This is a genomic window from Ruegeria sp. D3 (assembly GCF_056534465.1).
Genome location: NZ_JBQFPK010000009.1, coordinates 170,650 through 227,721, shown reverse-complemented (window position 1 = coordinate 227,721; position 57,072 = coordinate 170,650). Strand labels below are relative to the sequence as shown.

Here is a 57,072-nt window from a genome sequence, read left to right as displayed (position 1 = left end):
ACCCCGCCCGCGCCTAAGGTCAGAACATATCCATGGGCCGGATCGCAGGTGACACCGACCAGCAACTCTGCCACGCCTTCGGGCGCCATTTCCTCGATCAGAACCTCAGAGGTACCGATCTGGGCCGCGACCGCTGGCAGATCGTCGGCGCTGACTCCTAACTGAACCGCCCCGTGGTCCGACTTATGGGCCAGTCCAACGCCCTTGACGGCGAAAGGACCGGTCAGGTCACCCGCACTGGCGGCATCGGCCTGAATCACCAACCTTTTCGGAGTGGACACACCGAAGGCTGCAAGCTGGTCCTTGGCCTCCGCCTCGGTCAGCGTAACGTTTGGATTGGCAGTACTGGGAAGGACCACCGGATCAGAGTCCTGACCTGCAGGGCGCGCCGCCGCTTCGACAGCCGACAGTGCCTCATGCAGCCCGGCGAAGGGAATAACGCCGCCATCCATCAGTCGCTGCGCGACGTCCTCGGGCATCAACTCGGGCAGAGTTGCGGTCACTGCAAAGGGCCGCCCGGTTTGTGCCACGCAATTCAACGCGGCCTGCGTCGCACAGCTCCAATCCGTTTGATCCGTGTGCGGGTAGTCCACAATGGCCATGGTCAGAGCCTGTTCAGGCCCCATCATCGCCGACCAGGCGCGCGTCATCGCCTGCGTGTCGCGCCAGATATAGGTGTGGTAGTCCAGCGGGTTCGCCAGCGCCACCATCGGCCCCAATGCTGCGCGCAGATCGGTGCGTTGCGTATCCGTCAGAGGCGGAAAGTGCAGATCGCGCCCCTCAGCCATATCCGCGGCCAAACTGGCCTCGCCCCCCGAGCAGCTGATCGTACCAAGCCCGTTACTGTCCAGACGCCCGGTTACATGCAACAGCTTGAGGCATTCCAGAAAGCTGGGGATGTCATCCAATCGGGCAATCCCCAACCGATCCAGAAACGCCTGCGCACCCGCGTCTTGACCCGCCAGCGAGGCCGTATGCGAAATCGCTGCCGCTTGGGCATGGACCGACCGACCCATCTTCAGCGCGACAATCGGGACACCGCGCTGACGAGCCTTTTTAGCCAGCGCCTCCCATTTGCGCAGATCGCCAAACCCTTCGATATGCACGCCGATGGCCGTAATGCGGTCTTCATCCAACAACGCCGAGGCAATCTGGGCCTGATGCGTCTGTGCCTGATTCCCACAGGTCAACATGAAGGCCAACGGCAAAGCGCGGCGTTGCATGGTCATGTTGATCGCAATGTTCGAGCTTTGCGTCAGGATCGCCACCCCGCGATCCACGGGCCGCATGCCGTGCTGATCGGGCCAGACGGCCACGCGATCCAAACCGTTGACGAAACCATAGCAGTTCGGCCCCAATATCGGCATCTCACCGGCGGCGGCGATCAGTTGATCCTGCAAGCCCGCGCCTGATTGGTCTTCGGCCAGAGCCTCGGTAAAACCCGAGGCAAAACAGACCGCGCCGCCTGCACCCATCGCGGACAGAACCGTAACCGCCTCGACGGTTGCGTGGCGGTTGATCCCGATAAATGCCATGTCTGGTGCAGAGGGTAAATTTTCGAGCGTTGCGAACGCCCGCTCCCCAGCAACTTCGACCGCTTTGGGATGGACCGGCCAAATCTCGCCCTTGAACCCGAATTTGCGGGCCTGCTCGATGACCGCCGCACACCACGCGCCTCCGCCGATCACGGCGATGGTTCTAGGGTTCAGCGCTCGGGCCAGCGCTGTTGTCATGCGCCCAGCGCCCGCAGCAGATCGCGGCTGATAATGTGGCGCTGAATCTCGCTGGTTCCGTCCCAGATGCGTTCGACACGCGCGTCACGCCAGAATCGCTCCAGCGGGTAGTCGTCCATCAGACCCATTCCGCCATGCACCTGAATCGCCGCATCTGTCACCCGGGCCAGCATTTCAGAGGCGTACAGTTTGGCCGAGGCGATCTCACGGTTGGCGGGCAGCCCCTTGTCCAGACGATCGGCGGCGGCAAGGGTCAGCAGATCGGCGGCGTCAATCTCGGTGATCATGTCTGCAATCTGGAATGAGACGCCCTGAAACTTGCCGATCTTCTGGCCGAATTGCTCACGCGTGGCGGCATAGTCCAGCGCATAGTCGAACGCCCGCCGCGCGCGCCCGACCGACATGGCGGCAACGGTGATCCGGGTGGCGTAAAGCCAGGTGTTCATCACCTCGAACCCGCCATCGACCTCGCCCAGAACCTGCGCATCCGGCAGGCGGCAATCGTCGAAGTCCAGCACCATGTTCTTGTAGCCGCGATGGCTGACCGACTTGTACCCATCCCGGATTGTGAAGCCGGGAGTGCCGCGATCGACCAGAAAGGCAGTGATGCGTTTCTTGGGGCCTTTCGGCGTCTGATCTTCACCGGTTGCGATGAAGACGATGATAAAGTCTGCATGTTCCGCGCCAGAGATGAAGTGCTTGGTGCCATTGACCACCCAGTCGCCCCCATCACGCACGGCAGCGCATTTCATCCCCCGCACGTCCGAGCCCGCACCGGGTTCAGTCATCGCCAGCGCGTCCATCTTTTCACCCCGGACGGCAGGCATCAGGTAACGGTCGACCTGATCGCCCTCGCAGGCCATCAGGATGTTTTGCGGCCGTCCAAAGAAATGGTTCAGCGCCATGGATCCCCGGCCCAACTCGCGTTCGACCAGCGCAAACTCCAGATGGTTCAGCCCGGCACAGCCGACGCTTTCGGGGAAGTTACAAGCATAAAAGCCCAACTCGATCGTCTTGCGTTTGATCTCGGCGGCAATCTCGTGCGGGACCTCGCCGGTGCGCTCCACCAGCTCTTCATGCGGGTAGATTTCGTTTTCGACAAAGCTGCGAACGGTCGCGGCGATCATCTCTTGTTCGTCGGACAGGCCATATTGCATCTGGGGTCTCCACATCTGGGGTTGCGGGTATCCTGACGTGGCTTGCCAAGCTGAACATGCAGAAATAGACCTAAATCATGCAAAGATGGATCAAATCGCCCGCTGCGCCGCAGCAATTCGGAGTGCTTCTGTTCGACGGCTTTTCCAACCACTGCCTGGCGAATACGGTCGAACCCTTGCGGGCTGCGAATTCCATCGGTGGGCGCAAGCTGTATGACTGGCAATTTCTGTCACTAGATCGTGCGCCCGTCACGTCATCTTCGGGGCTGCAAGTCGCACCACATGACATCTTGCAGAATGCACGGGGCGATACGTTGCTCGTCATGCCCTCTTACGGGTTTCGCGCCCATGGCGGGTGGCGGACGCTGGCGGGGTTGCGATCCGCAGCGGGGCGTTACAGTGCGCTGGCCGGGCTGGACACAGGAAGCTGGTTGTTGGCGCTGGCCGGATTACTGGACGGGCACCGTGCGACGATCCACTGGGAAGAATTGGGCAGTTTTACCGAGCGGTTCCCAGAGATAGACGCACAGCGCGAACGCTACGTGATCGACGGCGACCGCATTACCTGTTCTGGCGCGATGGCGGCGTTTGATCTGGTGCTGCACCTGATTGGGCGAGACCACGGGCAGGCTTTGGCGCTGGAGGTAGCGCAGCTTTTCATGACACGCGATTCCGCAAGGTCTCATTCCGGCGGGGCGGGTGCGACCAGCAGCTATGTGAACAAAGCGCTGGCGCTGATGCAGGAACATTTGGAAACGCCCTTGCCTATCCCCGAGATCGCCCGCCGGGTTGGACGATCGCAAAAGGCACTGGCGGCCCGAATGCAAACCGAACTGGGCGCAGGCCCCGCACAGGTCTATCGCCGCCTGCGCCTGAATCTGGCCCGGAAACTGGCAGCCGAGACCGACCTGACCATCACCGAGATCGCCCTGCGCGCAGGCTATGACGACCCCAGCGCCCTGACCCGCGCTTTTCGGACCGAGTTCGGGACCACCCCGCGCGCAATGCGATCCGGCTAGGTATACATCTGCTTTTTATAGGCCCGCGTCCGCGTCGTCGCCTCGGCAGACCCATCGTGATAGGTGCCGAACCACTTGTCGAAGGGGATTTCCGAGGTGCCATAGTTGCACTCGAAATACCTGTGATGAAGCTGGTGGAAAAAGTCCCCCGCACGGGCCGCTTCAGTTTCTCCGGCTTTCAGCTTTTCAAACCCTGAATGAGACAGAACCGGGCTGATCTGCTGGAAATACGTGTGAAACAGCAGATGCAGAGGGTGGGACTGCACGATCAGATGGATGAAATAGGTCGTGAAATACAGCAGGTTTTCATACCAATGGTTCGATATCCCCGACCACGGGCCGATATTGACGTTGCGGTGATGCACGGCATGGACATGTTTATAGAGTTTCGGGTGATGCTCCAGCCGATGCACCCAATAGAAATGCAAGCCAGACCACATCGGGATGAACAACATCCAGACGACAAACCAAATGGGCGCGCTGGCCCAAGTGACTGTCGGCACATATCCGTTGGCCATCGCCCAATAGATCACCCATTGATACACGGTCGCCACGGTCATGGCGCTGCCCAGCGTCCACCAGATATTGTCCCAGACCTGATTGCGGAAGGTGAAATTGCCGTTGTCTCGGGTCAGGTCGCGACGGTCGAACTTTTTGTACATGCCCTGCCCCTTGCGCATGTAGAGCCACCAATGCAGCCCGCCCGCCACCAAGATCTGAGGCACCATGTTCAGCAGCCAAATGCGGAACATCCACCCCGGAGCAAAGCTATTCATTGACTCTAACCCAGGGAAAAATACGACATAGGCAATGACCGCCAGCCCCATACACAGGGTCAGTGAGGTAATCTGCAACCACGCCCCGCTATACCACTTCAGCACGGAGGCGGGGCGCGGAGGCCACGCGAACAGCGGGTTCAAACCCACAGGGCCTTCGGGGTGATAGTGCCAGCGGGCGGCTTCGGGGTCTTGTGCAGTATCAGTCATGGAAATCCCTTTAACTGGCGTAGTCCGAACCCTCTGCATCCAGCAGAGCCTTGATTTCCCGCAGATGCGCCTCGGCCTGATCGGGGTAGTCGTCCAGTTCCTGCGCAGTCTTTTCCGCAATCTCATCGGACAAGACACGCAGGGGCTGGCCGGTTTGCAAAGCGCGGATATATGTCTCGGCCGCACGCTCGAAGTAATAGAGGCGGTTGAACGTATCGGCCGGGTCGCTGCCAGTCACCAGCACGCCATGGTTGCCCATGATCATGACCTTCTTCTTCGGGTCCGACAGCATCGCGGCGCAACGCTCACCTTCGCTTTCGAAGGCCAGCCCGCCGAATTCCTGGTCCACCACATAGCGGTTGTAGAAGGTGGCAGTGTTCTGGTCGATCGGCGGTAGGGTGCTATCGGCCAACGAGGCCAGAACGGTTGCAAAGATCGAATGCACATGCATCACACAGCGCGCATGCGGGCAATGGCGGTGGATCGAGCCATGCAAGCCCCAAGCGGTCGGGTCGGGCGCGCCCGGCTGATCCATCACATCGGGATCATTGGCATCCAGCAGCAACAGATTCGACGCCTTGATCCGTGCGAAATGCATCTGATTGGCGTTCATCAGGAACTGCGTTCCGTCCTCGTTGACGGCTAAACTGAAGTGGTTGGCCACGGACTCGTGCATGTTCAGGCGTTCAGTCCAGCGGAAGGTGGCAGCCAGGTCGACCCGCTCGGGCCAGTGGTCGATATTGGGACGCAATTCGGTGACGGTCATGGCGGGCTCCTCCATCTGGTTTCTCAAGAAGGTGGCGACGCAAGGCAGATTTGACCAACGAAAAATTCTCACCTATTCCATAAGCTGAACTAATGGTGAGGTTATACCAATGCAGACATCGCTTCCTCCGCTGGGTTGGCTGCGTACGTTCGAGGCCGCCGCGCGACACTTGTCGTTCACCGGTGCGGCGCGTGATCTGAACATGACGCAAAGCGCGGTCAGTCAGCAGATAAAATCGCTTGAGGGTTATCTGGGCCAACCTCTGTTTCTGCGCCGTCCCCGCGCGCTAGAGCTGACCGAGGCCGGAATCACCTATCTGCCCGTGGTACGTGAGGCGTTTCGCACGCTGGTGCGTGGCACGCAGGCCGTCACCGGCGCGCAGCAGAACGCGGTTCAGGTTCAAAGCAACATCACTTTTGCCGTGAACTGGTTGGGACCGCGCCTGCCCCGGTTCCGGGCTGCGCACCCGGATGTGCAATTGAACATCTTCACCGAACTCTGGGAGCCGCGCGAAATGGCCGAGGGCGCGGCGGTCGAAATCCGCTATTCCCTGCGCCCGTCCGACACGGTGCGCACCGAGTTACTGCGCACCGATCACTATTACCCGGTCTGCGCGCCGGGCTATGAAGTGCGGCTGGAAGATATTCAGGAACAACCCCTGTTTGACTGCTCGAACCTGCTGTCGAACTGGCAGAACTGGATCAGTGAACAGGATCTAAATTGGGAAAATTCGCCCATAACCTATTCAACAACCTATCTGGTTAGCCTGTCTGTTGCGATGGCCGGGGGTGGGTATTGCCTGACCCATGACACCATAGCTCGCGACCTGATCGAGCGCGGACAACTGGTGGCTCCGTTTGAGTATCGTGCGGAGATGCCCGAGGCTTATTACCTGCTGCTGTCGCCTCAGGCCGAGGAGACGCCGGGTGCCGTCCTGTTCGCCGATTGGGTAAGGCGGGAAATTGCCCGCGATCTGGCGGGGTAGGCGCTCCCGCCCATCGTCAGGGACGCTTGCGCGCGCCCTCCTTCGGTTGGGCCGGGCAGCGCTGACGCGCTGCATAACGGTTTGATGATAGATGTTCGGCAGGGGTTGCACCTTCGGACACATTCAGAAAAGTTGAGCCATGGAATATACGCCTTTCCCAAGTTGGCCCGATACCGCCCCCCGATTGATCGCTGTTGCCGCTGGACGTGATCCAGCCGACATGGTCGTGCGCGGAGGGATCTGGGTGAATGTTCACACACGTGAGGCGCTGCCGGATCACGACATCGCGATCGCCAGCGGGCGCATCGCCTTTGTGGGGCGGGATGCCTCGCATTGCATCGGCCCAAAGACGCAGATCATCGAAGCCAATGGGCGCTATATGCTGCCGGGTCTGTGCGACGCGCATATGCATATCGAATCAGGGATGCTGACCCCGGCGGAGTTTGCCCGCGCGGTGATCCCTCATGGTACGACGTCAATGTTCACCGACCCGCATGAGATTGCCAATGTGCTGGGACTGGATGGCGTGCGGATGATGCATGACGAGGCGATGATGCAACCGGTCAACATCTTCACCCAGATGCCCTCTTGCGCGCCGTCGGCCCCAGGGCTTGAAACAACGGGCTATGAGATCACCCCCGAAGACGTGGCCGAGGCTATGAAATGGCCCGGCATCATCGGGTTGGGTGAGATGATGAATTTCCCCGGTGTGATTCACGGCGACCCCAAGATGCTGGCCGAGATCGCGGCGACTCAGAATGCGGGCAAAACCGTGGGAGGACACTATGCATCACCCGATTTAGGGCCTGATTTTGCGGCTTATGTTGCCGGCGGCCCCGCTGACGACCACGAGGGAACTTGCGAAGCCGACGCCATCGCTCGGGTGCGGCAGGGGATGCGGTCGATGATGCGGCTGGGCTCGGCCTGGTATGACGTGGAAAGCCAGATCACGGCGGTGACCGAGAAAGGGTTAGACCCGCGCGGCTTTATTCTGTGCACAGATGATTGCCACTCGGGCACATTGGTGAATGAGGGGCATATGAACCGCGTGGTGCGCCACGCGATTGCCTGCGGATGTGACCCGCTGATCGCACTGCAAATGGCGACGATCAACACAGCCACCCATTTCGGGCTGGAACGCGAGATCGGGTCAATCACACCGGGCCGGCGGGCGGATATTATCCTCAGTTCTGATTTGCGCGAGCTTCCAATTGAGGTGGCGATCGCTCGCGGCCAGATCGTCGCAGAAAATGGCGCGATCACCGTGGACTGCCCACATCTGAACTGGCCGGACAGCGCGCGCAATACGGTGCATTTGGGCCATGTGCTGGCTGATACGGATTTTGAAATCAAAGCCTCCGAGGGTGCCAACCGCGTGCGGGCCAATGTGATCGGCGTGGTGGAGAATCAGGCCCCGACCAAGGCGCTGAAGGCGGAATTACCCATCATCGGTGGGCTGGTCGAGGGCGAAGGCGACGTTTGCCAGATCGCGTTGGTCGAACGCCACCGCGCGACCGGTGGGGTCACGAACGCGTTTGTTTCGGGCTTTGGGTATCAAGGGCGCATGGCCATCGCGTCAACCGTAGCGCATGACAGCCACCACATGATCGTTGTGGGGACCGACCGCGAACAGATGGCACTGGCAGCGAACCGTCTGGCAGAGGTGGGCGGCGGCATCACCCTGTTCCGCGACGGCGAGGAACTGGCGCTGGTGGAACTGCCGATCGCTGGCCTGATGTCCGACAGTCCCGCCGCCGATGTCGCCGCCAAGGCGGACTGGTTGGTTCAGGCGATGCAGGACTGCGGCTGTCAGTTGAACAACGCGTATATGCAGCACTCGTTGCTGGCCCTTGTCGTGATCCCCGAACTGCGGATTTCCGACCTTGGGCTGGTGGATGTACGGACATTTGAAAAGATCGACCTTTTGGAACCCCTCGCATGACAATAATAAGAACACCCGACGTCCCAAACCCTGAGAAGTTCACCGATCCTGCCGCAGCCGTGGCGCGCCTGGAAGAGCTGTACGAAAAGGCCACAAGTTTTCTGTGCGAAAACTTCGCCAAAGCGATGGAGGCAAGCACTCCGTCTGAACGATTCAGAGCCTATTACCCAGAAATTCGCATTAAAACGACCTCGTACGCTCATGTGGACAGCCGTCTGAGCTTTGGTCACGTCGCCGAACCTGGCACCCACGCCACAACGGTCACACGGCCCGATCTGTTCCGGGCCTATCTGACCCAACAAATTGCCCTGCTGATCAAGAACCATGACCAACCTGTGATGATTGGTGCCTCGGATACTCCGATCCCGGTCCATTTCGCCGTGGCCAATAACCCCGACCTCGTGGTGCCGCATCAGGGCGCGGCGGGGTTCACCTTGCGCGATGTGTTCGATGTGCCGGACCTGACGACAACCAATGACGATATCGTCAACGGAGTGCATGACCACGAAACCGAGATTGGCCCGCTGGCGTTGTTCACCGCCCAGCGCGTGGATTATTCGCTGGCCCGTCTGGCGCATTACACTGCCACCGATCCCAGCCATTTCCAAAACCATGTGCTGTTCACCAACTACCAGTTCTACGTGTCCGAGTTCGAGAACTACGCCCGCGAACAACTGGCCGACCCCGAAAGCGGATATACCAGCTTTGTGTCGACCGGGAATGCGCAGATCACCTCGGCCGACGGCGTTTTGGAGCAGCCTCTGAAGCTGCCTCAGATGCCGACCTACCACCTGAAACGCGCCGATGGGTCGGGGATTACACTGGTCAATATCGGGGTGGGGCCATCCAACGCAAAAACCGCGACCGACCATATCGCAGTTCTGCGACCACATGCGTGGCTGATGGTTGGCCACTGCGCCGGCTTGCGCAACACGCAGGCGCTGGGGGATTTCGTGCTGGCCCATGCCTATCTGCGCGAAGACAAGGTGCTGGACGATGACCTGCCCGTCTGGGTCCCGATCCCGCCCCTGGCCGAAGTGCAGGTGGCGCTGGAACGCGCCGTGGCCGAAGTCACGGAACTGGACGGCTACGAGCTGAAGCGCGTCATGCGCACCGGCACTGTCGCCTCGGTCGACAACCGCAACTGGGAACTGCGCGATCAGTCCGGCCCGGTGCAGCGCCTCAGCCAGTCTCGCGCGATTGCGCTGGATATGGAAAGCGCCACGATCGCCGCCAATGGATATCGGTTCCGGGTGCCCTATGGCACTTTGCTCTGTGTCTCGGACAAACCGCTGCACGGGGAATTGAAGCTTCCGGGCATGGCCTCGGACTTCTATACCACACAGGTCAGCCGCCATTTGGCGATCGGAATTCGCGCGATGGAACACCTGCGAGGCATGCCGCTTGAGCGTCTGCACAGCCGGAAATTGCGTTCTTTTGACGAAACAGCCTTTCTCTGAAGCAAAAAAGCAACGTTTTCCCCCTATTTTTAGGGTTTTTCGCGCTACTATTCGTTGTGTTCGGCCACAATATCCCGTTACAGTTACGCGGTGAGGCCCAAGACATCGGGCACGTTAAGGAGACCAAGAAATGGCAAAGCCTATGACAAAGACTCAGCTGGTTGCTGCTCTCGCTGAGGAAATGGGGACTGACAAAAAAGCCGCGAACGCCGCGCTGGAGGCCATGACCGGCCTGATCACACGCGAAGTTTCGGCCGGCGGCGCAGTGACCCTGCCCGGCGTTGGCAAAATCTACTGCCGCGAACGCCCCGAGCGCATGGTGCGCAACCCCGCCACCGGCGAGCAGTTCAAGAAAGAGGCCGACAAGGTGGTTAAAATGACCATTGCGAAGGCACTGAAGGACAGCGTGAACGGCTGATCTCAGCTGTCGCAATGATACGATCAAGGGCCGCCGGTTGGGGGCCCTTTTTCTTTGGGATCAGTGCAAACTTAACAGCACTTCCAGATCACGACGGCTGAGCCGGTTCATCAGGGCCCGATCGTCTGCGGATAGTTTTGCTTCCTTACGAATATACGTTTCAAGGTACGTCGCGATCTCACTGGTTGGGCGATAGTACAGATCAGGCGAAGATTGACTGAGTTCATCCACAAGCCGAAACAGCAGCTTTTTCTGCCGCTCTGAATCCAAGTCTTTTCGCTTCTCTTGCAACATAACAAGCTACGCCTTTGTCATCGTCACTTATAATCTAGCGTGCCGAAAAGTAACTCCAACTCCGGTAAGAATTAAATTGTGCGCCGCGCGTCTGGTGCCCTCATGAGATTCCTAGTTACTACGGCCAGACGGTACATCTTGCGACCCTTACTGATTTAAGGAACAGTGCGCGAAACCAACAAGGGGGATGGGCGATGGATCTGCGCGCCATGGCCATGGGGCTGACATTTGCACTGATCTGGTCGTCGGCCTTTACTTCGGCGCGGATCATCGTGATGGACGCTTCACCGTTGTTTTCGCTGGCACTGCGCTTTTTGATTTCCGGGTTGATCGGCGTGGCCATTGCACGCGCAATGGGACAGAGTTGGCGGCTGACGCCGCAACAATGGTACGCGACCATCCTGTTTGGAATCTGCCAAAATGCCCTGTATTTGGGTCTGAATTTCTACGCAATGCAAACGATTGAGGCGTCGGTTGCCGCCATTATCGCCTCGACCATGCCACTGCTGGTGGCGCTGGCAAGTTGGCTGTTTCTGGGCGATCGTCTGCGGCACATGGGCGTGATCGGCCTTCTGGCAGGGTTTGCAGGCGTCGCCCTGATCATGAGCAGCCGCATCAGCGCGGGCGTTGATATGTTCGGCGTGATGCTCTGCGGTGTTGGAGCCTTGGCGCTGACCTTCGCCACCTTGGCGGTGCGCGGGGCGACCTCGGGCGGGAATTTCATGATGGTTATGGGGTTGCAGATGCTGGTTGGTTCAGCCGTTCTGTTCGTCGCGGCTCCCGTATTCGAGACGATCTATATCCACCCCACGGTGCCGTTGGCGCTGGCTTTCACCTACACAACCCTTTTCCCCGGCTTGTTGGCCACTCTGATCTGGTTCCTGTTGCTGGACCGGATCGGAGCGACCCGCGCAGCCACCTTCCACTTCCTTAACCCTGTTTTCGGCGTGACGATTGCTGCGTTGCTACTGGGGGAGAAACTCGGCCCACTGGATGCCGTTGGCGTACTAATCACCACCGCCGGGATTTTGGCCGTGCAGTTATCGCGGCAACCTGCTCAGGGCAGCAAAGCCTCGACCTGAGACAGCACTTGCCGGGAATCGGGGCGCATGGTTGCGCCATAGGTCGCTATTACTTCGCCTTCAGTGTTCAGAAGGATTTTGTTGAAGTTCCAACTGGGCTCAAATCCTGTCTGCTCCGCGACCTGTTGATAGAAAGGATGCGCTTTTGCGCCTCGAACCGGGGTGATGTCGGTCATTGGCAGGGTCAGGTTATAGTTGAAGTCACAGAATTCCTTGACCTCTTCCGCCGAGCCCAACTCCTGATTGAAGGAATCCGAGGGCACCGCCAGCACCACCAGCCCACGCGGGCTATAATCCTCATGCACCTGCTGTAGCGCACTATATTGACCGGTAAAGCCACAATGCGAGGCCGTGTTCACCACCAAAACCGGTTGCCCCCGCCAATCCGCGATCGACAGGGTGCCGCCGTCGATGGACGGAAACTCTCCGGTCAGCGGCGCGGCCTGCACGGTGCGCCCGGTCAGAATCAAAGCGGTCAACAGCAAGATGCGGAACATGGTGAACTCTCCTCTGCCTCAGTATACGCGCCAAATCGCCTACCGGATCAACGCACGAGGACGCGAGGTGCGTGAATCAGGCTTTGATTTCTGCGCCTCAACCCCCAAATAATGGTGCAACCCAACCGACCGGAGGATCCATGACCCAATACACCAAATCCCCCGAGGCCATCGCCGCCCTCTCACCTGAAGAATACCATGTCACGCAGAACAGCGGGACCGAACGTCCGGGCACCGGCAAGCTGCTGAACAACAAGGAACCGGGGATCTATGTGGATATCGTTTCGGGCGAGCCGCTGTTCGCCTCGACCCACAAATACGAATCCGGCTGTGGCTGGCCCAGTTTCACCAAGCCCATCGTGCATGAACATGTGGAAGAATTTCACGACGCCACCCACGGCATGATCCGAACCGAGGTGCGCTCGAAATACGGCGACAGCCATCTGGGCCACGTCTTCCCCGACGGTCCGCGCGAACATGGCGGGCTGCGCTATTGCATCAACTCAGCCTCCTTGCGGTTTGTCCACCGCGATGACATGGAGGCCGAAGGCTATGCCGACTATCTGATCCATGTGGAGGAAATCTGATGACCGAAGAACGCGCTGTCCTGGCCGGAGGTTGTTTCTGGGGAATGCAGGACCTGATCCGCAAACTGCCGGGCGTGTCCCGCACCAGCGTCGGCTATACCGGCGGCGATGTCCCCAACGCCACCTATCGCAACCACGGAACCCATGCCGAAGGGATCGAGATTTTCTTTGATCCCGCGCAGATCAGCTATCGTGAGTTGCTGGAGTTCTTCTTCCAGATCCACGATCCGACCACGGTAAACCGTCAGGGCAATGACCGCGGGATGAGCTATCGTTCGGCTATTTACTATGTGGATGACGCACAGAAACAGGTGGCCTTGGACACGATTGCCGATGTGAACGCCAGCGGCATCTGGCCCGGCAAAGTCGTGACCGAGCTGGAGCCCGTCGGTGATTTCTGGGACGCCGAGCCCGAGCATCAGGACTATCTGGAGCGTATCCCCAACGGCTATACCTGCCACTTCCCGCGCCCCGACTGGGTTCTGCCCAAACGCGACGCGGCGGAATAAGCGATCAGCCGGCGGCAACCCTTGGGCGGCCGCTGGCTTCAACCGTGATCATGGCTTCGACAAACACCTCCTGCGCCTCGACGCGGGCAGTGCGGATGTCGCGGTCAACGATCACGCGGATATCCTCGGCCCCGGCGTCACGCACCGCGCCTTCGGCCTCGGATCTTAGCACGGATTCCAGCAGGGTTAGCGCCGCCTCTGAATCGTTGAAATCTTGCGGCCCGTCCTCAAGATGCACTCGGAACTTGCCTTCGGACGGCGACGTGACTGTCCCCGCCCGGCGCAAAGTCAGGCGACCGACGACCGCACCGATGGCATTGGCCACGCCAGTGTGTTCGGGCAGGATCATCTTGCAATGCAAACGCTCCCCGACCGCCGGGTAATAGCTGGGGGCCGACGCACCCAACCCGATCACATCCACGTTCAACGCCGCATCCAACGCCAGCAGGCCCCGATGCCCGGCCAAGCCCTTGCGCGTTAGAACATGCCGCGCCAGATCGGCGGAAGGGATACCAAAATCCTCGGCTTCTTCGGCAAAAGCAGTCTCTAATAAGATCAATGAGGTCTGTTCGGTCAACTGATCCACGATCATCTGCGCCAAAGCCTCGGGCGTTTTCGCCAGCACATCACCCGACCCGACCCGTTTGCGTGACACCAGTTCCAGAGCCTTAAGCGCGGCCTCGGCATCCCAGGCGTCCAGCCGTCCCAGAACGTGGCTTGCATCCGACGGCGTCACGCCCGAGACCTGAACGATCCCGCGATCCACCAACCGCGTCAGAGCCCCATTCTCCATCCGTGTGCGCAACAGGTCGCTCAGCGGCAAAACCTGATCGCCAAGACGGTCCAACAACACCTCTTCCCGCGCACCCAGCCCCTCGGCATGGATACCGGGCACGCGACGGGCAAACCGCGTGTCATGTTCACCTACCGTGGTCGCGCGCAGTTGTTTGTCCAACTCAGCATGCACCACATCCGGGGCCTCGGCCGCGATCAGCGACACTGGCAATACCCTACGCGGCCCAAGGACCACGCCGCCTCCCAGCCCCTCAGTCACCACATGGACCTGACTGTCGCCGCCCAAACCATGGGTGCGCATCGCCACCGCCTCGACCATGGTGCGGAAACCGCCAACCTGCGCACCATTGGGATCAATCGCGGGCTTACCGTCGCGGATCAGCGCAATATCCGTGGTTGTCCCGCCAATATCCGATACCAAGGCATTCTCAGCCCCGGTCAACCAACTGGCCCCCACGATCGAGGCTGCAGGCCCGCTGAGGATCGTCTCGATCGGGCGCTCCCGCGCCTGCTCGGCGCTCATCAACGCGCCGTCACCGCGCACCACCATCATTGGCGCGGTGATGCCCAGCGCCAGCAACTGATCCTGCGCCCGTCCGATCAGCCGGTCGATCATCCCGATCAGCCGTGCGTTTAATACCGCCGTCACCGCCCGTTTCGGCCCATTCAGCTTGGCCGACAGGTGATGCGAGCAGGTGACCGGAGCCCCCGTCCGCTCGGTAATAATCCGCGCCGCTTCCAACTCATGCGCGGGGTTGCGCGTGGCAAATTGCGCGGCGACAGCAAAGCCGGAAATGCCTTTACGAGTGTCTAAAAAGGCCTCCAACGCGGCCACATCCAACAGCGTGGCTTCGCTCCCCGCATGACTGTGACCCCCAGCAATCACCAAGGCTGGATCACCTTTCAACGCGTCGCGTAACCCGTGCCGATCCAAATCGCCTTCCTTGAACCCGATATAGACCAGCGCCACACGCCCGCCCTGCCCCTCGACCAGAGCATTGGTGGCCAAAGTGGTCGACAAAGATGCCATGGAGATTTGCTCAGGGCCAACTGCCGCCTGTTCCAACACAGCCGAAATCGCTTTGCCCACGCCGATTGCCAAGTCTGCTCGCGTGGTCAGCGACTTGGCCGAAGCGATCACCTCAGCCTCATCCCGGATCAGCACCGCATCCGTATAGGTTCCGCCCGTATCCACCCCCAAAGCCAGCGCCATCGGGTTCTCCTTCCTGTTCGCTGAATTGGGTGTAGCGGTTTGGACCGACACGTCCAGCCTGTTTGCGGCACTTATGGCAGTTGTTGCACCGCCCAGCGCGCGGCATCAGCCACGGATGGATCCGGATCTTCCACCAACCCCTGCGCCACCGGCTTCAGCGCGGGCAAACCGGAATTGCCAATCGCATACAGCACATTGCGCACAAACCGATCCCGTCCGATCCGCTTTATGGGCGAGCCCGAGAACTTGACCCGAAACGCCGCATCATCCAACCCCGCCAATTCAGCCAGAGGCGGGGCCACCAAATCATCCCGCGCAGCATAGCGAATATCACTGGCCGCAACGGCGAACTTGTTCCACGGACAGGCCGCCAGACAATCATCGCATCCGTAAATCCGATTGCCCAACTTGCCGCGCAGCTCTTCGTCCACCGGGCCCTTATGTTCGATAGTCAGATAAGAGATGCAGCGCCGCGCATCCAATTGATAGGGCGCAGGAAACGCATTCGTTGGACAGGCATCCAAACAAGCGCGACACGATCCGCAATGATCCACCTCGGCCATATCCGCAGGCAGGTCCAATGTGGTGAAAACAGAGCCTATAAAGGCCCAATTTCCCCAATCACGGCTGACCAGATTGGTGTGCTTCCCTTGCCAACCCAACCCCGCCGCATGGCCCAGGGCCTTCTCAGGCACCGGCGCTGTATCAACAAACACCTTCACCTCGCCGCCACCTTCGGCAATCAACCACTGCGCCAACCGCTTGAGGCGTTTTTTCACCAAATCATGGTAATCCTTGTTCTGCGCATAGACCGAAATCGCAGCCCGGTCTGGATGGCTCAAAACCTCGGTAGGATCATGTTCAGGCGCATAGCTCTCGGCCAACATGATCACTGACTGCGCCTCGGGCCACAAAGCCGACGGATCGCCCCGCCAATGGGTCCGCTCAGCCATCCATCCCATCTGCCCGTGATACCCAGCATCCAAAAACGCCTGCAATCGCGCTGGCACCTCGGGCACATCCCACGGCCGACAAATCCGACAGGACACAAACCCCTCGCTCAATGCCCGAGCGACCACCTTGCGCTTTAAATCCGATCCGCTCTTCATCTGGCTAAAAATACCTTCGGGGGGAATCGCGCCCCGGCGCGATGGGGGGCAGACAGCCCCCCTGCCACCCTATCAGAAATCCAGATCCGCGTAATGCGGCGGAGGCCGGAACCCTGGCACCTGATCCGCTAGTATCGACCGGAACGCGGGCCGGGACTTGATCTTGGCATACCAATCCTTCACCGCCGCCGACCGGTTCCAATCCACATCCGAGATATAGTCCAACGCCGACAAATGCGCAGCCGCCGAAAAATCCGCCAGCGTCATCTGATCGCCAGCCAACCAACGCCGATGATCCAGCAACCATGCCATATAATCCAGATGATATTTAATGGCCTTGGCACCCTCTTTCACGTTCTTGCTGTCCGGGTATCCCTGACCGGTCATCTTCTTGTTGACCCGTTCATACAACAGTTTCGATGTCACCTCGTGATGAAACTTGTCATCGAACCAACCCACCAATCGCCGCACCTCATACCGAGCTTCGGGGGTTTTCGGCATCAAAGATGGCTCGGGGCGCGTTTCCTCAATGTATTCACAAATCGCTGCGCTTTCCGCCATCACCTGACCGTCCAACCGCAGAACGGGAACTTTACCCGCCGGATTGCGACGCAGGAAATCCGGGTCTTGCTCCCAATACTTCTCTTCGACCAGCTCAACCTCGATCTTCTTTTCCGCTAGCGACAGACGGACCTTGCGGCAATATGGGGACAGGGGAACGTGAAACAGACGCGCCATGAGCTTCCAATCGAACCAGTGAATACAATCCAGCTTTAGCGCCGAGAGGGTTAGTATTTCAATCCTCGAAACAATCTGCGCGACCATCTGCGCGGATGGTGGCCGCCCCATCCAGGATCGAGGCCGCCCGCCTACGTGTGCGTACTGATGGATCAGTGACCGATCTGTTTCGGGGGGAGGGCAGAATTGCAGCGATCCGCGCGGCCTGAACCGGCGACAGCTTGGAGGCGGGTACATTGAAGTTACGCTGAGCCGCTGCTTCGACTCCAAAAACGCCATTCCCGGTCTCGGCCACGTTCAGATACACCTCAAGGATACGTTGTTTGCTCCAAAAGATTTCGACAACCGGTGTGATCGAGGTTTCAAGCGCTTTGCGTACCCAGCTGCGCCCTTGCCACAAGAACACATTCTTCACCACCTGCTGTGTAATCGTTGACGCACCCCTTGACCCTCCGTCCTCGAGTGCATCGCGAATGGCTTCGACATCAAAGCCCCAGTGCAGACAGAAATTGGCGTCTTCCGCCGCCACAGCCGAGCGCGCCATGACCGGAGAAATCTGTTCTATCGGAACCCAATCCCGTTCGACTTTGCCTAGGCGCCGCCACTCGGACCAGATCGTGTGGGTCACCGGTGGATTCACCACCGAATACAAAACCACCAGCCCAACAACACATGCGATCACCACCAAAAACCCACGCCCTACCCAGCTGCGGATTCTCGGAATAATCGGTGTTTTTCTTTTAGCGGCCTTGCGTTTCTTGCTGCTCGATTTGCGCGCTGCTTTTTTTGCCATGCTGTTGCTATACGACGCCGAAGACGGGTATGGAACGGGTTAAATCGCGATTACGCGGGCTTCGCGCGGGCGTACTACCGGACGGGCGGTATCCGGCAAAACAGGGTTTTCGCGACCAAGCTCGGGAAACAAGGTCAGAATCTCGGCCTGCGTTTGGCTGTCGGCCATTGATACGGCATGACCCGGATAAAAACTTTCGCTTTTTGCGCCATTTGCCGTCACGATCTCATGTCGTGAAAACAGCAGATGCAGATATTCGACCTCGCCACCTTCGACGCGCGTGACCGTTTTGCCGTTCACAAGACAATGCGCCGCAATCAGAACTTCGGAATGCCCAAATAGATAGGGCGCGCGCCAGTCCTCGATCAGAATACGGTGTTGCGGAGAGACGATCAGCGGTTTGTTCGTCCCCAAAACACCGGCTTCAAAGCGTACCGGGGCAAGTTTTCCCTGGGCTTTCACCGTTGTTCTGCCGACCCAAAGCAAAGGCTGCGCCCCGTTGTCAGAGGTCAGAACCAGATCACCGGGACGCAAGTCCTCGACCCGGCGAGGGCCGGATACCGTCTCGATCATTGTGCCGGGCGTGAAACACGGTGGGCCCAGATCGCCGGCTCCGATATCGACCGAACCAAATGAACCTCCGGTGTCGCTGAAATCAGTCGCAGATGAGCTGACGAACGTCCCGCTTTCCAAAACTTGTCCGTCGGTGGGTGTAAACACCTCGCGCCCATCGGCAAGATAGAAGGTCACACCCGTGTAGGTGATCTGAGTGCCGTCATCCAATTCAATGGTCACCATGTCATCGAAATAGGACGCCGTAATGTCTGATCCGTCGACCGAGTCGTTGTTCAGCCGGTTGATCAGGCCGTTGTCGTTCTGGTCGACGATGTCGAATTTCTGAACCGTCAGGGTCGAGCCAGGTGTCGTACCGTTCGCTCCGGGATTGGCCGGGTCGATGACAAAAAACTGATCTGTGTAGGTTGTTGGCATGTGCCTGCTCCCTGCGACGCGTTAAATGGACTGGCGACCAGAGCGCCGAGATAACGTTTTCGTTAGCTAGGCGTGAAACGATTAAAAACGCAAGAAAACCGTCAAAAATGCCCAAAAATAGAAAAACCCGCGTGTTTCAGGAGACACGCGGGTTTTTCGATTAACGATCAGACAGGGTCTTATTCCGCAGGAACTGCTTCAACTTCGTTGGTCAGAGGATGGCTGAGCTTGTTCAGCATCTCCTTTGGGCAGACCTGAAGGAAGTTTGCCTTTTCCACATCCCAATGTTGCAGGATATCTGCAGCTTTGCGACTGTTGGTTTCCAAAGCATGGCGTTCAATCAGCGTTTTCATCTGGTCCATCCAGTGATCCACCGTCACCGGGCAGGTCACCAGTGTTTCCATGTTCATCAACGCCTGCGCCTTGCCTTCGGGATCGTACAGGTACGCCATGCCGCCGGTCATGCCCGCGCCAAAGTTGGCACCAATGTCGCCCAGAATCACGGCCACACCGCCGGTCATGTATTCGCACCCGTTCGAGCCGCAGCCCTCGATCACCACTTTGGCACCCGAGTTCCGAACCGCGAACCGTTCACCTGCGCGACCCGCTGCGAACAGGTGGCCGTCGGTGGCGCCGTATAGAACCGTGTTGCCGATGATCGTGTTGTCATCTGCCTTCAGCGGGCTGACCTGCGGTGGGCGCACGACGATCATGCCGCCCGACAGACCTTTGCCGACATAGTCATTGGCATCACCCGACACTTCCAGTTTCAGACCCGGCGCCGCAAAAGCCCCCAGCGACTGACCAGCCGAGCCCTGCAACTTCACATGCAGATGATCGTCTTGGAACGTGTTCCGCATACCAAAGTTCTGCACGATATGGCTGGACACCCGAGTGCCCACTGTCCGGTGCGTGTTTTGGATCGCGTAGGACAGCTGCATCTTCTCACCGTCTTTCAGGAACCGCGCCGCGTCGCGCACAATCTCGGCGTCCAGCGTGTCAGGCACTGCGTTGCGATCCTTGTCGCGGTTGTAGACGATGTCATGTGCGCCATCGACGGTGATCAGCAGCGGGTTAAGGTCCAGATCGTCCAGATGCGCCGAGCCACGGCTGACCTGCGCCAGCAGATCGGCCCGTCCGATGATCTCGTCAATCGAGCGCGCACCAAGGCTGGCCAGCAGCTCGCGCACTTCCTGCGCGTAGAAGGTGATCAGGTTGACGACCTTGTCGGCATTGCCGGTGAATTTGGCGCGCAGGGATTCGTCCTGCGTACACACACCAACCGGGCAGGTGTTCGACTGGCACTGACGTACCATGATACAGCCCATCGCGATCAGGGCAGCGGTGCCGATGCCGTATTCCTCGGCCCCCATCATCGCGGCCATGACAATGTCACGCCCGGTGCGCAGCCCGCCATCGGTCCGCAGAGTCACGCGGTCGCGCAGGTTGTTCATCGCCAGAACCTGATGCGCCTCGGTCAGGCCCATCTCCCACGGCAAACCAGCATACTTGATCGACGTCGCGGGCGACGCGCCCGTGCCGCCATTGTGACCCGAAATCAGGATAATATCCGCTTTGGCCTTGGCCACACCGGCGGCAATCGTGCCAACGCCCGACGACGCCACCAGTTTCACCGTCACCTTACAGCGCGGGTTGATCTGTTTCAGGTCATAGATCAGCTGCGCCAGATCCTCGATCGAGTAGATATCGTGGTGCGGCGGCGGTGAGATCAACGTCACGCCTTTGGTCGAGTGACGCAGGCGCGCGATCAGGTCGGTGACCTTCATGCCCGGCAACTGACCACCTTCACCCGGTTTCGCACCCTGGGCGACCTTGATCTCAAGCTCTTCACACTGGTTCAGGTATTCGGCGGTCACGCCAAAGCGGCCCGAAGCCACCTGTTTGATCTTGGCCGACGGGTTGTCGCCATTCGGCTCCGGCACGAAATGCGCCGGATCTTCGCCGCCTTCACCAGAGTCAGACTTGGCTCCGATCCGGTTCATCGCCACGTTCAGCGTCTTATGCGCCTCGGGGCTCAAAGCACCCAGCGACATGCCCGGCGTGACAAAGCGTTTGCGGATCGAGGTGATCGATTCGACCTCTTCAATCGGCACCGGTTTGCCCAGCGGTTTGAAATCCATCAGGTCACGCAGGTGGATCGGCGGGTTTGACTGCATCTTGGCCGAGTACTGTTTCCACAGCTCATAGGATGCGCGGTTACACGCCATTTGCATCATATGCATCGAGCTCGCTTCCCACGCATGGGTCTCACCCGATTTGCGCGCTTTGTAGAAACCACCGATGGGAAGCACGTCCAGACCGCTGTCCCAACCTTTGGCGTGGATTTCCTCGGCCTTGGCCTGAATACCGGTGACACCGATGCCGGAAATCCGGCTGGTCATGCCCGGGAAAAACTCGGCGACCATGGCGCGGCTCAGGCCCACGGCCTCAAAGTTCAGGCCACCGCGGTACGAGGAGATCACCGAAATCCCCATCTTGGCCATGATCTTCAGCAGGCCTTGATCAATCGCCTCGCGGTAGCGCGCGACATTCTCGGTCAAAGTGCCATCCAGCAAGCCGCGATCAATGCGGTCAGCCAGCGAGTCTTCGGCCAGATAAGCGTTCACAACGGTCGCGCCACAACCGATCAGAACGGCAAAGTAGTGCGGATCAACACATTCCGCCGAACGCACGTTCAGCGAACAGAAAGTCCGCAGTCCCTGACGGGTCAGATGCGAATGAACGGCACTGGTCGCCAGGATCATCGGCATCGCCACGCGGCCCTCGCCCGAGTTCATATCGGACAGCACCAGATGCCCCGCGCCCGAGCGCACGGCCTCTTCTGCTTCGGCTCTAACACGGACCAAAGCAGCGCTCAGCGCGCCCCGACCGGGTTCAAAGCTACAGTCGATTTCCGCCAGCGGCGAGCCGAGATTTTCCACCAGCCGGTCCCATTGGGCGTTGCCTACAAAGGGGCTGTCCAGCGTGATGATCTCGGTCTGGCTGCTGTCTTCGTCCAGCACGTTTTTCAGGTTTCCGAACCGGGTTTTCAGCGACATGACGCGGTATTCGCGCAGGCTGTCGATCGGCGGGTTGGTCACCTGGCTAAAGTTCTGGCGGAAGAAATGGCTGAGCGGGCGGTATTGCTTGGACAAAACTGCCGACGGGGTGTCATCGCCCATCGAAGCCAATGATTCCTTGCCGTCTTCAGCCATGGGGGCAAGGATTTGCTCCAATTCTTCAACAGAATAACCAGCCGCGATCTGGCGCTTGCGCAGTTCCTCTCCGCTGAACTTCGCGGTCTCTGTCACGCCTGACAGGCTTTCATTCAGATCGTTGATCTTGCCAACCCACTCACCAAACGGCAGAGCACGCGCCAGTTTATCCTTGATCTGCGTGTCGCGGTACAGCTTGCCACGCTTCATATCCACGGCCAGCATCTGACCCGGGCCCAGCGCGCCTTTTTCCGTCACCGATGCCTCATCAATCGGCACCATGCCGGCCTCGGACCCTGCGATAACCAGACCATCGCCAGTCACCACATAGCGCATCGGACGCAGGCCGTTCCGGTCCAGACCGGCGCATACCCAACGGCCATCGGTCATGGCCAGCGCGGCGGGGCCGTCCCACGGTTCCATCACCGAGTTGCAATAGGAATACATGTCACGCCACGCCTGCGGCAGTTCAACCGCCTGCTTGGACCAGCTCTCCGGCACCAGCATGGTTTTCGCCATCGGAGCAGACCGGCCTGCACGTACCAGAACTTCGAAAACCGAGTCTAGTGCGGCTGAATCCGACGATCCGCCCGCGATGATCGGTTTGATGTCCTCGGCATAGTCCCCAAAGGTCGAGGATGCCATGCGGATCTCATGGCTTTTCATCCAGTTGACGTTGCCTTTTAGCGTGTTGATCTCGCCGTTATGGGCCAACATGCGGAAGGGCTGCGCCAACCACCATTGCGGGAAGGTGTTGGTGGAATAACGCTGGTGATAGATCGCAAAGGCGGATTCGAAACGCTCATCCATCAGGTCGGGGTAGAAGACGGCCACTTGTTCAGCCAACATCATGCCCTTGTAGATGATCGAGCGGCACGACAGCGACGCCAGATACATTCCCGAAATCCCAGCCGCTGCCGCCGCTTTTTCGATCCGGCGACGGATCACATACAGCTCACGCTCAAAGGTTTCTTCGTCCACGCCTTTGGAGTTCGAGATCAGGATCTGCTCAATCTCGGGGCGGGTCGCGTTGGCCTTTTCGCCTAGACAGGTCACATCAACCGGCACGTGGCGCCAGCCATAGATGTAGTAACCCATGCGCAGCACTTCGGTTTCCACGATGGTCCGGCAGCTTTCCTGCGCACCGAAATCGGTGCGGGGCAAAAAGACCTGACCAACAGCGATCAGCTCGTCCAGGTTGGGCTCGTGACCGGTGCGACGGATCTGATCATAGAAGAAGGGGACCGGAATCTGCACATGGATGCCGGCACCGTCGCCGGTTTTGCCATCGGCATCCACAGCGCCCCGGTGCCAGATCGCCTTGAGCGCGTCGATCCCCGCATCCACAACCTTGCGCGAAGGCTTGCCGTCGACGGACACAACAAGGCCTACGCCGCAGGAAGAATGTTCTTCCTCTTTGGAATAGAGACCGTTTTCGGCCATCCACTGACGTTTGGCTTCTTCGGCGCGCACCCAATCGGCATCGTATTTGGTCATTGGCTGTCTCCTTCTTCCGAGGAGGCATACATGGCCTCAACCTCGGCTTTGGTCATTTGCTTGCGTTCACCTGCGAACGCGTATCCTTCGGGCTTTTTGTCGAAGTAAAGTTCAAGTTTCAGCGTGTGGCCTGTATCCTGAAACAGGCCTGCCGCGATTTGCGTGTGTCCGTGCATTTCACCTGGAAGCGTGATCCGGTACCATAGCGCCGAGCCGCAGTCAGCGCAGAAGGCGCGCTCGGCCCAATCGGACGAGGTGAAGGTTTTCACGGGGCCTAACGCGGCATAGCCCTCTTCGGCCTCAAACGTCACAAGCATCGAGCTGGTCCAGCGGCGGCACTGGTCGCAATGGCACGCGCCCAGCGCATCGCGCGCGGGAGTCGCGGTCACGGTGACCGCGCCACACATGCATTGGCCTTGCAACTCGGGCATTCCGGCGCTCCTGATTTCTGGGTTATTCGGCTGCAACCGCAGCCTTGGCGTTGAAACGGTCGATGATCGCATCGGCACAGTCGCGCCCGTCACGGATCGCCCACACGACCAGAGAGGCCCCGCGCACGATGTCACCGATGGCGTAAACACCGTCCATCTCGGTCTCGCCGGTCTGGAAGGCGGCCTTGACGGTGCCCCAACGTGTCACGGGCAGGTCGGGCTGACCGAACAGGGTGGGTAGGTCTTCGGGCTCAAACCCCAGCGCCTTGATCACCAGATCGGCGTCTTCGACATAATCCGCACCTTCGATCACCTCAGGTGCCTGACGGCCTGTCGCGTCGGGCTGGCCCAGACGCATCTTCTGCACCATCACACCCTGCACCTTGTCGTCGCCGGTAAAGCCCTTGGGCGCGCTGAGCCATTCAAACACCACGCCTTCTTCTTCGGCGTTCTGAGTCTCACGCTGCGAGCCAGGCATATTCGCGCGGTCGCGACGGTACAGGCATTTGACCGAGGTCGCACCTTGACGGATCGAGGTGCGCACGCAATCCATCGCAGTATCCCCGCCACCGATCACGACGACCTTTTTACCAGAGGCGTTCAAGCGGCCATTGTCAAAGTCTTCGACCGCATCGCCAAAGCTTTTGCGGTTCGAGGCGGTCAGGAAGTCGATCGCTTTTTCGATCCCGGCCAGACCACTGCCCGGCATAGACAGGTCACGCGATTTGTAAACGCCAGTGGCAATGATAACCGCGTCATGCTTGCCACGAATGTCTTCGAATTTCGCGGCGTCGACGTCACAATTCAACTCGAATGTCACGCCGCCATCGGCCAGCAGGTCGTTGCGGCGCTGCACGATGTCCTTTTCCAGTTTGAAGCCCGGAATACCGTACATCAACAGGCCTCCGGCGCGGTCATAGCGGTCATAGACCGTCACCTGAATACCTGCGCGGCGCAGCATGTCAGCGGCCGCCAGACCGCCGGGGCCCGCACCGATGATACCAACGCTTTCGCTGCGCTCGACTGTGGGGGTGGTTGGTTTGACCCAGCCTTTGTCCCACGCGGTATCGGTGATGTATTTCTCGATTGTGCCGATGGTTACTGTCCCGTGACCGGACTGTTCAATCACGCAATTGCCTTCACACAGACGATCTTGCGGGCAGATGCGGCCACAGATCTCGGGGAACGTATTGGTCGCCTGGCTGGTCTGATAGGCCTCTTCCAGACGGCCAGTGGCGGTCAGGTGCAACCAGTCGGGGATATTGTTGTGCAACGGGCAATGCGACTGACAATAGGGCACACCGCATTGGCTGCAACGGCTGGCTTGCTCTTCTGCTTTGGCCGAGGCGTATTCGGCATAGATTTCGTCAAAGTCTTCCTTGCGCGTGTCAGCGGCACGCTTTTCAGGCATGGCGCGATCGACTTGCACAAATTTCAGCATCGGTTGCTTGGCCACGGGTCAGACTCCATGAATTGGCTTGGTCGAGTTTCTTTAAGTGATGCAAGGTAGGATGAAAAGTCAATTATGCTGACCTAATTAGTGAATTTACGATCAAAAATCCTAGGGTCGCATGGAAAAAAGCAAAAATTTAGATCCGAATCGGACCTATATGCGTTCTTTCCTTTTCTTCATCACGCTTATACCCATGAACCGCAAAGAACAGGTGACGATGGCACGGGCAGGTTAATGAGTCTATTTCAACTGATTCTTGCGGCGATCATTCAGGGTATCACCGAATTTCTGCCGATTTCGTCATCCGGGCACCTGATTCTGCTGCCCAACCTGACCAGTCTGGCGGATCAAGGCCTTGCCATTGATGTGGCGGTTCATGTGGGCACCCTAGGCGCGGTGGTTCTTTATTTTTGGTCTGACGTAAAATCAGCCGCAGCAGGTTTGCCAGACGCGCTGCGGGGTCAAACAGACACGCCACAGGCACGGCTTGCGCTTGGTCTGATCATTGCGACGATTCCGACGGTTATCCTTGGCGCCATTCTTTATCAAACCGGGCTCAGCCAGTCTTTGCGCTCGATGGCGGTGATTGGATGGACCATGTTGGGATTTGGTCTGCTGCTCTATTGGATGGACCAGAAAGGACAGCAAAGAAAAAAGGCAAATGACTGGGGTCTGAAAGATGCGGCCATTATGGGTTTGTGGCAAATGCTGGCGCTGATCCCCGGCACATCCCGGTCTGGCATCACGATTACGGGCGCCCGGCACTTGGGGTACACCCGAGAAGACGGCGCGCGGATCGCGATGTTGATGTCGATCCCGACTATCTTGGCATCGGGCATATTGCTTTCAGTCGATGTGATCAAAGAAGCCGACGCTCAACTGGCTATTGACGGAGCAATCGCCGCGCTTTTTGCCTTTGTTGCGGCCCTTCTGGCGCTGTCTTTCATGATGCGCTTGCTGCGCAGCGTCAGCTTTACGCCATACGTAATTTATCGCGTTGTTCTGGGCGTAATTCTGCTGGCCATTGCCTACAGTTGATCAGGTCCGCAGGTTGTCAGCGGATCTTTGAATTTCGTCATACTGACCCGAGGGGCGGAACTTCCAAAGATAGTCCGGCAGAACCGACTCCAGCGTGGCCGGCTCGATCCCAAGATCGGCAAAGCTTTTCGCCCCATCCGACACGACGTTGTCGCGGCGCAGGTTTTTCAGCTGATCCCGTGTCAGAATGCTATTCGGGAACAGTTGGAAACTGACGAACTTAATGATGTCCAGAACCCCGGCCATGATCCGCGCGGCAAAAAAAGGCATCCCGATAATCACGCGGCGGCGGTGGATCACGTCAAGCATCTGCTGCATGAGCGCACGGAATGTCTTGACCTCAGGGCCGCCCAGTTCATACGTGCCGGCCGCAGCCTGCCCCAGAACGCCCTGAACAGCAGCTTTGGCCACATCATCGACATAGACCGGCTGAAACTTCGTTTCGGCCCCGACCAGCGGCAGGAACGGCCCCATCCGGGTCATCCCGGCAAAGCGGTTGAAGAATTGATCCTCAGTCCCGAAAATAACCGAGGGGCGCAGGATCACGGCATTGGGCATATGAGCAAGCACTCCGGCCTCACCCTGTGCCTTGGTTTGCGAATACTCACTGTCCGAATCCGCGTCTGCACCAATGGCAGAAATATGGACCATCCGCGTGATCCCTTGTTCGGCTGCGATCCGCGCGATCCGTTCGGCCCCGTCGGCCTGTACGGCGTCAAACGCGTTCTTGCCCAGCTCGTTCAGCACACCCACGCAGTTCACCACCGCATCCGCGCCCTGCATCGCTGCCGCAACCGACGCATCGTCGCGAATGTTGCACAGGATGGGTTCAACCTGTCCAACCACGCCGTAAGGTTTGACGAACATCGCTTCATTCGGGCGCCTGACAGCGACCCGAACACGCCACCCTTCGTTCGCCATACGTCGCGCGACGTACCTGCCGACAAATCCGGATCCGCCATAAATCGTGACCAGTTTTGACATAGAAGGGCTCCTGCTTTTGGCTCCTGATCCGATCTACCGCCCAAAGAGGCGCGGAACAAGGCGCAATAACGCCGCGTGTAGGGGAAAAACCCTGCCTTTTTCGGGTGCGTTTTGGATGGGGTCAAAAAACTTTCAAAAAACTTCCCGAATCCGGTTGACCCTCCTCGCCAGTGGGCTTAAACGCCCCTCCACGACACCTGCCCAGGTGGCGGAATTGGTAGACGCGCTAGCTTCAGGTGCTAGTGTCCGTATGGACGTGGAGGTTCGAGTCCTCTCCTGGGCACCAAATCCCCCGATAACGTATTAATTGTTCTCAGTTTACTTGTCCTAACTGTGCGGGTGAAGGACATGGCGTATGACAATTCGGTCCTCTTTTTCGTTCAACAAGAACGGCATCTACTACTTTATAGGCGGATTCCTCGGGGTCTCCTGAAACACTACTAACGAGGACCGCGCGCTGGTAAATGGCTCGGTCCAGACATTGATCCGTAAGGATGGGGATGAAGTCGAAACCGTTCTGAGCCAATTGAACGAATGTCTGACAGCCTCTGGCAATATGGTTGGTAAATTCACGCTAGAACCTGATCTTTCCGGCAATAGTCGGACTGTGCGAACTGCCTGATACAAAGCCGAGCGCACGGACTAGAATGAAGCGGTTTCCTACTTGAGACGAGCAATGGGCTTTCAAGTTGAATGCTTGCTCTAAGTGATCAACCTTCGAAGATCCCCTCAGAATTGGCCAAGTGGCGAATGCACCTGTTTTGAAAACCAGTGATTTAAGTCTAAGGGCTTCATGGGCACTTTTGACGCCGTTGTGACGCCACCCGTAGCGGAGTTTTCTTTCAAGACGTCCGTCTTGATACTGCCCACATGACCTAACCAATTGACTATGCAGAGTTTGTGTTTCTTATCTTGGGCACCGTATCTTCCACATAGTTGAGAATTGGTATTCCCGCATGCGTATGACGGAGACGCCTGGTCTTTTTGTTCAGGATCTGCATTCCAGCTCGTTCATTTCGGCGTTTCTGGTTTTTGACTGTCGCCTGACACGCTGGTCGAACGCGGGAAATAAACTTGGACCAGAGTCGACACCAAATCTTGCACTTGTTTCGTCCCCTATAAGCTGAGCGTATCTGACCCATGTTCGGAACACAAAAACATCGCGCAGACTGATTATTGACTTGTTGTTTGTCTGCCGCCCAGGTTTCGCAAGCTTCAGATCCCGGAAATAATTCTTTTCATCTGCAGCCCAGCCTTGCGGAGTCTTAAACGGCTTCTGCTCATCCGAACCTTCGTATTTGAAATCAGGATATTCCTGTCCGAATTCGGAACACCCGTGCGAGATTTTTGCGGGCAGACCACAGATCGCATGCTTGGTTTTCAAGTCGTCAAAAGCAGCAAGACAGCTTTTAGCTTCGGCAAGGCTCTGACAATAAATATAACCCTTGTAGGGATACTTTATGCCACTCCTCAGCTCTATCATGCATTTTCGTGCGTTGTCGTTCGGCAGGTCGAGGTTGAGTAGCAGAAAATAAGCCAGAAAAAGATCATCCAGATTCTCGGGCAAAATCTGAACTTTGAAACAATCGTGGCACAAGCTCGGGATAACTTTGGTTTCTTTGAAGAATTTCAAACGCACGTCGCAATGCGTATGCTGACCATTGATGGTCAAGACCCGACCAGAGAACATCTGGGCCACAGGGACAACCTGAGTAATACCCAAGGTTTCCAGAATACTCATCCACTGACGGTAGGCATCGCTGTATACTCTGCGGTCCAACATGCCCAATCGCCAATCAAACCCCAAAGATTCATTTATCCGGCTTTGGGCCGTTCCGAATGCGCCAAAAGCTGTCGTGAATCCTCGGGGTGTTTCCAACAGATTCACAAGCCGCCGGACACTGGCACCATCATCTGGTTTAATCGCAACCCATTGTTCAAGCTGCCTAACTTGCGCGTCGACGGACATCACACCTCTCCTGAAACAGAGAAACTCCCTGCCAGCAAGGTGATCGCCCTCATCACGCCTGTCGTCAACTCAAATGCGCAAGAACCGGCAGTTTGTGCCGGTTCTTGACCTTTTTTGATCAGGACACCGCTTGTTCCGCTACGATTTCGCCAAATCGGGTGAAGAACTTGCCCGACAGCTTTTTGGCCGTTCCTGCAATCAGACGGCTGCCAAGCTGGGCGATCTTGCCGCCGACATCGACCTTTGCGGTGTAGGCCAGAATTGTCTCAGCCCCGTCCTCGGTCAACGTGACCTCGGCGCCACCTTTGGCGAAACCAGCCGCTCCGCCCTTGCCTTCTCCGGTCAAAGAAAATCCACTGGGAGCGTTGGAATTGTCTAATGTGACCTGCCCGGCAAATTTCGCTTTGACCGGACCGATTTTCAGGACCACCTTGGCCTCAAGATCCTCGGACGAGTTCTGGATCAATTCTTCACAACCCGGAATGCACTCCTGCAATATCTCGGGCGTATTCAGCGCTTTGTAAACCACGTCGCGCGGGGCTGCGATGCGGATTTCGTCACTCAGTTCCATTCACGTTTCCTCTGTTCAACAGCATTTCGGAAAAACCAGAAGGGCAGTTTCCGTTGCCTGTTCCGGTGTTTGTTTCGGGCGCTCGGGCCACAGGCGCTTAAGCAAGTTTTTCATCCTGAGAAACCTCCGTCGATTTGTCCGTGTTTCGCCACATCACGATCTCGGCCAGGATTGACAGGGCGATTTCGTGCGGATCTATAGCATGAATGTCCAGCCCGGCAGGGGATTTCAGACGCGCCGCGCGGGCTGGATCCAGACCCTGACCAATCAGCTTTTCCGTGAGTGTTTCGGCTTTGCGGCGGCTGGCCACCATCGACACCCGCGCGGCTTGCGTGTTCAGCGCGGCCCCAAGGGCTGCGCCGTCTCCTTGACCTTGCGAGGCCACGACAACAAAGTCGCGCGCCTCGATACCCAAGTCTTCGACCGTCTCGGGCGTGCTGCTCGTCACCCGAAACCCGGCGAGCGTCCCGTGTTCGCCCAGCGCCTTGGCAATCAACGAGGTGCCAAAGATCACCAATCTTGGCGCGTGCTGATACGGTTCAACCAGCAAATCCACCGTCCCGCCCGAGGGGCAGCCGCTTTTGAAGGTTTGCACGCCATCCGGGTCCGTCATGTCGACCACCTTGTCCGAGGGTTTCACGCGGATCATCTGCGGCGCACCGCTGACCAGCGCTTGTATCGCTGAACTGCGCACCGCGCGCTGCACACAGGCACCGCCCAGATGACCCAATATCCGCCCGTCGCGCGCAATCGCCGCCTTTCCCCCGGCCTTGGCCGAGGTTGCATCCGCTGTGCGCAGCACCGTGGCGACGCAGAAAGGCTCACCGGTTCGGCGCAGGGTTTCGATCGTGTCGAATATGTCGAAATTTGCCATATCAGACTCCTTTCACAACTTGCGAAAATGCGGCTCAAGCGCTGCCAGCGCCTCGAGTGTGTTGGCAGGCAAGTGCGCGTCCAAATGGGGTTCGGCCGCCTGCATCGCCGCTGCGATGGGTTGGTAGTCTTTCCATCCCTTCAACGGGTTCAACCAGACGATGCGCCGTGACTTGCGCCGGATGCGCGCCAGAACTGCGCTCAGCGCCTGCGGATCCGAACTGCAATAGCCGTCCGACAGGATCAGAACGATGGTCCGCCCGTTCAAAGCACGCGCGCCATAGCCGTTCAGAAAGCTTTCCAAGCTACCCGAAATGTCGGTGCCGCCGCCGAACCCCTCGGCCATCAAGGATAACCGCCCAGCTGCACGGATCGAGTCGTGATCACGAAGGGCGTCCGTCACCCGCATCAGGCGCGTGTGAAACAGATAAGCATCCGCTTCAGTCCCGCTACCGATCAGACCTTTGAGAAAGGCCAGAAACACCCGCGAATAGACAGTCATCGACCCGCTGACATCACACAGCGCTACGATCCGCATCGGACGCGGCGGCTTGGCGCGGCGATACAAATCAATCGGCTCACCCCCTCGTGCAAGACTTGCCCGTTGTATCCTCCGCATATCCAACGTAGCGCCCCGCAACGCTTGCTTTCTGCGACGCGACCGCCGATCACGAATGGCACGTGCCAACATCAAGGCCGCCTTTTCAGCCTGTTTTAGAGCCTCGTCATCCATCAACTCGCGCAGGTCCCTGCGTGACAGGTTGACTGTGCGTGTCGCAATCAACTTGCCATCAGTCCCCTCGGCATCGCCTTCGCCCTGATCGGCAGAACCCTCTTGCGCTGCGCTTTCCGCACCCTGTTCGTCGGAATGCGCGGCATCCTGCCAAATCATGGGTTTGGCAGATTGCACCCTCACGTGGCTCGTTTGTGCGACCCCTTCTCGCTGCTTTCCAACGTTGAACCAATATGCATCGAACAAATCGTCAAAACGGCGCCAATCCTCGGCGTCGCTCGCCAGCAACACACATAGCGCCCGGCGGGCCTGATCCGCATCCGTCGCCGTGATCTGAGACAATGCAGACAACGCATCCGCGGTCTCACCCGGACCAACTCGAAGCCCGTTCGACCGCAAATGCGCGATGAACCCAGACATCCGATCTGCCAACCCATCAGCCCGAGAAGGAAACCGCGTGACCTGCATCACGCCACCTTTCCGATCAGCCGGTCCATCACCTCGGGCGGAGCCGCGTCATAGTCCGCAGCCGTCTTCAACAAACATACAAGCGTCGCCTGCACAGCATCGCGCGATTGCGCCATGTCGTTGACGCCCAAACCTGACAGGGCTGCAGCCCAGTCCAACATCTCTGCAATGCCCGGCGTCTTTTCCAAATCTTCTTTGCGCAACGCCTGTACGACCCCAATGATCTGCCGCGCCAGCACGCCTTCAACCTCGGGCATCCGCGCCCGAAGGATCGCCATTTCAACCTCTTTCGAGGGGTAATCAAGGAAACTGTAAAGACACCGCCGACGTAAGGCGTCCGACAAATCACGCGTCCCATTGGCGGTCAGGATCACAATGGGCCGGGTCGTCGCCTCGACCGTCCCAAGCTCGGGGATGGTGATCTGAAAGTCGGACAGGATTTCCAGCAAATAAGCTTCGAATTCCTCATCCGCCCGATCAATCTCATCAATTAACAAAACCGGAGGCTTATCCTGAGAAATAGCCTCTAACAAAGGCCGTTTCAGCAAATACGCATCGGAAAACAACGCAGCCTCGCCAACCCCTCCCTGCGCCTCGGACGCCCGGATCGCCAACAGTTGCCGCTGATAATTCCACTCATAAATCGCGTGGCTGGCATCCAGCCCTTCATAGCACTGCAACCGGATCAAACGCGTCCCACGCCACGCCGCCACAGCCTTGGCGACCTCGGTTTTGCCAACCCCTGCCGGACCTTCCAGCAACAAGGGCCGCCCCAAAGCCTGCGCCAGATGCAGTGCCATCGCCAACCGATCATCAGCGACATAGCCTTGCGCGGCCAATCCGTTCTGCACATCACTCAAAGTCAAAACCAGGATCCATTCTTCATCTGGCAAAAAATACCTCGGGGGAGGTTCGGAGGGGGCTGGCCCCCTCCGTTCGGTCGGATCGGCCAAGCCGATCCGAACCCAATCACCCATGCATCCCCAGCCCATTGGCAATCTTCCAGATGCGCCAGTGGTCATGCGGCATATGGCTCTGCACCAACCCAAAGGGCCGGAACGCATCATGCACCGCGTTCGAGAAACAGGGCACACCACCCACATTGGGGCTTTCCCCAACACCCTTCGCGCCAATCGGATGGTGCGGGGACGGCGTCACCGTATAGTCGGTGATATAGTTCGGTGTCTCCCACGCGGTCGGCAGGAAGAAATCCATCAGCGTGCCAGTCTTAACGTTACCCATCTCGTCATAGGCAATCTCTTGACCCATCGCGATGGCCAACGCTTCGGTCACGCCACCATGGACCTGCCCGTCGATGATCATCGGGTTGATCCGCGTGCCGCAATCATCCAGCGCATAGAACTTCCGCACGTCCCACTCGCCAGTATCCACGTCGATCTCCATGACGCAGATGTAGGCCCCGAACGGATAGGTCATGTTCGGCGGGTCGTAGTAGCTGACCGCCTCAAGACCTGGCTCCAAGCCAGGGATCGCCTGATTATAGGCAGCAAAGGCGATTTCCTTCATCGTTTTGAACCGCTCAGGCGCGCCCTTGACCGAGAACCGATCCACGTCCCACTCGACATCGTCGTCATGGACCTCCAGCAGATAGGCCGCAATCATCTGCGCCTTGGCGCGGATCTTACGCGCGGCCATTGCCGTTGCCGCACCGGCCACAGGAGTGGACCGAGACCCGTAAGTCCCCAGACCATAGGGTGCTGTGTCGGTATCGCCTTCCTCCAGCGTGATGTCATCGGCTGGCAACCCGATCTCACTGGCGATGATCTGTGCAAAGGTCGTGGCATGACCTTGACCTTGAGAGATCGTCCCCAGCCGTGCGATAGCAGAGCCAGTTGGGTGGATGCGGATTTCGCAACTGTCGAACATGCCAAGCCCGAGAATATCGCAATTCTTCACCGGACCCGCCCCCACGATTTCTGTGAAATGCGTCAGACCAATGCCAAGCAGTTTGCGTGTCTTACCGGCTTTGAACTCCTCGACCCGCTGCGCTTGTTCAGCGCGCAAACCGTCATAGTCCACGGCCTTCAGCGCCTTGTCCCAAGCGGTGTGATAATCGCCCGAGTCATATTCCCAGCCCAGCGCCGATTGATACGGGAACTGATCGGCCTTGATAAAGTTGATCCGGCGCAGCTCGGCCGCGTCCATGTTCAACTTGATGGCCAGAACCTCGATCATGCGTTCGATGAAATAGGCGGCCTCGGTCACGCGGAAGGAACAGCGATAGGCCACCCCGCCGGGAGCCTTGTTGGTATAGACCCCATCCACGGCCAGATAGGCGGTCGGAATGTCATAGGACCCGGTGCAGATGTTCATGAACCCAGCCGGGAATTTGGTTGGATCGGCACAGGCGTCAAAGCCGCCGTGATCCGCCGTCGTGTGACACCAAAGGCCGGTGATCTTGCCATCCTTAGTGGCCGCGATCTTGCCCTGCATCCAGTAGTCGCGGGCAAAGGCGGTCGACATCAGATTCTCCATCCGATCCTCGACCCATTTCACTGGCTTGCCGGTAACAATCGAGGCCACGACCGAGCAGACATAACCCGCGTAGGCCCCAACCTTGTTACCAAAGCCACCACCGATATCGGGACTGATGACGCGGATATTGTGCTCGGCAATGCCCGAGATCAGCGACACAACCGTCCGGATCGCGTGCGGGGCTTGGAACGTACCGTAGAGCGTCAGCTTGCCGGTCACCTTGTCCATGCTCGCGACCGACCCGCAGGTCTCCAGCGGGCAAGGATGGGTACGGTGGTAATAGACCATCTCTTCAGCCACCACATCGGCCTCGGCCAGAATAGCCTCCGTCGCGTCTTTGTCGCCCTGTTCCCAGGTGAAGATGTGGTTGTGATGCTTGCGCGGCCCGTGCGCACCTTCGGTCTGACCCTCAAGGTCTTCACGCAGGACCACATCGGATTTCAGCGCCTCGAACGGGTCGGTCAGAACAGGAAGTTCCTCGTATTCAACCTCGACCAGTTCCGCAGCATCCGCCGCGATATAGCGATCCTCGGCCACAACGAAAGCGACCTCCTGACCTTGGAACAGCACTTTGCCATCGGCCAGCACCATCTGTTTATCGCCTGCCAGTGTCGGCATCCAATGCAGGCCCAGCGGCGATAAGTCTTCGGCAGTCAGAACAGCGATCACGCCGGGCAGCGCCAGCGCGGCTTCTTTGTTGACGCTGACAACGCGGGCATGTGCGTAGGGGGAGCGCACAAAATCGCCGAACAACATGCCATCCAGCTTGATGTCGTCGACGTAGTTGCCCTTGCCTTGGGTAAAGCGCACATCCTCGACGCGTTTGCGCGAGCTGCCCATCCCTTTGAGGTTGGCGGCGCGTTCTTCGGGGGTCAGAGTTTGATCGTTCATTCCGCGGCCTCCTTCTGAGCGTTCAGCATGTCAGCCGAGGCCGAGATCGCCTTGACGATGTTCTGGTATCCGGTGCAGCGGCACAGGTTCCCAGCCATACCAAAACGGATTTCTTCCTCGGTCGGGTTCGGGTTTTCCTGCAGCAAGCGATGCGCGCGGGTGATCATGCCCGGCGTGCAGAAACCGCATTGCAGGCCATGATGTTCACGGAACATCTCCTGCAGCACACCAAGGCTGCCATCGTCGTTGGTAAGCCCTTCGACCGTTGTGATATCGGCACCGTTCACCTGCGCCACGAAGGTGGTGCAGGATTTGACGGACTTGCCATCGATATCAACGGTGCAAGCGCCGCAATGGCTGGTTTCGCATCCGATATGGGGGCCGGTGATTTTCAGATCTTCCCGCAGGAAGTGGATCAGCAACGTGCGCGGCTCGGCCAGACCTTCGACCTCTTTGCCGTTCACGGTGAGTTTGACGTGCATTTTTGACATGGGTTCTCCTCCCCTCAACCCGCGCGGCTTTGGGCGCGGTCGATGGCGCGGCGCAGCATGACGCCTGCCACATGTTTCTTGAACTCGACGGGGCCACGATTGTCGGCAACCGGATCAATCGCATCCAACATGGCAGCAACGCAGCCATTCACATCACCGTCCGCCAGCGCAGCGCTTGCGCCTTCGGACCACACAGGTGTGTCAGCCAGATTGGTCATCGCGACCGAGGCCGTTCCGTTACCCACCATCACAGCAGCCGCAGCCGTGGCATAGTCGCCAATCTTGCGCTTTTGCTTTTCATACGCCTGACCGACTCCCGCGCTGGGCACCGGGATCGAGATACGGGTCAGGATTTCCTCATCCTCGCGGGCGGTGAAATACGCGGCCTCGTAAAACTCACGCGCGGCGACGCTGCGATTGCCATCGGGACCGGACAGATCAAATGTGGCGTTCAGGCATTGCATCAACCCCGGCATGTCATTGCCCGGATCCCCATTGGCCACATTGCCACCGACGGTGCCCACATAGCGCACCTGCGGATCAGCGATCTGCAATGCCGCCTCGCGGATCAGCGGAATGGCAGCGGCCAGACCGTCATGCGTGATCAACTCGTGCTGCGTGACCATCGCACCCAAGGTCACGGTGTCGGCGCCGACCTCGATGCCCTTCAGTTCGTCGATGGCTTGCAGATCGACCAGATGGCCCATCTCGGCCATGCGCAGCTTCATCATCGGGATCAGGCTGTGCCCGCCCGCGATCACGCGCGCTTCGTCTCCGTGTTCTTGCAAAATGCCGATGGCCGAGGCGATATCGCCTGGCCGGTGATACTCAAAACCGGCTGGTATCATGTTTTTCCTCCCTGGGTCCGAGCAATATGCCTTGGGGGACCTGTGGGTAGGAAAGAACGCCCGCGTCAGCCGTTCCAGTCAACGGGAACGGGGCGCGCAGCTTGTTTCACGAAATGCGAATAGGCTGCACGAGTTGCGATCAAAGGCCCAGCGCGTCGCGAATGTCGGATAGGCGCGACCGGCTGACCGGCACCTTGGTTAGCGCATCCACACCGTCGAAATAACAAGTGCCATTGTCCTTGTGACGCTCAAAACTGGAGACATGTTTGGGATTCACCAGATAGCTGCGATGGGCGCGCAAAAACCCGTCCGGCGTCAGGCGGGTTTCAGCCTCGGTGATGGACCAGGGACAGAACAGTTTCTCGGCCCCGATATAGAGCACGGTATAATGCCCTTCGGCCCGGATTGCGGCGATCTCGGTCGGGGTGGCGAAAAAGGTCTGGCCTTCGCGCTCAAACGGAATGCCTGCCCGCAAGGTCGCAGGTTCAGGGCTGGGTGGAGCAGGCGCCACAACAGCAGCAGGTTCAAGGAAGCTAACGCCGGTCAACAGGAACGCTCCACAGATCAGGAACACCGCCACGGTGACACCCATCGCCAGCACCTGATTGTTCAGTGCCGGACCGGCCCCGCCGGTGCTGTCGCTGACGGTGAAATCGGTCAGACCGGTGGCCACGAAGTGCATTGTAAACACCGCCAATCCGAAACAGGCCGTTCCCAGCAAGATGTTACGCTGCGTGCGGTTGTCGTAGGCCACCCAGATCGCCACAACCGACAGCACGACCGAGGCCAGCGTTGACAACAGTACGTCCCACACGTTGTAGACCGGGCGACACAGTTCCATCCCGGCCATGCCTATATAGTGCATCACAACGATTCCAAGGCCCACGATCACGCCCGCCCCCACTATGGTCTGCACCGAACGTGGCCGGAAATGCAGCAACAGCAGCGCCAAACCTACCATCAGGATCGCCACAAGGGCCGAAATCAGTGTGATCAGCGCGTCATAGTAGAACAGGATCGGAAGTTGCAGGCCCAGCATGGCGACGAAATGCATCGACCAGATGCCGCCGCCCAGAACCACCGCAGCCAGCGCCACGATGATCTTACGGCGTTGGTCGTCCAGCTTCGATGCGCCATGCGTAAGATAAAGGCCAGTAAACCCCGCCATGAGCGCCACAGCTAACGAGGCTGCCACAAGCCAAGCGTTATGCGAATAGTCCAGCATCTTTGGTTTAGGCGCCCTCCCCGACGCGTGGACGACGTTAGCAAACGGATTTGATTGGGACAATTGGCTCTTGAACACGAATTCGGTGCTCGCCTCGGCCGTAACCTTTTTTCGTTTGCGACTTAGAAATTCAGCGCGCTACAAGTTCGCGCTCAGATCTACTTGATGGTCTCCGCTGCCTATTGAATCACCGCATTTTCCCATGCGGAAAGAAACTTTTTACGCTTAAGGTCATCCAAAAAAGTCAGCAAAGCCGGGTTCAATCCAATCGTTTCTCTGTCAGTCACCCCTCCCGGAGACGTCAGCGGCGGGAGGGAGGACTGCGTTTCCTGCGCGGCAGACTTTTCGGCAACGAGATGGCGGATGAAAGCTTCTGCTGCGTCTGGTTCCTGAGTTGCATTGGAAACCAAAGCTGTACGCATCATAATCGTTTGAAAATCAGTCGGAAAAATAACTTCAAGCGCATCTTTACCTTCGGCTCGGACAGCGGCGTAGCTGCCCAACACGTTATATGCGACCAAAATAGTGCCATCGGCCAGATCATTGATCATTTCGCCCGAACAACAATACAGCCGCACATCAAGCCCGCCCATAACTTCCATCAAGCGCCAATAGGTTTCCGAAGCTCGCGCATCCTGCGTTGCAAAGAGGTAACCCAAACCGGACTGGCGAACATCATAAGTGCCTACCTTGCCACGGAATTCTTCCGGGCGTTTACGTAAAGCTTCGATCAACATTTGGCGCGTTACGGGAACTTGCTGGCCTTCAAATGCCGCCCTGTTGATCACAATGGCCGCCGGCTCAGTGGTGAACGAGAAAAGGCTGTTGTGCCATTGTGCCCAGTGTGGTGTATCGATGTCGTCGATTGGTAGGGCATACCCATCATTGGCCAGTTTGAGTTGCAGATCCATCGCACTGGACACTACCACGTCAAATGCATCAGCAGCGGCTCGGACCCGCATGTTGATATCGGCCGTGCCCGAGACCAGGTATTCGACACTAATTGAGGGATTCTTCGCCACAAACTCCTCGATCAGTGGCGCAAATAGAACTGTATCCGTGCTCGAGATTACCCGCAGCCTGGGACCCTCTGCACCCTCGTTGAAAATCAACTGATCTTCCCAGTCTTCTGCCCATCCAGCGCCGGGCAGAAAAGCCAGCATCAAAGCGATAATGTAACGCATGCGCCCCCCTTGGGCCGGTTCGATAAAACCAACATTCCCCCATGTGCAGTCGCCACATCCTTTGCAATGGTTAGTCCCAGTCCAGAGCCAATGGTTCCTACAGCGTTTTCCCCACGCTCAAATCGTCGGGTCAGTCGGTCAACTTCGCTGGGAAGAAAACCGGGCCCGGTGTCGCTGACCTTAATCTCGGGTTTCGCTGTGACCTCTATTTCTACGATGCTGTCTGCGGGGGCATATTTCAAAGCATTGTCGATCATGTTTCTGACAGCGTTTTGAATAAGAATAGGATCTCCAGAATATGGAACCGATTTATCGCCTGTCAGACAGAGCGACAGTTCCTTCATTTCAGCGATAGGCGTCAAACGCTGAACCAGCTCTTGGATCAACTCGACAAGGTCAACATTCTCGCGCTCTAGCCGGTCCGCGCGAGACGTAATCATGGCGTGATCCAAAAGCTGACCTGCCGCGCGCGAGCTTTCGTCAATCGCGCGAACCATAGCACGCAGCGCCTCGCGGTTTTCTTTTCTTTCCACACGGTGGAGCGTGGCTTCGGCGTATGATCTGACAGTCGCCAAAGGTGTCCTGACGCGGTGGGCTGCTTCGGCGATAAAGTCCTCGGATTGGCTAAGCGACTGATCCAACCGGCCCATCAAGGAATTCAAGGACATGACAAGCGGCGCCATTTCTCGTGGCACTGGTTTTTTGAAAGGACTCAGATCCTGCGGCCCCCTTCGGGTTACCGAAGTCGTCAACTTGTTGAGCTGACCAATGGTTGTCGACGTGATCCAGAAAGATAAAGCTGCGGTGAGTAGAAAGAACCCCAACCCAAGAAAAGCAGCGTTGCGCGAAATCTGATCAAGAGTTTCGGAAAGCGCATCTTGTGTTTGACCCAGTACGACTTCGACCTCGGTTTGTCGGTCAAGCCCAACAAGAGTCCGGCTGGCGCTGACCTGTCGGATAAGTTCTTCGCGAACTTCGCCAGTTTTGAACGACCAATCGCTTTCTCCGAGCCCACCAGCAAACCGAAGGTCTTCGTAGCCTGATAGGAACTCACCGTCCTGAAAGATCGCATAGAACACTCGGTCATCTGACGGTGTACTCAGCATTGAAAATGCTGCGTACGGGATATCTACCTCGAGTGCACCATCTCTGAGCGCCGCAGCATCCAGTATTGATGTGACTGAAGCTTCAAGTATGTTGTCCTGACCTTGTTGTGCCACCTGCGCCGCGTAATTGCGAACTGTGAAAAACAGAAGAATTGCAAGAACAGCCGCACCGCCAATCAACGCGAGCACCAGCCTGTTTCGCAATGACCCTGAAACGGTCGGATTAGTTGTCATGATCCAGCCTATACCCCAGACCGCGCAGAGTAGTTATCTTGAGGTCCGACTTTTCAAGATGCCTGCGCAATCGGCCCACATAGACCTCGATGGCGTTGTCTGAAATGTTGTCATCGTAGGAAAACAGCCGATCTGCCAACTTCTGTTTCGAGAACACATGACCGGGTGCGTTGATGAACAGCTCCATCATACGCAATTCACGATTCCGCAAAGAAACGATGTCCCCGGCGACGACCAAATGCCCCGCGACCGGATCGAAGACAATGCCGCCCATCTCGATCGTCGTTTTTGTGATGCCTGACTTGCGACGCAAAACGGCACGGCATCTAGCCTCGAGTTCAGCGTGATCAAATGGTTTTGTGACGTAATCGTCGGCCCCAAGATCCAAAGAACCGATTCGATCAGAAACCTGACTGCGCGCGGTCAATACAATCACGGGAGTGTCCAGTCGACTTGCCCGATGCCGTTTCAGAAAGTCTCGGCCATCCCCATCTGGGAGCATGATATCCAACAGAATCAGGTCATATTCTTCGGTTTCGACAAAGGCGGTTGCGTCCTCCAAATTCGCTGCGTGATCAATGACATGACCGTCCAGACGCATGCGCGAACTGACCGCGTTCGCGAGGTCCAAGTTGTCTTCGACAAGTAGAAATTTCATCAGGCTTTTTCAGTATTTTGCCGCGTGACAGGTTGATGTCAGGTTGGTGTGTTTTTGTTCCATCCAATCTGAGCCGCCATGCGGCCGGTTGTCAAACGGGAGGAAATCATGACAACGATTAAACTGGGGCGTCGCGCCCTAATCGCAGCTGTGGCCGCAATCGGCCTGACCGGCCCGACATTGGCCGAAGATCAAGTTGTGGACAGCATCCACTTTCTGATCCCCGGTGGTGCCGGTGGCGGTTGGGACGGAACTGCCCGCGGCACGGGTGAAGCCCTTACGAATGCGGGTCTTGTTGGCACTGCATCCTATGAGAACATGTCAGGTGGCGGCGGCGGTAAGGCCATCGGCTTTCTGATTGAAAACGCTGACAGCAATCACGGCACATTGATGGTGAACTCAACTCCCATCGTTATCCGTTCGCTGACCGGTGTTTTCCCTCATAACTTCCGCGACCTGACTCTGGTTTCAGGCACTATCGGTGACTATGCGGCGATCGTCGTAGGCAAAGACAGCCCGATCAACTCGATGGACGATCTGTTGGCAGCTTTTGACGCTGATCCTTCGGCCACAGCAATTGGTGGTGGCTCGGTACCAGGCGGCATGGATCACTTGGTTGCAGCCATGGTCATGGAAGCAGCTGGCAAAGACGCTCTGGGCGTAAAGTACATTCCGTATGACGCAGGCGGCAAAGCCATGGCGGCGCTTCTGTCCGGCGAAATCGCGGCTCTGTCGACCGGTTTCTCGGAAGCTGTTGACCTGTCGAACGCGGGCGAAGTCAAAATCATCGGTGTCACATCGGAAGAACGCGTTGACGCTGCTCCTGATGCGATGACCATGAAGGAGCAGGGTATCGATACCACCTTCGTCAACTGGCGCGGATTCTTCGCAGCACCTGGCCTGCCGGAAGACAAGCTGGCGGCATATCAAGATGCAATCGCCAAGATGTACGACACTCCTGAATGGGAAGAAGTTCGGGCGCGCAACGGTTGGGTGAACATCCACAACTCGGGCGCTGACTTCCAAACGTTCCTTGAGCAGCAGGAACAGCAGATCGGTGATCTGATGAAGAAGCTGGGCTTTCTCTAACTGAAAATCGGCAGAGCGGACCGCCGCTCTGCCTTCCCCAAAGACAACAAAAAAGGAGGGGGCATCATGGCGTTGGATCGCTGGATCGCGCTCGTTCTGCTGGGTGTTTGTTTAACATATGGCTACGCCGCCTGGTTCACGATGGACGGTAGCCTTCCCCCCTTCATGCAAAGAAATCCCATCTGGCCAAGCACCTTCCCCAAAGTGCTGTCCATTCTGGGTATCGTCACGACGACAATTATCCTGCTGGGCTTTGAAAAGTCCGAGATCAAGGAAGCCGACATCGATTATCGCCGGCTGGGTGATTACCATCTGGATCAGGCGCTAACGCTGCTGGCTTTGATGGTGATCTACGCTTTGTGCCTGCGTCCTGTCGGTTTCCTGATTTCCACATCGGCATTCCTGATCCTTGGCTCCTTTATTCTGGGTGAGCGCAAGTGGCACATCATGCTGCCTGTTGCCTTCATCGCTACTGGGGCCGTCTGGTATCTGGTTCAGGAAGTTCTTGGCATTTACATGCGCCCGCTGCCGGGCATTTTCGGAGGCTGACATGCTTGAAGGACTTCTGATCGGCCTGCAAACGGCATTCTCAATCCAAAACCTTCTGATGGTCATCGCTGGCTGTCTGATCGGCACGTTCATCGGGATGTTGCCCGGTCTTGGACCGATGTCGATCATCGCCATCATGATCCCGGTTGCGATCTCGATGGGCGACCCATCCGCCGCTCTGATCCTTTTGGCTGGGGTATATTACGGAGCGATCTTCGGAGGATCGACATCCTCGATTCTGCTGAACGCGCCGGGTGTCGCAGGCACGGTAGCTTCAAGTTTCGATGGCTATCCGATGGCACGACAAGGCAAAGCAGGCAAGGCGCTGACAATCGCTGCGATCGCCAGTTTCGCCGGCGGCACGCTGGGTGCTGTGCTTCTAATGGTGTTTGCCCCTGCCCTGTCATCAGTGGCGCTGTTGTTCCATTCGGCCGAGTATTTCGCGCTTATGGTTGTCGGTCTTTCAGCCATCGCAGCCTTTGCTGGAAGCGGGCAAGTCGCCAAGGCCGTCATCATGACAGTCCTGGGGCTGATCATGGCAACTGTCGGCGAAGGCGCGTTGTTCAACCTACCTCGGTTCACCATGGGAATCATGGACCTGCAATCCGGCTTTGGCTTCATCACGCTGGCCATGGCCATGTTTGCCTTGCCCGAAGCGCTGTTTCTGGTCCTGAAGCCAAAAGATCTGAAAGGTGATGATGGTGAGATCAAGGACCTGCGCATCACCAAAGAAGAAGCCAAAGCAATTGCGCCAGTTGTGGGACGGCAGTCCGTACAAGGTTTCTTCATCGGCGTTCTTCCCGGCGCCGGTGCGACAATCGCCAGCTTCCTCGGCTACGCTGTTGAACGCAACATCGCTCCGAAAGAGGAACAGGAAGAATTTGGCAAAGGCTCGATCAAGGGTCTGGCGGCCCCGGAAACAGCGAACAACGCGGCCTGCACAGGATCATTCGTTCCACTGCTGACTTTGGGTATTCCAGGTTCCGGCACCACGGCGATCCTGCTGGGCGCGCTGATTGCTCTGAACGTGACACCCGGTCCGCGTCTGATGCTGGATGAGCCTCAAATCTTCTGGGCTGTGATCATGTCCATGTTTATCGGAAACCTTGTCCTGTTGATCCTGAACCTGCCGCTGATCCCTTACATCGCAAAGGTGCTATCCGTTCCGCGCAACTACCTGATACCGTTCATTTTGTTCTTTACGTTGATGGGCGCTTATATTGGGCAGAACAATGCAACGGAGTTGTTGATCCTTGTTGGTTTCGGCGTCTGCGCCACGGCTTTGAAGTTTGCCGACTATCCGCTGGCCCCGCTTCTGATCGGGTTCATCCTTGGCGGAATGATGGAAGACAACTTTGCGAGGTCCATGCAGCTTTATGACGGGATCGGGTTTATCTGGGAACGCCCCATGACGCTGGGCCTGCTGGTTATCGCCGCGCTGCTGGTGTTGCTGCCCAGCTATCGCGCGCGTCGCGCACGGGCACGGGCTGCCGGTATCGCCGATGGCGACTGAGCCTTTAGCAGGAATACGAGTTCTTGACCTGACGAATGTTCTGGCGGGCCCGTATTGCTGCTATCAGCTTGCCTTGATGGGGGCCGAGGTGATCAAGGTCGAACGGCCTGAGGGCGGCGATCTTGCTCGGGTGTTGGGCGCAGACCCAGACCGCAACAAGGCCGGGATGGGCATCAGTTTTCTCGCCCAGAACGCGGATAAGAAATCCGTCACGCTGGATATGAAGCCAGCAAAGGGCAAAGACTTGCTGAAGAAGCTGGTTCAAACCGCCGACGTGCTGGTCGAAAATTTCCGGCCCGGTGTAATGGACCGGCTTGGCCTTGGCTATGACGTTCTGCGCGCTGAAAATGCCAACCTGATCTATTGCGCAATCAGCGGTTTTGGGCAGGATGGTCCTCGTAAAAAAGACCCGGCCTACGACCAAATCGTTCAGGGTATCAGCGGTGTCATGTCGATCACCGGAGCAGCCGATACAGCGCCCTATCGCGTCGGCTACCCGCTGGCCGATACCGTCGGGGGGCTAACGGCCGCTTTTGCGATCAGTGCGGCCCTGAACGCCAGACCACGCGGCACGTTTCTGGATATCGCAATGTCCGAGGCGGTGATCTCCACCATGGGCTGGGTGGTGTCGAACTACCTGATCGGGGATGTCACACCGGCAGCGCATGGCAACGAAAACACCACATCCGCCCCGTCAGGAACCTTTGCCACTGCGGATAACCCGATCAACATCGCGGCCAATCGTGACGAACAATGGCAGGCGCTTGCTCGACACCTTGGACGGGAAGATTTGCTGGGCAACCCTGACTATGCCTCGCGTGAAGATCGCAAGAGGAACCGCCATAACCTTAGGGACGATCTTGAAGCCACGCTGCGAACCCGACCCTCTCGGGAATGGGTTCGCGAGTTGAACGCGATTGGCGTTCCGACCGGGCAGGTGATGACCGTGCCCGAAGCACTGGCCGACGAACAGCTGACAGGCCGCGGATTGATTGGATCTTTGCCGTCCCACAGCGAGGAGCTGAAACTGACCGGCAGCCCTGTTGTGATGGATGGTCAACGCAGAATGCCCCGGACCGCCCCGCCGGATTTGGGGGCAGATAATGCTGTGATCTGGTCTGAGCTTGGTCTGAGCCGTGACGAAATAAACGCGTTGACGAAGGAGAGGATCATATGAGCGATGTCGCTGACTGGTGGTCAACATCCATCATCGACATGGAACCCGGACGAATAGACCTGCGGGGCACACCTATTCAGGACCTTATCGGCAACCTTGGTTTCGCGGAAATGATCTGGTTCATGGTGCGCGGAGACAGGCCATCCGCCGCACAGTTGAAATTGTTCGAAGCCGCCTTGGTTGCTGCCGTGGATCACGGGCCACAAGCCCCTTCGATCGCTACGGCACGCATGGCAGTGACGTGCGGACTGCCGCTCAACAACGCCATGGCAAGCGCGGTGAATATGCTAGGGGACATCCACGGCGGCGCTGGTGAACAAGCGGTGACCCTGTATCAGTTTGTCAATGCTCACCCATCCGCCGTTGGCCCGGCGCTGGATGACTGGATTGCCGCGCAAGGGAAAATTCTGCCCGGATTCGGTCACCGCTTTCACACCCCAACGGATCCACGCGCACCACGTTTAATGAGCCTTGTGGACGAAGCGATTGAGGCAGGTGCCTGTGATGGGCGCTACAAATCTGTCGCGATCGACATCGAAGGCGAATTGGCGCAGCGCAAAGGCAAACCCGTTCCGATGAATATCGACGGAGCCACAGCGGTGATCTATGCCGAGCTTGGTTTTGACGCGCCATTGGCGCGTGGCCTGTTTTGCCTGTCCCGTTCTGTCGGCATTCTTGCACATGCGTGGGAACAGTCTCAGCAGGGTGGCCGAAACAAGGGACCGACCCCGCAAAAGTATCGCTGGACGTATTTGCCCAGCGACACCTAAGTGGCATCAAAGTTCTAAAATGTCCGTTGATCCGAGTCCTCAGACCTTTTCTTCGATCGCAGGCTCGACATCAGGGCGCACGGGTTCGGCCTCCATTTCGATCACGTCAGGCGCAACCTCTTCTTCGGGCTCTTCAATCTCCGGCTCGACCTTGTCTTCAAGCGCGCCAACGATCAGGGGCAGCATGTGAACACCGGTCGCCGAGGCGATCTCGGGCGTTTGCGGAGTTTGCCAGCTCAGCGTGTCAAAGCTGTGGCAGTTCTGACAGACCGGCGCCCATTCGGGCTGGATATCATGGCAGTTGTCGCAAACCCATTGCGGCCCGCGCGGCGCGTTCAGCGCCTTGGCCAACCATCCCTGCACCACCGCGTCCGAGGCGCCCTCGCCCCGTTCAATCGCTGCCATCAGCGTATAGGCGCGGGCATCGGCCTGTTTTTCGACCACATCGCCCAGCGCACGGCGAGCTTCGGGGAAATCCTCGGCCACGATGTTCAACTCGGCCAGGATCAGGCGCGTTTCAGGGTTTTCCGGGTGGATACGGGTCAGGGCGGTGAACCGCTTGATCCGCGCATCCGGCGTTTCATCCGGCGCGATTTCCGCAAAGGCATGGGCCAGATCGGGATGCGGCTGCACCTCCCACGCTTTTTTCAGGATCTTGGTCGCGGCGCGCGGCTTGCCCTTTTCGATATAGGCCCGCGCGGCCATCGCAGCGGCAGGAACCAGATCAGGCGACAAGCGGTTGGCCTCGATCGCGTGTTCTTGCTGTTCGACCGTGGCGCCTTCGTCCAGAATGCCCTTGGCTTCGGACAGAGCCAGCACTGCATCACGGCGTTTGAACACGTCGCGCGGCAGATGACCAGCCTTGAGCTTGGCCGTCAGAGTCGAACGCGCGCCCGTCCAATCCTGCGACTTGGTCTGCAAACCCAGCAGAATATCCTGCGTTTCGGCGTGGCGCGGCTTGATCGCCAACGCCTTTTCGGCCAGCTTCCGGGCGGTATCGTCATCACCCTCGGCCAGTTTTTGCTTCAAGATACCACGCACGCCCACAAACCGGGTGGCGTTGTTCGTCACCAGTTTCTTATAGGTATCCGAGGCTTTCTTGGTGTCACCATTCATCTCGGCCGCCTGTGCCACCAGCAGATTGGTTAGTTCAGGCTTGTTCAGCAGTTTTTCGGCCTTGGTGGCCTTGGACATGGCAATGCGCCCCTCGCCCGAAGCCAGTGCCATTAGCCCATCAGCCAGCGCCTGATAGCCGCGCTGTTCACGGCTGCGGTCGAAATAGCGCGACAGGGCGGTTTCATCGCCATTTAGGAATTTCAGCGTGGCGATTAGAAGGGTCAGCAGTTTGAAGAACACCCAGATCGCAAAGACCAACACGCCCAGCGCAATAACCGATTGCAAAGGCCCCAGAGTGTATTCCGTGCCACCCGCCGTGATCTGAATACCGCCGCTGGTTTCCATCAGGAACCCGGCACCAATAGCCAGAAGGCCAACAATGGCAACAAATACAAGGATTTTTATAAGTGACCACAGCATGGCAGGTCCTTCAGTTCGAGTTCGCGCCAGAAGCAAGCGCATCTGCGGCATCCAAGGCAGATACCCGTGTCTGCGCCGCTTGTTCCCATTGAGCCAGCGCAGCACGGGCCGCCTCGGGCAGAGATTTCAGTTCGTTCAAAGCCCCGGCTACATCGCCGGTGGACAGCGCCGCTTGCGCACGAGACAAGATCGCATCCGGATCATCACCCTCTTGCGGTGTTACCGAACGCGCACCCGTCTGGCGCTGGAGGAACGCGACGATCCCCGTGCCTTTCTCCGCCTCTCGGGCGTCGGCAAGAGCAGCGCGGGCAGCTGGCGCAAAATCCTCACGCAGGGCCGAAACCGTCGCAACTCCATTGTCCGCGGCCGCGGACAACGCACCCGGGATTTCGACCCCGCCAGCAGACAGTTCGGAAAGAAGGTCGGAATAGGGTTGCCCTGCATCCAACTGCCCTTGGAGCTTAGACAGTATCGCTGCATTGGTCGCGGCCAAAGCCTCATCCGAAGCTTTTGCTTCCAGAGCCTGAGCTTCCGCAACCATCTTTTCAACCTCGGCGCGTTGGGCAGCCAGCGAGTCCTGCAGTTTTTTCAGCTCGGCTTCAAATGCGGCTGTGGTTTCGGGGGTGGCTCCTTGGGTCAGCGCGCCGCTTTCCAGCGCGGCCAAGCGATCAGCCAGAGGCTGGATCTGTCCTGACAAACCATCAAGGCCGGATTGGACGGCGTCCAGATCCGATGTGATCGGAGCCAACTGTTCTGTCAAAGCAGCAATCTTGCTTTCCAAGTCCGAGCCATCGGACAGAGATTTCGAGAGCGCGTCGATTTGGTTGGCTTGATCGGTCAGCTTTGCCTCGAGCGTGGTCAACGCGTCCGAGCTACCGGAGTTGAACAAACCAGCGCTGCCCGCCGCGAACCCGATTGCGGCTGCAATCGCACCGCCGATCAACGCCGGAACAAAGCCACCTTTCTTTTCCGACTGACGTTCGGACAGGTTCTCCTTGAAACGTTCAAGATTGGCTTCGGCTTCGGCTTCGGCTTCGGCTTCGGCTTCGGCTTCGGCTTCGGCTTCGGCTTCGGCTTCGGCTTCGGCTTCGGCTTCGGCTTCGGAAAGGGTCTCTTCTAACGCTGTTGCATCGTCAATAGTCGGTTCCTCAGATGCGGAAACAGCTTCAACCGACTCATCTGTCTTGGGATCATCCACCGGTTTTTGATCGGAGTTCTTCTTATCAGCCACCGCAATATTCCCCTTATCGAATCCGAAATGCTTGGAACAACAGACCCGGCTAAGTTAGTCGGTGGCCACGTCGCCCTCAACCCGCAACGCATGTTTCACAAGTTTTTTAACGGCCTTACGCATTTTCTTGGGTGTCGGCGCTTTCGCGACCTTCAACCGCGCATAGGGCAAAGAATAAAGGGGTTCGGCCGTGGCCTGGCTGATGGCAGCTACCCAAAGCGGGGCAGAACCGCGCCAGATGTCGGCAAAATGTCGCGCCGTTCTGGGTGAAAATATTGGAACCAAAACTGCGGATTTGCCGCTTGCGGCGGCAGTCGCTTCGGGTGTCAGCGGTAACAGGTTTTGCTGGTAAACAGGCTGTTCGCGCACGGTCAGGCCGGATTCGGTCAGCCGCGCGGCAATATTGCCCCGGCTGTGCTCGCCTCGCAGGTGCAGTAGCGGACTGAGCGGTCGGGTTTGCAAAAGGGCTGCGATTAACTCCTCGGCGGTCTGGCCCATCATTTGCGCGTCCCACCCAGCACCTTTTGCCGTACCTGTTGTTGCAGGACCCACGCAGAAGGCAGGCAGAGACCGCTCAACCCCAGCCGAGGCCGCCGCGTTCACCGCATTGGCCGAGGTGAAAATCAGCCCACGCGTATCAATCGTATCCACACGAACCGGCAGGGGTTTGATTTCAAGTATTGGGGAATAGACAACCTGTACCCGAGACCTGACGCGGGTCGGAAGTTGCGCAACGAACCTTTCAGAGGCCGCGCGCGGGCGGGTCATCAACAAATACAACGGTCGGCGCCTTGGGCCTTGGGATTGTTTGCATCCGCACAGGGTGATACCCCGCTTGGCAACCAAGGTGTAACGGATCAGGCCAATGGTGCAAACACTTACTGTCCTCGGGTTGGAAAGCAGCTGTGACGACACAGCCGCTGCCGTTGTGCGCCATGGCGAAAACGGGGCCGAGGTTTTGTCCTCGATCGTTCATGGCCAAAACGACCTGCACAGTGCCTTTGGCGGCGTCGTCCCCGAGATTGCCGCCCGCGCTCATGCCGAGAAACTGGACATTTGCGTCATGCAGGCGCTTGAGGAGGCCGGTTTGGCTCTGTCCGACATGGACGCCATCGCCGTGACTGCGGGGCCGGGTTTGATCGGCGGCGTCATGTCCGGCGTGATGTGCGCCAAAGGGATCAGTGCCGCGACCGGGTTGCCCTTGATCGGGGTGAACCACCTTGCCGGGCACGCCTTGACGCCGCGCCTGACCGACGGCATCGCGTTTCCATATCTTATGCTGCTGGTTTCGGGCGGACATTGCCAATACCTGATCGCCCATGGGCCGGACCAGTTCACCCGTCTGGGCGGCACCATCGATGACGCGCCGGGTGAGGCGTTCGACAAAACCGCCCGCCTTTTGGGCCTGCCGCAACCCGGCGGCCCTTCGGTCGAGGCCGAGGCCCGCGCAGGTGATCCCACACGGTTCCGGTTTCCGCGGCCTTTGTTGGACCGGCCCGGATGTGATCTGTCCTTTTCCGGGTTGAAAACGGCGCTGATGCGGATGCGCGATCAGGTGGTAGCTGAGAAAGGCGGGCTGACCCGTCAGGACCGCTCCGATCTTTGCGCCGGGTTCCAACAGGCCGTTGTCGATACACTGGCCGAGAAAACCCGCCGAGCGATAGATCTGTATCTGAATGAAAACCCCTCGGAGCCGGTGATTGCCGTGGCCGGAGGCGTTGCGGCAAATTCGGCCATTCGTAAAGCATTAGAGACTGTTTGCGATGAGAAAGGTGCCCGTTTCACCGCGCCACCTCTGGCCCTTTGCACCGACAACGCCGCCATGATCGCCTATGCCGGGATCGAGCGATTCCGCACCGGCGCGCGCGACGGGTTGGACATGACTGCCCGCCCCCGCTGGCCTTTGGACCAGACCAGCCCCGCAATGCTTGGCAGTGGCAAAAAAGGGGCCAAGGCATGAGCGTTTCGGTTCTGGGCTCGGGTGCATTCGGGACCGCGCTGGCAATTTCGCTGGCCGGAAACGGACCGGTAACGCTTTGGGCGCGAGACGCGGAACAGGCGCGGGTGATGCACAGCACGCGTGAAAACGCGGCGCGGCTGCCGGGTGTGACCTTGCCGGATGCGATCACCGTAACGGCGGACATTACGCAGGCAACGCGCGGTCAAACGTTACTGGTCTCGGTGCCGATGCAAAAACTGCGCGGTGTGCTGACGGATCACGGCGTGGTTCTGGCTGAGAAAACGCTGGTGGCCTGCTGCAAAGGTATCGAGCTATCCACCGGGCTGGGTCCGATCTCGGTCATCCGCCAGACCATTCCCGACGCGCGCCCTGCCCTGCTGACCGGCCCGAGCTTTGCCGATGATATCGCACGCGGATTGCCGACCGCGCTGACGCTGGCCTGCGCTGAGGATGCGCATGAGCTACAGCATGACCTGACCACGGCGAACCTGCGCCTATACCGCACCACCGATCTGATCGGGGCGGAACTGGGGGGCGCGTTGAAGAACGTCATGGCCATCGCTTGCGGAGCAGCGATCGGAGCCGGTTTGGGCGACAGCGCCCGCGCCGCGCTGATGACGCGCGGATTTGCTGAGATGCAGCGCTTTGCCCTAATGCGCGGCGCGCGGCCCGAAACCCTTATGGGCCTGTCGGGATTGGGCGATCTGGTGCTGACCTGCTCGTCCGAGTTATCCAGAAACTATCGTTTTGGCCTGTGTTTGGGTCGAAATCAGCCCTTTGACACCACCACCACGGTCGAGGGCGTCGCAACCGCGCGTGCCATGTCCGACATTGCCCGGGCCGAGGGGCTGGACATGCCTATCAGCGCTACTGTCGCCGACCTGAGCCAAGGCACATATAGTGTGGCGCAGGCCATTGATACTCTGCTCAACAGACCCCTGAAGGAGGAATAATATGCTCATTGCTCTGATCGCCCGTGACAAGGACGGCGCATTGCAAACCCGGCTGGACAATCGCGCCGACCACCTGGCTTACATCGAAGAAACCGGTGTCGTTGCACAGGCCGGACCCCTGTTGGATGGCGACGCAATGATCGGATCGCTGATCATCCTTGAGGTGGAAGACATGGCCGCCGCCCAAAGCTGGGCTGACAATGATCCCTATGCCAAGGCCGGTTTGTTCCAGTCCGTCGACCTGATCGCGTGGAAAAAGGTTATCGGCTGATGGCATATTGGCTGTTCAAATCCGAACCCTCGACCTGGAGCTGGGACCAACAGGTTGCCAAAGGGGACGCAGGCGAGGAATGGGACGGCGTGCGCAACTATCAGGCGCGCAATTTCATGCGCCAGATGGCGGTGGGCGACCGGGGGTTCTTTTACCACTCGCAAAAGGACAAGGCGGTGGTTGGCATCGTCGAGGTCTGCGCCGCCGCCCATCCTGACAGCACCACCGATGATGACCGCTGGGAATGTGTGGATATCAAGGCCGTACGGCCCTTCAAAACACCGGTCACGCTGGACCAGATCAAGGCCGATGGACGGCTGGACGAGATGGTGCTGGTGAAAAACTCGCGCCTGTCAGTGCAGCCGGTTACGGATGCCGAATGGCAGGTGATCTGCGATCTGGGGCAGACTCAGGCGGAATAAAAAAGGGAAGGTTCCGACGGATGCAGAACCTTCCCTACCCCGCGTGCTCCCGACTCACCACACGCGTATAGAAATTCTTCGGTTCTGACCGTCCTGGCCACAAGATGACACTAGCCGAAACAGCGGCGCCGATACAAACACCAAGTACTTAAAATTGGAAACGCCCGCCGCTGCGACGGGCGCTATTGGATCAGCCGTAGACCGATTCCTTGCCGAAGTGTTTGGTCAGCATGTAATAGACCACAGCGCGGTATTTATTGCGCTCTGAGATGCCATAAGTGCCAAGCACCGATTGTATCGCCTCATCTAACGCAGGACTATCGGACAGGCCCAGTTTCTTGATCAGGAAGTTGTTTTTGACAGTCTCAATCTCGCCCTCTTGCGAGGCCGCCACGGTCGATGCGTCGGCATCGTAGATCGCCGGACCGCAACCGATCGTGACCTTGGTCAGCAAGTCCATATCGGGATCCATCCCGCATTTGTTCTTCAGATCTTCCGCGTATTTTGCAATCAAGTCGTCGCGTTTTCCCATGACTGGCTCTTCCGTAAAGCAGCGTCTTGCTGCGAAGTCACAAAAGGTTGAAACAAGTGCGGGAAATCTATTCAGCTGAGGGTAGGTCACAACGGGAAAAACTGGTTTATTTCCCCCCAAGGAAACACGTAAAACTCACTGAAAGGCGCGATTGGCCAAATCCGAGAAAGCGCGCACCTTTCGCCCAGGTGTTGCGTTCCCTGCATGCACGAATGAGATCGGAGCGTCAGGTGACCGCAAAACACCAGGCATGACCTCAACCAGTGCCCCGCTTTCCAACTCGCGCTGAACAGCTAAGCGGGATTTGACCGCAAGCCCCAACCCCTGTACCGCCGCTTCGGTCAACATATCCGAGTTCGATACTGCAATCCCGCGCGGGATCGAAAACTGCGCAGCACCGTGACCATCCGTGATGTCGAGCCGAGTTTGCCACGGCAGACAGGCCCAGCGCATTAGGCGTAAGTCTTCAGCCGTGGCCGGCAGTCCATATGTTTCGCAAAACACCGGTGAAGCACAGATGATCCTGTCATTATCGCTTAGTTTACGGGCCTTTAGTGTGCTGTCGGCCATCTGTCCCACCCGGATCGCGCAGTCGATACCCTCATCCACCAACGCGACATAGCGATCAACGGCCAGAAACTCGACCGTCAGGTCCGGATGCTCGGCCTGAAACGCGCTCATGACCGGCATGATGAAGCGCGACAAAATCCAGGGTGACAGCGTCACGCGCAAATGTCCGCGCAATGCGCCAGTGCCACTGCCGGCCTCAAGCTCGGCGTCGCGCAAATCGGCCAACAAAGGTTCGATCCGGTCCAGAAAGATCAGACCTTCTTCGGTCAGTTGCACCTTGCGGCTGTTGCGGTGGAAGAGTTTGAGGTTCAGAACCTCCTCAAGCTTCGTAATGCGGTGGCTGACCGTCGCCGCCGAGATCCCCTGCGCCTTGGCCGCGGACCCTACGCCGCCGGTTTTCGCGACCGAGACAAAGGTCAGCAGGTCATTCACATGGTACATTCGAAAATTCCTAACGCTGGTTTCAAGATTGAGCCAGTTATCGCGGAAAATTTCAAATGGTATCTGCTGAACCACGACCAGAGGAGGACCTGATGAAATCACTTTACGCAGCCACATGCGCGCTTGCGCTGGCCCTGCCCGCAGCGGCAGCCGAGTTGGAAACCTATCTTGAGTTTGAAAAGGCCATGCCTCCGGGTAATCTGGCCATTGGCCCGGATGGGCGCATGTTCATGTCCGTGCATGAATTCTATGGCCCCGAATTGCGCGTGGTTGAAGTGATGCCGGACGGCTCCACCAAACCCTACCCGACCGAAGACTGGGCCCGCGCCCCGAACGATGATGCGGACGGGTTGAACGGCGTGTTGGGCCTGCGGGCGGATCGCGATGGAATCCTGTGGATGCTGGATGGTCAGGGCGAGAACCAGACCGGACGCGTGGTCGGCTGGGACACCAAAACCGAAACGCTGCACGCGATCCACTATATCGGTGCGCCTGTCGCACGCCCGACCTCTTTCCTGAACGATCTGGCTGTAGACCGCGATCATGGGGCCATCTACATCTCGGATACCGGCGACGGGCAGAACTCGGCCATAATCGTGGTTGATCTGGATACCGGGCGCGCGCGGCGGGTTCTGGAAGGCTCTAAATATACCATTCCCGAGGATACGCCGATGGTGATCGACGGGCGCGAGATCACGCTGGGCGGCAATCCGGCCAAGATCGGCATCAACCCGATCACGGTCGATCCGACCAACACATGGGTCTATTTCGCCCCAATGACGGCAAGTGCGATGTACCGCATTCCCACCGCTGCGCTGCTGGATGAAAGCCTGTCAGATGCCGATCTTGAGGCCAATGTTGAACGCTATGGCGACAAGCCGATCTCGGATGGCTCGACCGTAGATACCGGCGGCAATGTTTACATCACCGCGATGACGGACAATGCGCTGGGCGTCACCAAGCCGGATGGCAGCTATGAAGTGCTGTTCCAGTCGGACGATGAATTGCCGTGGCCAGACGGGTTTTCGATCGGTGCGGATGGGTATGTCTATGCCACGATTAACGAGTTGCACCGCTCTCCCGTTTTGAACAATGGCGAAGATGCCTCGAAGGGTATCTACAAGATCGTCCGGTTCAAATCTCTGGCTGATGCGGTCAGCGGACGCTAAGCCAATCTTCGGCCCCGGTTCTCGGGGCCGGATTATCTGCAATAGCCCCAGCCCGGCCCCTGCAAATGGAAGTGGTCCGCGTGCAGCTTTTTGAAATTGGGGCTCAGCACCACGCGGAACCAATCACAAGCGCCCTGCCCGATCTGGCGTAGGAATTCGGATTCGGGCCCTTTAGTTGGCCAGTCGCGCAACAGGTTTAGTGTGCGTCCATCAGCCAGATCGACCCCCACGATATCAATGGAATCCGCGGTTGCATGACTGCTCCATCGGCTGACCTGCCCCTGCGCGGTCCGCATCCGGCGGCAGTTATAGCTGCCCAGATGCCGTAGAGCGCGCGCCTCAGTGCCCAAAATGTCCCGCGCAGCAGGCTGAACCACGTGATGTTCCCACATGGCAAGACGCAGAGCTGTGGTACAGCGCGTTTCGACCCCTCGGACATCTGCGGTAACAAGGCGCGACAGAAGGCCCCGTCCGCTGATACCGCAATTCTGATCGACGACCAAATCCTCCATCTCAGCAAACGCCACTTCGTCCGCAGACAGTACCGCCTTGCATTGCGCCCCATCCGCCAGAGCACGGTTCAACTGAAACCGCGTTACCAGAGTAACCGGGGCCGTAATCGACAGATCGCGCAGGGGGTTCCAATGGTCAGGCAAGGGTGACTTCGGGTGTGTCACCAGAAGGAATCCGGCAGAGCCAACAAGAAATAGAAATACGATGATGGAAAAGAAAGACGCCGCCAGTTGTATGAACCGGCGGCGTCCCGTGCGTTTCGTCACACCCGATCCGCGATCAGTAGCGGTAATGCTCGGGCTTATAGGGACCTTCGGGTTTCACGCCGATATAGGCCGCTTGTTCCGAGTCCATCTGAGTCAGCTTCACGCCGATACGGTCCAGATGCAGGCGGGCGACTTTCTCATCCAGATGCTTGGGCAAGATGTAGACGTCGTTTTTGTACTCATCACCCTTGGTGAACAGTTCAATCTGCGCCAGAACCTGGTTGGTGAACGAGGCAGACATCACGAAGGACGGGTGGCCAGTGGCGTTGCCGAGGTTCAGCAGACGGCCTTCGGACAGCAGGATGATGCGGTTGCCCGAGGGCATCTCGATCATGTCCACCTGTTCCTTGATGTTGGTCCATTTGTGGTTCTTCAGGCTGGCCACCTGAATTTCATTGTCGAAGTGGCCGATGTTGCCGACGATGGCCATGTCCTTCATCTCGCGCATGTGCTCGATGCGGATCACGTCCTTGTTGCCGGTGGTGGTGATGAACACATCAGCGCTGGCAACTTCGTCTTCCAGCAGAGTGACCTCGAACCCGTCCATTGCGGCCTGCAGAGCGCAGATCGGGTCAACTTCAGTCACTTTCACACGGGCACCGGCACCGGCCAGCGACGCGGCCGAGCCTTTGCCCACATCGCCATAGCCGCAGACCACGGCAACCTTACCGG

54 protein-coding genes and 1 tRNA gene (2 of these 55 cut by a window edge) are annotated in these 57,072 nt (G+C 58.3%); 21 read left to right on the top strand and 34 right to left on the bottom strand.

Translation table 11 applies throughout. The annotated features are described in order from the left end of the window. Positions 1-1,733, bottom strand: the 5' portion of a protein-coding gene (locus ACR0DX_RS14955) for an acetate--CoA ligase family protein (RefSeq protein WP_480846567.1). The gene continues 280 nt to the left of window position 1, outside the view; 1,733 of the gene's 2,013 nt are visible here — the first part of the coding sequence; it begins with the start codon at positions 1,731-1,733; the stop codon falls past the left edge of the window. After that, the gene (locus ACR0DX_RS14950; protein WP_170355736.1) at positions 1,730-2,890 is read right to left on the bottom strand and encodes an acyl-CoA dehydrogenase family protein; all 1,161 of its coding nucleotides are present in this window, start codon (positions 2,888-2,890) and stop codon (positions 1,730-1,732) included. The genes ACR0DX_RS14955 and ACR0DX_RS14950 overlap by 4 nt, the downstream gene beginning before the upstream one ends. 77 nt (positions 2,891-2,967) lie before the next feature. On the opposite strand from ACR0DX_RS14950, the gene ACR0DX_RS14945 reads away from it, so the two are divergent. Further along, positions 2,968-3,909: a GlxA family transcriptional regulator gene (locus ACR0DX_RS14945; RefSeq protein WP_170355536.1), complete on the top strand. Its 942-nt coding sequence runs from the start codon at positions 2,968-2,970 to the stop codon at positions 3,907-3,909. Here ACR0DX_RS14945 and ACR0DX_RS14940 read toward each other — a convergent pair. Then, positions 3,906-4,895, bottom strand: a complete 990-nt coding sequence (locus ACR0DX_RS14940; protein WP_480846565.1) for a sterol desaturase family protein — start codon at positions 4,893-4,895, stop codon at positions 3,906-3,908. The genes ACR0DX_RS14945 and ACR0DX_RS14940 overlap by 4 nt on opposite strands. A gap of 10 nt (positions 4,896-4,905) precedes the next feature. After that, positions 4,906-5,661, bottom strand: coding sequence for a class II aldolase and adducin N-terminal domain-containing protein (locus tag ACR0DX_RS14935; protein ID WP_170355538.1), 756 nt, complete (start codon positions 5,659-5,661; stop codon positions 4,906-4,908). Positions 5,662-5,770: 109 nt separating this feature from the next. On the opposite strand from ACR0DX_RS14935, the gene ACR0DX_RS14930 reads away from it, so the two are divergent. The 4 genes from ACR0DX_RS14930 (at position 5,771) to ACR0DX_RS14915 (ending at position 10,466) form a co-directional block, all read left to right on the top strand. Then, positions 5,771-6,646, top strand: a complete 876-nt coding sequence (locus ACR0DX_RS14930) for a LysR family transcriptional regulator (RefSeq protein ID WP_170355539.1) — start codon at positions 5,771-5,773, stop codon at positions 6,644-6,646. 139 nt (positions 6,647-6,785) lie between these two features. Then, positions 6,786-8,588, top strand: a complete 1,803-nt coding sequence (gene ade / locus ACR0DX_RS14925) for an adenine deaminase (protein WP_170355540.1) — start codon at positions 6,786-6,788, stop codon at positions 8,586-8,588. Next, positions 8,585-10,048, top strand: a complete 1,464-nt coding sequence (locus tag ACR0DX_RS14920; RefSeq protein WP_170355541.1) for an AMP nucleosidase — start codon at positions 8,585-8,587, stop codon at positions 10,046-10,048. Before ade ends, ACR0DX_RS14920 begins: the two co-directional genes overlap by 4 nt. A gap of 130 nt (positions 10,049-10,178) precedes the next feature. Next, entirely contained in the window at positions 10,179-10,466 is a 288-nt protein-coding gene (locus ACR0DX_RS14915; RefSeq protein WP_039533371.1) for an HU family DNA-binding protein, read from the top strand. Between the two features lie 60 nt (positions 10,467-10,526). Here ACR0DX_RS14915 and ACR0DX_RS14910 read toward each other — a convergent pair whose 3' ends face one another. Beyond that, a complete protein-coding gene (locus ACR0DX_RS14910; protein ID WP_170355542.1) occupies positions 10,527-10,760 on the bottom strand; it encodes a hypothetical protein in 234 nt (77 codons plus the stop codon). Positions 10,761-10,954: 194 nt separating this feature from the next. Between ACR0DX_RS14910 and ACR0DX_RS14905 the strand changes: the two genes are divergently transcribed. Then, positions 10,955-11,842 carry a DMT family transporter gene (locus ACR0DX_RS14905; protein ID WP_170355543.1) on the top strand — a complete coding sequence of 296 codons (888 nt, stop codon included), beginning with the start codon at positions 10,955-10,957 and terminating at the stop codon, positions 11,840-11,842. Here the strand turns inward: ACR0DX_RS14905 and ACR0DX_RS14900 are convergent. After that, positions 11,818-12,339, bottom strand: a complete 522-nt coding sequence (locus tag ACR0DX_RS14900) for a glutathione peroxidase (RefSeq protein ID WP_170355544.1) — start codon at positions 12,337-12,339, stop codon at positions 11,818-11,820. The two genes, ACR0DX_RS14905 and ACR0DX_RS14900, sit on opposite strands and share 25 nt — an antisense overlap. A gap of 140 nt (positions 12,340-12,479) precedes the next feature. Between ACR0DX_RS14900 and msrB the strand changes: the two genes are divergently transcribed. Beyond that, on the top strand, positions 12,480-12,926 hold the full coding sequence (gene msrB, locus ACR0DX_RS14895; RefSeq protein ID WP_170355545.1) for a peptide-methionine (R)-S-oxide reductase MsrB: 447 nt from the start codon (positions 12,480-12,482) through the stop codon (positions 12,924-12,926). Further along, entirely contained in the window at positions 12,926-13,435 is a 510-nt protein-coding gene (gene msrA / locus ACR0DX_RS14890) for a peptide-methionine (S)-S-oxide reductase MsrA (protein ID WP_353392425.1), read from the top strand. The genes msrB and msrA overlap by 1 nt, the downstream gene beginning before the upstream one ends. Positions 13,436-13,439: 4 nt before the next feature. On the opposite strand, the gene ACR0DX_RS14885 is transcribed toward msrA, so the two are convergent. From ACR0DX_RS14885 to mtgA, 4 genes are all read right to left on the bottom strand, one after another. After that, on the bottom strand, positions 13,440-15,443 hold the full coding sequence (locus ACR0DX_RS14885) for a hydantoinase/oxoprolinase family protein (protein ID WP_170355547.1): 2,004 nt from the start codon (positions 15,441-15,443) through the stop codon (positions 13,440-13,442). A 71-nt stretch (positions 15,444-15,514) separates the two neighbouring features. Further along, positions 15,515-16,552 (bottom strand): tRNA epoxyqueuosine(34) reductase QueG, encoded by a 1,038-nt coding sequence (gene queG / locus ACR0DX_RS14880; RefSeq protein ID WP_170355548.1) that lies wholly within the window; start codon positions 16,550-16,552, stop codon positions 15,515-15,517. A 72-nt stretch (positions 16,553-16,624) separates the two neighbouring features. Then, positions 16,625-17,290, bottom strand: coding sequence for an FtsZ-binding protein FzlA (gene fzlA, locus ACR0DX_RS14875; protein ID WP_170355737.1), 666 nt, complete (start codon positions 17,288-17,290; stop codon positions 16,625-16,627). Between the two features lie 58 nt (positions 17,291-17,348). Beyond that, positions 17,349-17,972 carry a monofunctional biosynthetic peptidoglycan transglycosylase gene (mtgA, locus tag ACR0DX_RS14870; RefSeq protein ID WP_348539098.1) on the bottom strand — a complete coding sequence of 208 codons (624 nt, stop codon included), beginning with the start codon at positions 17,970-17,972 and terminating at the stop codon, positions 17,349-17,351. Between mtgA and ACR0DX_RS14865 the strand changes: the two genes are divergently transcribed. After that, positions 17,908-18,126 carry a hypothetical protein gene (locus ACR0DX_RS14865; protein WP_480846576.1) on the top strand — a complete coding sequence of 73 codons (219 nt, stop codon included), beginning with the start codon at positions 17,908-17,910 and terminating at the stop codon, positions 18,124-18,126. The two genes, mtgA and ACR0DX_RS14865, sit on opposite strands and share 65 nt — an antisense overlap. Here ACR0DX_RS14865 and ACR0DX_RS14860 read toward each other — a convergent pair. From ACR0DX_RS14860 to ACR0DX_RS14845, 4 genes are all read right to left on the bottom strand, one after another. Then, positions 18,123-19,073, bottom strand: coding sequence for a Hint domain-containing protein (locus tag ACR0DX_RS14860; RefSeq protein WP_170355550.1), 951 nt, complete (start codon positions 19,071-19,073; stop codon positions 18,123-18,125). The two genes, ACR0DX_RS14865 and ACR0DX_RS14860, sit on opposite strands and share 4 nt — an antisense overlap. Positions 19,074-19,252: 179 nt before the next feature. Then, entirely contained in the window at positions 19,253-23,785 is a 4,533-nt protein-coding gene (gene gltB / locus ACR0DX_RS14855) for a glutamate synthase large subunit (RefSeq protein ID WP_170355551.1), read from the bottom strand. Next, a complete protein-coding gene (locus ACR0DX_RS14850) occupies positions 23,782-24,216 on the bottom strand; it encodes a GFA family protein (protein WP_170355552.1) in 435 nt (144 codons plus the stop codon). Before ACR0DX_RS14850 ends, gltB begins: the two co-directional genes overlap by 4 nt. Before the next feature lie 22 nt (positions 24,217-24,238). Next, positions 24,239-25,672 (bottom strand): NAD(P)-dependent oxidoreductase, encoded by a 1,434-nt coding sequence (locus ACR0DX_RS14845; RefSeq protein WP_170355553.1) that lies wholly within the window; start codon positions 25,670-25,672, stop codon positions 24,239-24,241. A gap of 231 nt (positions 25,673-25,903) precedes the next feature. On the opposite strand from ACR0DX_RS14845, the gene ACR0DX_RS14840 reads away from it, so the two are divergent. Continuing rightward, positions 25,904-26,707, top strand: coding sequence for an undecaprenyl-diphosphate phosphatase (locus ACR0DX_RS14840; protein ID WP_170355554.1), 804 nt, complete (start codon positions 25,904-25,906; stop codon positions 26,705-26,707). Here ACR0DX_RS14840 and ACR0DX_RS14835 read toward each other — a convergent pair whose 3' ends face one another. Next, the gene (locus ACR0DX_RS14835) at positions 26,708-27,691 is read right to left on the bottom strand and encodes a complex I NDUFA9 subunit family protein (RefSeq protein WP_170355555.1); all 984 of its coding nucleotides are present in this window, start codon (positions 27,689-27,691) and stop codon (positions 26,708-26,710) included. It abuts the gene before it with no gap. A gap of 199 nt (positions 27,692-27,890) precedes the next feature. Here ACR0DX_RS14835 and ACR0DX_RS14830 point away from each other — a divergent pair. Continuing rightward, positions 27,891-27,977 (top strand) — tRNA-Leu (locus ACR0DX_RS14830). Positions 27,978-28,679: 702 nt separating this feature from the next. On the opposite strand, the gene ACR0DX_RS14825 is transcribed toward ACR0DX_RS14830, so the two are convergent. From ACR0DX_RS14825 to ACR0DX_RS14770, 12 genes are all read right to left on the bottom strand, one after another. After that, a complete protein-coding gene (locus tag ACR0DX_RS14825; RefSeq protein WP_170355556.1) occupies positions 28,680-29,660 on the bottom strand; it encodes a hypothetical protein in 981 nt (326 codons plus the stop codon). 118 nt (positions 29,661-29,778) lie between these two features. Then, positions 29,779-30,231, bottom strand: a complete 453-nt coding sequence (locus tag ACR0DX_RS14820; protein WP_170355557.1) for an SRPBCC family protein — start codon at positions 30,229-30,231, stop codon at positions 29,779-29,781. A gap of 97 nt (positions 30,232-30,328) precedes the next feature. Continuing rightward, positions 30,329-31,105, bottom strand: a complete 777-nt coding sequence (locus ACR0DX_RS14815) for an XdhC family protein (RefSeq protein WP_170355558.1) — start codon at positions 31,103-31,105, stop codon at positions 30,329-30,331. Between the two features lie 12 nt (positions 31,106-31,117). Next, entirely contained in the window at positions 31,118-32,257 is a 1,140-nt protein-coding gene (locus ACR0DX_RS14810) for a vWA domain-containing protein (RefSeq protein WP_480846554.1), read from the bottom strand. A gap of 47 nt (positions 32,258-32,304) precedes the next feature. Then, positions 32,305-33,171: an AAA family ATPase gene (locus ACR0DX_RS14805; RefSeq protein WP_480846552.1), complete on the bottom strand. Its 867-nt coding sequence runs from the start codon at positions 33,169-33,171 to the stop codon at positions 32,305-32,307. Between the two features lie 103 nt (positions 33,172-33,274). Beyond that, on the bottom strand, positions 33,275-35,692 hold the full coding sequence (locus ACR0DX_RS14800; protein ID WP_170355561.1) for an aerobic carbon-monoxide dehydrogenase large subunit: 2,418 nt from the start codon (positions 35,690-35,692) through the stop codon (positions 33,275-33,277). Beyond that, positions 35,689-36,183 carry a (2Fe-2S)-binding protein gene (locus ACR0DX_RS14795; RefSeq protein WP_170355562.1) on the bottom strand — a complete coding sequence of 165 codons (495 nt, stop codon included), beginning with the start codon at positions 36,181-36,183 and terminating at the stop codon, positions 35,689-35,691. Before ACR0DX_RS14795 ends, ACR0DX_RS14800 begins: the two co-directional genes overlap by 4 nt. A 14-nt stretch (positions 36,184-36,197) precedes the next feature. Then, a complete protein-coding gene (locus tag ACR0DX_RS14790) occupies positions 36,198-37,031 on the bottom strand; it encodes an FAD binding domain-containing protein (protein WP_170355563.1) in 834 nt (277 codons plus the stop codon). Between the two features lie 139 nt (positions 37,032-37,170). After that, positions 37,171-38,256 (bottom strand): MHYT domain-containing protein, encoded by a 1,086-nt coding sequence (locus ACR0DX_RS14785; protein WP_170355564.1) that lies wholly within the window; start codon positions 38,254-38,256, stop codon positions 37,171-37,173. A gap of 179 nt (positions 38,257-38,435) precedes the next feature. Then, the gene (locus tag ACR0DX_RS14780) at positions 38,436-39,440 is read right to left on the bottom strand and encodes an ABC transporter substrate-binding protein (RefSeq protein WP_170355565.1); all 1,005 of its coding nucleotides are present in this window, start codon (positions 39,438-39,440) and stop codon (positions 38,436-38,438) included. Further along, positions 39,419-40,780 (bottom strand): sensor histidine kinase, encoded by a 1,362-nt coding sequence (locus ACR0DX_RS14775; protein WP_170355566.1) that lies wholly within the window; start codon positions 40,778-40,780, stop codon positions 39,419-39,421. Before ACR0DX_RS14775 ends, ACR0DX_RS14780 begins: the two co-directional genes overlap by 22 nt. Further along, a complete protein-coding gene (locus ACR0DX_RS14770; RefSeq protein WP_170355567.1) occupies positions 40,770-41,438 on the bottom strand; it encodes a response regulator transcription factor in 669 nt (222 codons plus the stop codon). The genes ACR0DX_RS14775 and ACR0DX_RS14770 overlap by 11 nt, the downstream gene beginning before the upstream one ends. A gap of 108 nt (positions 41,439-41,546) precedes the next feature. Between ACR0DX_RS14770 and ACR0DX_RS14765 the strand changes: the two genes are divergently transcribed. The 5 genes from ACR0DX_RS14765 to ACR0DX_RS14745 all read left to right on the top strand — a co-directional run bounded on the left by ACR0DX_RS14765 (position 41,547) and on the right by ACR0DX_RS14745 (position 46,536). Then, on the top strand, positions 41,547-42,527 hold the full coding sequence (locus tag ACR0DX_RS14765) for a Bug family tripartite tricarboxylate transporter substrate binding protein (protein ID WP_170355568.1): 981 nt from the start codon (positions 41,547-41,549) through the stop codon (positions 42,525-42,527). 66 nt (positions 42,528-42,593) lie between these two features. Continuing rightward, positions 42,594-43,076 carry a tripartite tricarboxylate transporter TctB family protein gene (locus ACR0DX_RS14760; RefSeq protein ID WP_170355569.1) on the top strand — a complete coding sequence of 161 codons (483 nt, stop codon included), beginning with the start codon at positions 42,594-42,596 and terminating at the stop codon, positions 43,074-43,076. A 1-nt stretch (position 43,077) separates the two neighbouring features. Continuing rightward, positions 43,078-44,589 (top strand): tripartite tricarboxylate transporter permease, encoded by a 1,512-nt coding sequence (locus ACR0DX_RS14755; protein WP_170355570.1) that lies wholly within the window; start codon positions 43,078-43,080, stop codon positions 44,587-44,589. After that, entirely contained in the window at positions 44,579-45,766 is a 1,188-nt protein-coding gene (locus ACR0DX_RS14750; protein ID WP_170355571.1) for a CoA transferase, read from the top strand. The genes ACR0DX_RS14755 and ACR0DX_RS14750 overlap by 11 nt, the downstream gene beginning before the upstream one ends. Further along, positions 45,763-46,536: a citryl-CoA lyase gene (locus tag ACR0DX_RS14745; RefSeq protein ID WP_170355572.1), complete on the top strand. Its 774-nt coding sequence runs from the start codon at positions 45,763-45,765 to the stop codon at positions 46,534-46,536. Before ACR0DX_RS14750 ends, ACR0DX_RS14745 begins: the two co-directional genes overlap by 4 nt. A 39-nt stretch (positions 46,537-46,575) precedes the next feature. Here the strand turns inward: ACR0DX_RS14745 and ACR0DX_RS14740 are convergent, their stop codons facing one another. From ACR0DX_RS14740 to ACR0DX_RS14730, 3 genes are read right to left on the bottom strand one after another with little or no spacing between them, the layout of a single operon-like run. Continuing rightward, positions 46,576-48,072: a heme biosynthesis HemY N-terminal domain-containing protein gene (locus ACR0DX_RS14740; RefSeq protein ID WP_170355573.1), complete on the bottom strand. Its 1,497-nt coding sequence runs from the start codon at positions 48,070-48,072 to the stop codon at positions 46,576-46,578. A gap of 10 nt (positions 48,073-48,082) precedes the next feature. After that, positions 48,083-49,303 carry a COG4223 family protein gene (locus tag ACR0DX_RS14735; protein ID WP_480846546.1) on the bottom strand — a complete coding sequence of 407 codons (1,221 nt, stop codon included), beginning with the start codon at positions 49,301-49,303 and terminating at the stop codon, positions 48,083-48,085. A 54-nt stretch (positions 49,304-49,357) separates the two neighbouring features. Further along, positions 49,358-50,071 carry a uroporphyrinogen-III synthase gene (locus ACR0DX_RS14730; protein WP_170355575.1) on the bottom strand — a complete coding sequence of 238 codons (714 nt, stop codon included), beginning with the start codon at positions 50,069-50,071 and terminating at the stop codon, positions 49,358-49,360. A gap of 97 nt (positions 50,072-50,168) precedes the next feature. On the opposite strand from ACR0DX_RS14730, the gene tsaD reads away from it, so the two are divergent. Genes tsaD through ACR0DX_RS14710 form a run of 4 tightly spaced genes read left to right on the top strand, consistent with a single transcriptional unit; the run spans position 50,169 to position 52,909 of the window. Next, entirely contained in the window at positions 50,169-51,263 is a 1,095-nt protein-coding gene (gene tsaD, locus ACR0DX_RS14725) for a tRNA (adenosine(37)-N6)-threonylcarbamoyltransferase complex transferase subunit TsaD (RefSeq protein WP_170355576.1), read from the top strand. Next, positions 51,260-52,216, top strand: a complete 957-nt coding sequence (locus ACR0DX_RS14720) for an NAD(P)H-dependent glycerol-3-phosphate dehydrogenase (protein WP_170355577.1) — start codon at positions 51,260-51,262, stop codon at positions 52,214-52,216. The genes tsaD and ACR0DX_RS14720 overlap by 4 nt, the downstream gene beginning before the upstream one ends. Position 52,217: 1 nt before the next feature. After that, positions 52,218-52,487 (top strand): YciI family protein, encoded by a 270-nt coding sequence (locus ACR0DX_RS14715; protein ID WP_170355578.1) that lies wholly within the window; start codon positions 52,218-52,220, stop codon positions 52,485-52,487. Further along, on the top strand, positions 52,487-52,909 hold the full coding sequence (locus ACR0DX_RS14710) for an EVE domain-containing protein (protein WP_170355579.1): 423 nt from the start codon (positions 52,487-52,489) through the stop codon (positions 52,907-52,909). The genes ACR0DX_RS14715 and ACR0DX_RS14710 overlap by 1 nt, the downstream gene beginning before the upstream one ends. Positions 52,910-53,099: 190 nt before the next feature. Here the strand turns inward: ACR0DX_RS14710 and ACR0DX_RS14705 are convergent, their stop codons facing one another. Both ACR0DX_RS14705 and ACR0DX_RS14700 read right to left on the bottom strand, forming a co-directional pair. After that, a complete protein-coding gene (locus ACR0DX_RS14705; protein ID WP_170724636.1) occupies positions 53,100-53,441 on the bottom strand; it encodes a DUF2853 family protein in 342 nt (113 codons plus the stop codon). Between the two features lie 135 nt (positions 53,442-53,576). Beyond that, positions 53,577-54,452, bottom strand: a complete 876-nt coding sequence (locus ACR0DX_RS14700; RefSeq protein WP_170355581.1) for a LysR family transcriptional regulator — start codon at positions 54,450-54,452, stop codon at positions 53,577-53,579. Positions 54,453-54,544: 92 nt separating this feature from the next. On the opposite strand from ACR0DX_RS14700, the gene ACR0DX_RS14695 reads away from it, so the two are divergent. Next, positions 54,545-55,621 (top strand): L-dopachrome tautomerase-related protein, encoded by a 1,077-nt coding sequence (locus tag ACR0DX_RS14695; protein WP_480846542.1) that lies wholly within the window; start codon positions 54,545-54,547, stop codon positions 55,619-55,621. A gap of 32 nt (positions 55,622-55,653) precedes the next feature. On the opposite strand, the gene ACR0DX_RS14690 is transcribed toward ACR0DX_RS14695, so the two are convergent. Both ACR0DX_RS14690 and ahcY read right to left on the bottom strand, forming a co-directional pair. Further along, positions 55,654-56,400, bottom strand: a complete 747-nt coding sequence (locus ACR0DX_RS14690) for an extensin family protein (protein ID WP_170355583.1) — start codon at positions 56,398-56,400, stop codon at positions 55,654-55,656. A 13-nt stretch (positions 56,401-56,413) separates the two neighbouring features. Continuing rightward, positions 56,414-57,072, bottom strand: the end of a protein-coding gene (gene ahcY, locus ACR0DX_RS14685; protein WP_170355738.1) for an adenosylhomocysteinase. Its footprint extends 730 nt past the window's final position; 659 of the gene's 1,389 nt are visible here — the last part of the coding sequence; its start codon lies beyond the right edge, outside the window; it ends in the stop codon at positions 56,414-56,416.

Bases quoted from the DNA above. Each gene is read 5' to 3' on its own strand.
- ACR0DX_RS14950 (WP_170355736.1), bottom strand. From the start codon at position 2,890: ATGCAATATGGCCTGTCCGACGAACAAGAGATGATCGCCGCGACCGTT.
- ACR0DX_RS14945 (WP_170355536.1), top strand. From the start codon at position 2,968: ATGCAAAGATGGATCAAATCGCCCGCTGCGCCGCAGCAATTCGGAGTG.
- ACR0DX_RS14940 (WP_480846565.1), bottom strand. From the start codon at position 4,895: ATGACTGATACTGCACAAGACCCCGAAGCCGCCCGCTGGCACTATCAC.
- ACR0DX_RS14935 (WP_170355538.1), bottom strand. From the start codon at position 5,661: ATGACCGTCACCGAATTGCGTCCCAATATCGACCACTGGCCCGAGCGG.
- ACR0DX_RS14930 (WP_170355539.1), top strand. From the start codon at position 5,771: ATGCAGACATCGCTTCCTCCGCTGGGTTGGCTGCGTACGTTCGAGGCC.
- ade (WP_170355540.1), top strand. From the start codon at position 6,786: ATGGAATATACGCCTTTCCCAAGTTGGCCCGATACCGCCCCCCGATTG.
- ACR0DX_RS14920 (WP_170355541.1), top strand. From the start codon at position 8,585: ATGACAATAATAAGAACACCCGACGTCCCAAACCCTGAGAAGTTCACC.
- ACR0DX_RS14915 (WP_039533371.1), top strand. From the start codon at position 10,179: ATGGCAAAGCCTATGACAAAGACTCAGCTGGTTGCTGCTCTCGCTGAG.
- ACR0DX_RS14910 (WP_170355542.1), bottom strand. From the start codon at position 10,760: ATGTTGCAAGAGAAGCGAAAAGACTTGGATTCAGAGCGGCAGAAAAAG.
- ACR0DX_RS14905 (WP_170355543.1), top strand. From the start codon at position 10,955: ATGGATCTGCGCGCCATGGCCATGGGGCTGACATTTGCACTGATCTGG.
- ACR0DX_RS14900 (WP_170355544.1), bottom strand. From the start codon at position 12,339: ATGTTCCGCATCTTGCTGTTGACCGCTTTGATTCTGACCGGGCGCACC.
- msrB (WP_170355545.1), top strand. From the start codon at position 12,480: ATGACCCAATACACCAAATCCCCCGAGGCCATCGCCGCCCTCTCACCT.
- msrA (WP_353392425.1), top strand. From the start codon at position 12,926: ATGACCGAAGAACGCGCTGTCCTGGCCGGAGGTTGTTTCTGGGGAATG.
- ACR0DX_RS14885 (WP_170355547.1), bottom strand. From the start codon at position 15,443: ATGGCGCTGGCTTTGGGGGTGGATACGGGCGGAACCTATACGGATGCG.
- queG (WP_170355548.1), bottom strand. From the start codon at position 16,552: ATGAAGAGCGGATCGGATTTAAAGCGCAAGGTGGTCGCTCGGGCATTG.
- fzlA (WP_170355737.1), bottom strand. From the start codon at position 17,290: ATGGCGCGTCTGTTTCACGTTCCCCTGTCCCCATATTGCCGCAAGGTC.
- ACR0DX_RS14860 (WP_170355550.1), bottom strand. From the start codon at position 19,073: ATGCCAACAACCTACACAGATCAGTTTTTTGTCATCGACCCGGCCAAT.
- gltB (WP_170355551.1), bottom strand. From the start codon at position 23,785: ATGACCAAATACGATGCCGATTGGGTGCGCGCCGAAGAAGCCAAACGT.
- ACR0DX_RS14850 (WP_170355552.1), bottom strand. From the start codon at position 24,216: ATGCCCGAGTTGCAAGGCCAATGCATGTGTGGCGCGGTCACCGTGACC.
- ACR0DX_RS14840 (WP_170355554.1), top strand. From the start codon at position 25,904: ATGAGTCTATTTCAACTGATTCTTGCGGCGATCATTCAGGGTATCACC.
- ACR0DX_RS14835 (WP_170355555.1), bottom strand. From the start codon at position 27,691: ATGTCAAAACTGGTCACGATTTATGGCGGATCCGGATTTGTCGGCAGG.
- ACR0DX_RS14825 (WP_170355556.1), bottom strand. From the start codon at position 29,660: ATGTCCGTCGACGCGCAAGTTAGGCAGCTTGAACAATGGGTTGCGATT.
- ACR0DX_RS14820 (WP_170355557.1), bottom strand. From the start codon at position 30,231: ATGGAACTGAGTGACGAAATCCGCATCGCAGCCCCGCGCGACGTGGTT.
- ACR0DX_RS14815 (WP_170355558.1), bottom strand. From the start codon at position 31,105: ATGGCAAATTTCGACATATTCGACACGATCGAAACCCTGCGCCGAACC.
- ACR0DX_RS14810 (WP_480846554.1), bottom strand. From the start codon at position 32,257: ATGTCTGGGTTCATCGCGCATTTGCGGTCGAACGGGCTTCGAGTTGGT.
- ACR0DX_RS14800 (WP_170355561.1), bottom strand. From the start codon at position 35,692: ATGAACGATCAAACTCTGACCCCCGAAGAACGCGCCGCCAACCTCAAA.
- ACR0DX_RS14795 (WP_170355562.1), bottom strand. From the start codon at position 36,183: ATGTCAAAAATGCACGTCAAACTCACCGTGAACGGCAAAGAGGTCGAA.
- ACR0DX_RS14790 (WP_170355563.1), bottom strand. From the start codon at position 37,031: ATGATACCAGCCGGTTTTGAGTATCACCGGCCAGGCGATATCGCCTCG.
- ACR0DX_RS14785 (WP_170355564.1), bottom strand. From the start codon at position 38,256: ATGCTGGACTATTCGCATAACGCTTGGCTTGTGGCAGCCTCGTTAGCT.
- ACR0DX_RS14780 (WP_170355565.1), bottom strand. From the start codon at position 39,440: ATGCGTTACATTATCGCTTTGATGCTGGCTTTTCTGCCCGGCGCTGGA.
- ACR0DX_RS14775 (WP_170355566.1), bottom strand. From the start codon at position 40,780: ATGACAACTAATCCGACCGTTTCAGGGTCATTGCGAAACAGGCTGGTG.
- ACR0DX_RS14770 (WP_170355567.1), bottom strand. From the start codon at position 41,438: ATGAAATTTCTACTTGTCGAAGACAACTTGGACCTCGCGAACGCGGTC.
- ACR0DX_RS14765 (WP_170355568.1), top strand. From the start codon at position 41,547: ATGACAACGATTAAACTGGGGCGTCGCGCCCTAATCGCAGCTGTGGCC.
- ACR0DX_RS14760 (WP_170355569.1), top strand. From the start codon at position 42,594: ATGGCGTTGGATCGCTGGATCGCGCTCGTTCTGCTGGGTGTTTGTTTA.
- ACR0DX_RS14755 (WP_170355570.1), top strand. From the start codon at position 43,078: ATGCTTGAAGGACTTCTGATCGGCCTGCAAACGGCATTCTCAATCCAA.
- ACR0DX_RS14750 (WP_170355571.1), top strand. From the start codon at position 44,579: ATGGCGACTGAGCCTTTAGCAGGAATACGAGTTCTTGACCTGACGAAT.
- ACR0DX_RS14745 (WP_170355572.1), top strand. From the start codon at position 45,763: ATGAGCGATGTCGCTGACTGGTGGTCAACATCCATCATCGACATGGAA.
- ACR0DX_RS14740 (WP_170355573.1), bottom strand. From the start codon at position 48,072: ATGCTGTGGTCACTTATAAAAATCCTTGTATTTGTTGCCATTGTTGGC.
- ACR0DX_RS14730 (WP_170355575.1), bottom strand. From the start codon at position 50,071: ATGACCCGCCCGCGCGCGGCCTCTGAAAGGTTCGTTGCGCAACTTCCG.
- tsaD (WP_170355576.1), top strand. From the start codon at position 50,169: ATGGTGCAAACACTTACTGTCCTCGGGTTGGAAAGCAGCTGTGACGAC.
- ACR0DX_RS14720 (WP_170355577.1), top strand. From the start codon at position 51,260: ATGAGCGTTTCGGTTCTGGGCTCGGGTGCATTCGGGACCGCGCTGGCA.
- ACR0DX_RS14715 (WP_170355578.1), top strand. From the start codon at position 52,218: ATGCTCATTGCTCTGATCGCCCGTGACAAGGACGGCGCATTGCAAACC.
- ACR0DX_RS14710 (WP_170355579.1), top strand. From the start codon at position 52,487: ATGGCATATTGGCTGTTCAAATCCGAACCCTCGACCTGGAGCTGGGAC.
- ACR0DX_RS14705 (WP_170724636.1), bottom strand. From the start codon at position 53,441: ATGGGAAAACGCGACGACTTGATTGCAAAATACGCGGAAGATCTGAAG.
- ACR0DX_RS14700 (WP_170355581.1), bottom strand. From the start codon at position 54,452: ATGTACCATGTGAATGACCTGCTGACCTTTGTCTCGGTCGCGAAAACC.
- ACR0DX_RS14695 (WP_480846542.1), top strand. From the start codon at position 54,545: ATGAAATCACTTTACGCAGCCACATGCGCGCTTGCGCTGGCCCTGCCC.